This window comes from Streptomyces sp. NBC_00775, from assembly GCF_036347135.1.
GTDB lineage: Bacteria > Actinomycetota > Actinomycetes > Streptomycetales > Streptomycetaceae > Streptomyces > Streptomyces lutosisoli.
In genome coordinates this window covers 57,672-111,498 of record NZ_CP108938.1, presented here as the reverse complement: position 1 = coordinate 111,498, position 53,827 = coordinate 57,672, and the positions used below count along the sequence as shown (strand labels likewise).

The following is a 53,827-nucleotide window of genomic DNA, read 5'->3' as shown; positions in this document are numbered from 1 at the left end:
CCATCCAAGCAGCGATCAGCGGAAATAACTCCGCTGCTCCAGTCATAGAACCGGCCCAGCACTCCACCCTCTCGCCGGACGAAGCGGAGGTCCGGCCATGAGCAACTTCCGTCAACGCTATTGGGCGTCGCTGACCGATTCTAAGGACGACACCCTTGAATCGCTGGACCACATCATCGAACACGGGCGCCGCAAGGACCGACCCCTGTGGCGCAGGTACCTCGCCTCATTGCTCGACGTCGAACTGACCGAAAAGGAGCCATCCGAGAACGCAAGGCGCAATCCGACCACCGAAATCCGGAGCGTCGCCGCTCCCGTCCGTAGGAACTGGCTGGCCGTCGCCGCTTCCGTACTTCTGGTCTTCGGAGCCGGGTTCGGCACCTCGTTCTCTCTGAACGACCAGAAGGCAGCGGCTTCGCCCGCCGTCATCGGTGCGGCCTCCACGCTGCCCGCAGGAGCACATAAGGAGGCCGGAAAGTACGCATGGGTTACGCCCGCGGGCTGGCGGCGAGATGTGAAGACAGGCACCGAGGTGCACTACACCTCCCCGGACGGCGATCAGGAGATCGTGGCCAAGTCCTCACTAGCCCATGGCGACCTGATGCACACCTGGAAGATCTCGGAGCAGAACGCCCACCAGTCCGAAAACTACCGGAAGATCCGTCTGACAAAGGCCACTTTCCGCGGCTGGCCCTCAGTCGTGTGGGAATACACCTTCACGCTGGGAGGGGTGCGCTGGCACGCCCTGCTCACCGGCTTCAACGCCCACGGCAGAAATTACCAGATCAGCACTTGGTACCAGCCGGATGTCGAGATCCAGGCGCTCAAGACATTCAGCGTGGTGAAGGACAGCTTCACTGTGCTCTGAACTTCCCAACACCCCTGGAAGGTGTGCACGGAGCAGCTGCTCCCAGCTGGCGCGGGGACGTTGCTCGGCTGGTCGGCGAAGTTCCACCTCGCAGCAGGCGACCAGACGCTTGGACGTGACCATCCTCCTCGCGAGAGTGAAGTGTGGGAGAGTCCTCCGGAATGCCGGGCCGACACCTACCGAGCAAACGGGTGTGCGGTGGCCTTCAGGCCGCGGGACGCCAGCGGCCTCGGGGGATGCAGGTGCTCGGGCAACAGGTCGAGGTGGTGCCTGGCCTGCTCGGCGGCAGGACTGCGAGGACAGTGCTCAAGTATCTGCTGCCAGATGTCCCGTGCGCGGTCGAGGTCTTCGTCTTTATGTCCTCGCCGGGACACCGACCGCGCCTCCAGGGCAAGTGCGAGGTGGGCCCATTCCTGCGCGTCGCCCACGGAATGTTCCACGGCCTTCTCCAGGAGAGGGACGGCCTCACGGACTCGGCCCTCACGGTAGGCGACCCACCCGCGGGCATCTTCGCACACCGCCAGCCCGCCCGGGTCCAGGTTGTCCGGTGCGCTCTTCAGAGCACTCTTCGCCATGCGATGTGCCTTCTTGAGCTGGATGCCTTGCTCGGCGTAGAACATCGCGAGGCGTGCCTTCAGGGTGACAAGCGCGGCGCGCAGCGCCTGCTCCTCGTCAGCGCCGCGAGACCTGTCTAGCCGAGCGGAGCAGGCCTCCTGTGGACTTGATCCGCTTTGACGAACATCCGAGATCAGGGGTTCTGCCCCGGGAGGATGTCCATCATGGAGAGCATGGGGAGGAAGAAGCCTCGGCCTCGTCGTTCGTTCACTCCGGAGTTCAAGGCCGAGATCGTGGAGCTGTGCCGTCGTGGTGACCGCTCGGTCGGTCAGATTGCCAAGGACTTTGACCTGACTGAGACCGCGGTGCGGCTGTGGGTCAGCCAGGCCGAGGCCGACGCGGGCGAACGCGATGGCCTGACCAGCAGCGAACGCGAGGAACTGGCCGCGCTGTGGCGGGAGAACCGCCGGCTGCGCGAGGATGTCGACATCCTCAAGCGGGCCACGGCTTTCTTCGCGAAGGAGACCCGGTGACGGTGCATCCGTTCATCGAGGCGGAGAAGCGAGACGGTCACAACGTCAAGCGCGCGTGTGAACTGCTGCAGGTCTCCCGAACCGCCTTCTATGCCCGCCGCAGTGGCAAGCCCGGTCCGCGGGCGGTCCGTGATGCCGAGCTGACCGGGCAGATCACCGAGGTCCACGCCAAGTCGCGCGGCACCTACGGCGCTCCACGCATCCACGCCGTGCTGAAACGCGAGGGTGAAGTCTGCGGACGCCGCCGCATCGCCCGACTGATGCGGGCGGCGGCCTGGAGGGCCGATCCCGCAGACGACGGCACCTGACCACCGTCCCTGACCCTCGCGCCGCCGCCCGGCCCGACCTCATCTTGCGGCAGTTCGGTCCCGACCCAGCCGGCGTCGACACCCGCTGGTGCGGCGACATCACGTATGTCCCGACCGAGGAGGGCTGGCTGTATCTGGCCACGGTCATCGACATCGCCTCCCGCCGCGTGGTCGGCTGGGCCACGGCCGATCACCTGCGAACCGAGCTGGTCGCCGACGCCCTCACGGCGGCCTGCCGACAGCGTCGCCCCACCCGTCCGGTGATCTTTCACTCGGACCGCGGCTGCCAGTACACCAGCCATCAATTCGCCACCCTGGCAAAGGAGTTGGGCGTCCCCCTGTCCGTCGGCCGCACCGGTCAGTGCTGGGACAACGCGCTCGCCGAGTCGTTCTTCGCCACCATCAAACGGGAGTTGCTCGACACAAGCTCCTGGCCCAGCCGGGCCGCCGCCCGCACCGCGATCTTCGACTTCATCGAGGGCTGGTACAACTTGCACCGACTGCACAGCAGCCTCGGCTACCGCAGTCCCGCCGAATACGAGACCGCACTCGCAGCCTGACCACCACACCGACAGTGTCCGTCAAAGCAGAACAAGCTCACACCAGGCTCTACGTCAAAGGCATGGGCACCCAGAGAGTCCGTTAAGGATCTCCTGACGACAAACCGTCAAGGAAGTCCTGAGACCCCACACCGACAGCCGCCCGGGCACAACAGACAGATCGAGGTTCAGTGGCGGTGCCCGAGCGTCGGCAGCCCACCGGAGACCGTCCGCACACTGCGGCCCTTGCTCTTCTTGTCCGCAGCCCGTCTCGCGGCAGGCAAAGCACCGGCCATGCTCCGCAGCCGGCCCGCGACTTCTGCGTCGCCAGCCTTTTGATATTCGGTAGCGGCACGCCGCATGGCAGCCTGTGTCTGCCGCACCAGAAGATCCCGGTAAGCCTCAAGGAAACCGGTGACCCGCACAGCGCCGGGAGCTCCGCGAACACACAAGTGCAGCCGCTTCGGCTGGTCCGGCGGGGCGGGGGCGACATGACGATCTGCCGCAAGGGCGGCTACACCTCCGGCATCCGGCCGTCCACGTCCATCACGGGCAGGGAGAAGGAGCTGAACGCCGCCTCCTACGGCTTCACGGGCAGCATGCGGGATGCCGAGTACGACCACCTCTTATCCGGGGTCGCGACGCTGTGAAGGATTGATTGTCCTGGACCGTTCGCCAGCGGTATGCCGCTGACGAACGCCTTCTACTGGTACGGCTCATCAGCATCGCCAGGATTGGCCGGGACTGGTTCGTCGACATAGACGGGTCCATCGCTCGGTGCCAAAGGCGCAAGGTCGAAAGGACGTACTACCCGGCGCCGCGCTATGCGCCAGATCCCTCCCTTGCGCCGGTACTCGTCCTCGTAGGTACCTCCACCGGCAATCCAGCGGTGATCGCGGAGTTGGGCCAGGACCACGACGTCAGATCGACCGGTCGCGGCAGCGCCGTCGATTTCCACCGTGTGGTTGGCGGTGGCATGCTGCATGATCGGGAATGCCTGCCACTGCTGCTCGACCGCCGCGCGGATGGCTTCGATCCCCGTGAATATCTGGTCCGAGCTGGTCTCCCACACGGCGTCCGCTGTCCAAATTGCCTTCCAGCGGACTGGGTCGCGGTGGTCGGCACCCACGCAGTAGTCGTGGGCCAGCCGGTGCAGTGCGAGTTCGGTCTCGACTCGGTCCAGGCGAGCGGCGAGATCTTGTAGCGTCGTCATTCCTGGGAGGCTACTGACGGTTGAGATGGCCCGCAGGGCGGCCGCCTCACCCCTGCAAGTGCCGTCGCAGGGCCAGCAGTTCGCCGTGTGCCGCAGCGAGAGCAGCCTGCAGTTGGGCAACTTCTTCACGGTGTTTGCGGCGGTCGGCGGCCAGCTGTTGAGTGAGGCGGCGGACCAGCGTACTGGCGGCAGCCTCAGCGTCGGGGGCGTGAGCTGCGTCGCCCGGGATGGCATCGCGTCGTGCCCGGCGGAGCGCCTCGACCTGCGGGCGTAGGACGGGATGTCGGTAGATGAAGTCGGTGGACACTCCGGCCGCCCTGGCGATGGAGGCCACGCTCACCGGGGTGCGTGTCTTGCGGGCTGCCTTCAGTGGGCGTTCTGTGAGTCGTCGGAGTCGTTGTCCGGTTTGAGGACTTGCGGTTGGTCGGGTGCGCGGTCTGCTGATGGGTATGGGCGGGCGGCAGTCGTACCCGAGTGATCTGTCGGATGAGGCGTGGGAGCTGATCCGGCCGGTCATCACGTCCTGGAAGGGGCAGCACCGCTCGGTCAGCGGGCATGAGGGCCGCTACGAGATGCGGGAGATCCTCAACGCGATCCTGTATCAGGCCCGGGTCGGCTGCCAGTGGCGTTACCTGCCGCACGACTTCCCGCCGTACACCGCCGTGTACTACTACTTCGGCAAGTGGCGCGATGACGGCACCGATCAGGCTATCCACGACCTGCTGCGCTGGCAGGTCCGCGAGTTGAGGGGCCGGCACGAGGACCCGTCCGCGATCGTGATGGACGCCCAGACGGTGCACGCCTCGGTCAATGCACCCAAGGAGACGACCGGGCTGGATCCGGGCAAGAGGAGCCGGGGCCGCAAGCGGGGCATCGCCACCGATGTGCTCGGCCTGCTCATCGCCGTGATCGTGGTCGCCGCGAGCGTCCACGACAACGCGATCGGAATCACGCTGCTGGACAAGGTGGCCGCGGCAAACCCGTCGGTGACCAAGGGCTGGGTGGATGCTGGGTTCAAGAACGCCGTCGTCGAGCACGGCCGGTCGCTGGGCATCGACGTCGAGGTGGTCTCGCGTGATCCGCAGACGAAGGGGTTCGCGCCAATACCGAAACGGTGGGTGGTCGAGCAGACTTTTGGCACCCTGATCCATCGCCGCCTGGCCCGCGACTACGAAGCACTGCCTGCCAGCGCGGTCTCGATGATCTACTGGTCGATGACCGACGTGATGGCTCGCCGGATCACCGGCACGACCACCCCGACCTGGCGTGATCCGCTGCCGGCCGGGGCCAGGGCCCCCACCGGCGAGTCCGTCCATGCGTGAACTGCCGGCCAAGATCGAGGCACGGCAGGCCGCCGCGCGAGAAGAGGCTGACCGCTTGCGGGATCAGCTCGCCCGGCTCGGTGAGCAACTCGCCGCCGTGGAATGCCGGTTGGAGCGGCTGGGCATCACCCGCCAGACCGTCCTGGAGATCGTCGAGGACAGCGACCCCGGCGGCCCCGAGCCACTGCCGTCCGCCTACCGGCAGATTCTCGCCCTGTTCGAGGACGACGAGCAGGGCCTGCGGGCCAAGGCCGTCTGCGAAGCCCTGGGCTCCGGCACCGAGAACCGCCACGTCGAGGGCGCCCGGGCCAAGCTCAAACGCCTCGTCAACCGCGGCATCCTCACCGAACCCGAGCCCGGCCTATTCACCCTGCCCCGACCGGCAGCGTCCCCGCCAACGTAGTCCCGCCCGAAGGCTCACAGAACGCCCACTCAGGGCGGGTGCCGAAGCCGTCTTGAAGCTCCGAGCCCTGCGCACCAACGGCGACTTCGACGCCTACTGGGCCTGGCGCGAACAACAGGAGTACACCCGCAACCACCAGGCCCGCTACCGCAACGCCCTCATATCCGCTGTCTGATTCACACAGACACCTTCAGAAGATGCACACCCAAAGAGAATCCCGGGATGGCGTTGAACGCCATCCCGGGATTTCGTTGTCTTGTGTTATGCGGGGTCGTAGGAGGGTTCCAGGTTTTGTTGGGTTTCTGGTGTGGCGGCGGGTTCGCCGCGGGTGTTGGAGGCTCGCAGCGCGATGGCTCCGGCTGCCACGAGGCAGAGGGCGCTGACGAGCAGGGCCCGCTGGAATCCGGCAGTGAGTGCCTCCGGGGGCGGGGTGTGGGCGGCCAGCAGGTGGCTGGTGCGACTGGTCGCGATCCCGCTGAACACCGCCAGGCCGAGCGCTGACCCGAGCTGGAAAGAGGTGGTGATCAGGGCCGCGGCCAATCCGGACTGATCCTCCGGCACGCCCGCGTTCGCGGCCGTTTGCGCACCGGCATACAGCAGCCCCAATCCGGTCGCCATGACCACCAGCGGGGCGAGCAGGTTGCCGAGATAGGTGCCGTCCACTGGGATGCGGGAGAGCCAGAAGATGCCACCGGCAGCGAGCAGCGCACCGGAGACGATGATCGGACGGGTACCGGTCCGGATGAACATCTTCGTCGCCGCGGTGGAGCCAAACCCGATGCCGACGGTCACCGGCAGATACGAGAGCCCGGTGCGCAGTTGGGAGTAGCCCAGGACGTTCTGCATGTACAGAGTGACGAAGAAGAACATTGAGTAGAACCCGGCCCAGGCGATCACCTGGGTGGCGTCGGCCGCGGCCAGGCCCTTGATCCGGAAGATCGACATCGGGACCAGCGGGTGGGTGCGCCGCTGCTCGTTGACCCCGAACGCGGCCGTCAGCACCGCCGAGGCGGCCAGCCCGCCGATGGTGCGTCCCGCACCCCAGCCCTCGTCCGGGGCCTTCACCAAGGTGAAGATCAGCAGCAGCATGCTCGCGGTGACCAGCACCGCGCCGACCGCGTCGAAACCGCCTGGCACGGACCGGCCGTGGTCGGCCTTCAGGATCCGGAACGCTCCGATCAGCACCAGCGCGCACAGCGGGAGATTCACGAAGAACACCCACCGCCAGCCGAGGTCCTGGGTGAGCAGCCCGCCGAAGAACACTCCGACTGCGGCGGCCAGCCCGCTGATCCTGGCCCACACGCCCAGCGCCTTGTGCCGGTCGGAGTCCTGGAAGGTGGTGGTCAGGATGGACAGCGCGGCCGGGGACATCATCGCCGCCCCGAGACCCTGGGCGAGCCGGGCGCCGACCAGCAGCCCCTGGCTGTCGGCCAACCCGCAGGCCAGCGAGGACGCCGCGAACAGCGCTGTCCCGGCGATCAGCAGCCGCCGCCGCCCCAGCAGGTCCCCGGCCCGACCGCCCAGCAGCAGGAACCCGCCATAGGTGATCAGATAGCCGCTGACCACCCACTGCAGGTTCTGCACCGAGAACCCCAGATGCGTACGGATGGTCGGCAGCGCGACGTTCACGATCGAGCCGTCCACGACGTCCAGGAAGGTCACCGCGCACAGCAGCGCCAGCGTGACCCTGCCACGCCCGGTCGCCAGGAACGACCCCACCGGCGGCGCCGTCGACCCGGTCATGGCGTCGCTCACGACCCGGCGGCTTCCATCACGGGGCCGACCTCGACCCCGCCGCCGACCCGCAGCACCGGGCAGTCCTTGGCCAGCGCCAGCGCGGAGTCCATGTCCTCGGCGGACACCACCGAGTAGGCGACCATCCGGGAGCCGCTGCCGCCGACCTCGCCGAGCGAGGCGTAATCGGTCACCGCGTTGCCGACGTCCACCAGGGCCGAGCCCAACGCGCCGAACCAGGCCTGCCACTCGGTCGGCGTCCCGGCGTGGGGCGCGTAGTCGGAGGGCACACGGAAGGAGAAAACGTACTTGGCCATGATCTGTGGTCCTGTTCTGTGTCTGGGGCGCGCCCCGGACCGGGACCGCCTCCAATCGGGTAGACGGCGGCACGGCCATGAATTGGGCGCGCGGACACCGCCCAATTCGCGGGCCAGGCGGCGTCGGTATCGATAGACAAGCCGAACGCGCCCTGCGGAAAGAAGAGAAGCGAGGATGCTTGCCGATGGAGATGGACACGACGGACCTGATCGCTCGGGCTCGGGCCGGCGACCACAACGCGTTCCGCGACCTGGTCCAGGGCCACTCGCACGAGTTGCAGGTGCACTGCTACCGCATCCTGGGATCCCTGCAGGACGCCGAGGACGCACTCCAGGAGACCCTCGTGTCCGCCTGGCGTAACCTTGGCGGCTTCGGCCAGCAGTCCTCGCTCCGGACCTGGCTCTACAAGATCGCGACCAATCGGTGCCTGAGCATGTTGCGCTCCGACAGCCGACGCCCCCGCATCGCCCCGCCGCTGCCCGAGGCCACCCTGCCCGAGCCCTCCGGCGCCGGCGATGCCCCGCCCTGGCTGGAGCCCTACCCCGACGTCCTGCTCGACCACCTCGTCGACCAGCGCCCCGGACCGGAGGCCCGCTACGAGACCACCGAGGCCATCTCCCTGGCCTTCATCACCGCCCTGCAACTGCTGCCCCCACGCCAACGCGCCGCGCTCGTCCTCGGCGATGTCCTGGGCTACCGCGCCGCCGAAGTCGCCCAAATGCTCGATGCCACCCAGGAATCGGTTCAAAGCGCCCTCAAACGAGCGCGGGCCACCGTCGACAACCACCTCGCCGACTCCAGCAGCACCGGCAGCAGCGGCACCGGCAACCGCAGGCCTGCACGCCAACCCGACACCGCCGCCGAACACCGGCTCGTCGCCCGGCTCACCGACGCCCTGGAACGCGCCGACCTGGACGCCCTGATCGAACTGCTCGTCAGCGACGTGAGACTCTCCATGCCCCCGGCCATGCTGGAATACCGCGGCATCGAATCAGCCCAGCGCTTCTTCGCCGCCGCCACCTTCCGCCCCGGCCGCAGCTACCGCGTGGTACCCACCCGCGCCAACGGCCAGCCCGCCCTCGGCTTGTACCTGGCAGACCCCCACGCCAGTGTCTACCGCGCCTACGCCCTCCTGGTCATCACCACCGCCGACGACCAGATCACCGCCATCACCGGCTTCAACACCAACGTCATGACGCGCTTCGGACTACCCCGAACCCTCCCCGAAACACACTGACAGACTTCTGGCGCCACCCTGTTGTCCTGCGCCTGAAGGCAGAGCTCGGATGATTGCCTCAGGCTTCTTCAACAGGGTGGAAGAAGACGATCGTCGGCAGCGAGGCCATGGCCAGGCTGGCGATCAGCACGTTCTGCAGCTAGGGCTATGCCATCGGCGTAGTCGGTCTCCGACGTGATGACCACACCTGCAGTGTCGCCAGCGGCCGAACACCGCGACCCCGACCACCGGCGCACCTGGGTGGCCCTCGTGGACGGCGCACCCCACCAGATCGATCTGATCAACGAGCAGGCCGCCGCCCGCGGCGTGCAGGTGCACATCGTGATCGACATCATCCACGTCCTGGAATACCTGTGGAGTGCCGCCCACGCCCTGCACCCCGGTGCTGGCAAGGACATCGAGGCATGGGTCGCCCGCACCGCCCGCACCATCGTGGCCGGAGACGTCCTGACCGCAGCCGAGACGATCAGAACGGCCGCCACCGACACAGGAATCGCCCCAGGCGGGAACAAGGGCATCGACGACGCCGTGGCCTACCTCACCAACAAGGCTGACTACCTGCGCTACGACACCGCGGTGGCCGCCGGCTGGGCCATCGCGACAGGGATCATCGAAGGCGCATGCCGCCACGTGGTAAAAGACCGCCTCGACATCGCCGGGACCCGCTGGGGCCTGGCGGGTGCCGAAGCCGTCTTGAAGCTCCGAGGTCCCTGCGCACCAACGGCGACTTCGACGCCTACTGGGCCTGGCGCGAACAACAGGAGTACACCCGCAACCACCAGGCCCGCTACCGCAACGCCCTCATATCCGCTGCCTGATCACACAGACACCCTCAGAAGATGCACACCCTTTTCAGTTGGTGGTGAGGAATTGCGTCGGCCAGGGCGGCGACAACGTGGTGAGCCAGGCATACGACGCCGCCACCGGGCAGATCGTCGTCGGTGTCGGAGCCGCCGGCGAGGAGGCCGCCAAAAAGGGTGGCGAGGTGTTCACGGTCCATGCCGACCCCAAGACCCAGAAGTCGACCGTCATCCCGTTCGTCACCCCAGCCGGCGTGCTGAACGGTGTCGTCGCCGGCGCAAAGGGCAGCAACCAGGAGGGTGCGGCCGATGGGACGATCGTGATCGCCGATGGTACGACCGGCAAGATCACCAAACAGACCCCGACCAAGCAGGACTACCTGAACGCGACAGGCAGCGGCTCCAAGCGCGCCTACCTCGCCTCCAACTCGTACGCGGGCAACGACAAGTACAACAACGCCCTGCACTCGGTCAACATCGCCAGCGGCGCCGTCGTACAGACCAAGTCACAGGTTGTGGACGAGCAGGTGAGCACCTTCACCTGCTGGGGCGATCAGGCCAAGGCGGTGGTCTGCACGTCCGGCGAATCCGGCGGCAAGGAGATCATCGGCTTCGACGACACCAGCGGCAAGAAGACCTGGGGGTACACCGACACGTCGGGAGCGGGACGGCTGTGCCGGGCGACGCGCTGTGGGAGAGAATGCTGGGCATGACGACTTGAAGAGCACCGGCCGGGCGGCAGCACTGGTGCAAGGTCGGGACCTGGGACACGGTCTCCGACGGGGACCGTCGGATCTGTGCCGCCTGTGGAACGCCCGTCCGCTCATACCGGTACCGATTCCATCCGCCCGAGTCCTCCATGTTCGAGCGGTGCATCGGACTCGCCTGGTGTTCCAGTTGCCGGATCTACTGCGGCAACATGGTGCACGTCCCGCGAAAGCGGGTCCTGGTCGACGCCCTCGCTTCGCTTCCCCGCGAACAACGGGAGGGGCTTGCACGTTCGGAAACACGGCTGATTGAGTTCCTGGACCGCCAGGCCCGAGGCAGCGGAGATTAGATTCCACCGGCCAGCTGACCTCGGGGCTACTTCTTCGTCTGCTTGGCCGGCCCGGCTCGTCCGCGGCTGCCGTCACAAGCTCAGCAGCAGGTCCCGGACCGCGGCGGGCTGGGACAGGAACGGGTGGTGGCCGGCGTCGAGTTCGACGACGCTGCCGGCCCGGCGGGCGAACTCGCGCTGTAGGCGCGGCAGAGTGCCACGGTCCTGGGCGCAGATGAGGTACGTCGAGGGCACCTGCTGCCATGCGGCCGCCCCGACCGGCTGCCCAGTCACCTGCACGCTCTGCCGGGCGAGGTGGTCCGCCGCCTGCGCCTGGACCTCGGGGTCGCAGTCTTGCAGGAATGTGTCCACGAGGAGCTCGGGGCGAACCCCGAAGGTGCTGGCGTCGGGGTCGACGTCGAGGAACGGGGCGGGGCTGCCGTCCCCGAACTCCGACAGGCTCTGCCCGACCTCGGGCAGGTAGCTGGAGACCAGCAGCAGGTGGCGTACCGACCCGATTCCCGCCGCGGCTTCCGCGGTGATGATGCCGCCGTAGCTGTGGGCGACGACAACGGTCGGCTCGTCGCTGTCCAGCAGTGCCTGCCGCACCGCCGCGACGTCCTCGGACAGCCCCGGACCGCCGGCGCCTCCGGGCAGGCCCGCCTCGCCGCAGCTCGGCAGCGCCGGGGCCACGCTCGGCACCCCTCGCTCCTGCAGCAGCTCGGCGGTGCGGTGCCACCACCACGACCCGTCCCGCACGCATGCCCCATGAACGAATACGACCCTCATCGCTACCTCCACGTCGACCTTGGACTTCGGCGGCACCATCACCCCCTCACCACGCCGCGAACCTTGGGTCTGTCCTCGATCACGTGCGTCGGTTGGGCCAGTTGCCTCTCACCTGACATTCGAGGTGTTGGGGTCGGGGCTGTCAGAGGTTGGGGATGGCATTGGTGCAGCGGTTTGTTCTCCCTGTTCCTTCGTCCATGTTCGGATCGTTTGCAGACGACCGTCGTCGGTTTCCTTGGCAAGGGAGATCTTCACCCCGGACAGGCTCCCGTGGCTTCCCACCCGCTCTCGGTACCGGTCGAGAGCTGTGTCGGGGTTGGCGCATGTTCCGTCGACGGCCGGGCCGTCCGGCGTGAACTGCATTCTGACGTGGTACGTCACCCGTCTCCTCCTGTCCGCTTCCACCGGGGAGCGTCCGGGTCTTGGGCTGCGGCAGGCGGTGTGCGTGCGCCGGGTGCGAGGGTCGCGGGTAGAGCATGCTGTGCCCGTGTCGGGCGTGGGCGCGGTCGGCGACGGCTTCGATTGCGAGGGGTTTGTCGTCGCTGGTGTCGAGGGTGAGTTGTCGGGTGGCTTTGGCCGCGGGCTGGAGTGCGTCGGCGCGCAGGGCGATGCTGCGGACACGGGCGCGCTGGAGGCCGAGGGATTCGTACAGGGTGTAGGCGGTGCGCGCCAGGAGCACGGTGTGGTGGGTGGCTTCGGGCAGGGTGCGGCTGCGGCGGGTGGCTGTCTGGTCGGCGTAGCGGATGGTGCAGGTCAGTCCTTGGGCGATCTGGTCGCTGGTGCGCAGGCGGGTGCCGAGGTCGTCGGCCAGGGCGAGCAGGGCGCGCCGGTGCTGGGCGGGATCGAGTTCGTCGCGGGGGAAGGCGTGTTCGGCGCTGATGCTCGCCGGCGCGGGCGCGGGCGCGGGGGCGGGGTCGACGACGGAGGTGTCGTGTCCGTGGGCGCGCTCGTGGAGCGTACGACCGGGGCGGGCTCCGAGCAGGCGTTGCAGTGTCACCGCGGGGACGTCGGCGACGTCGCCGACGGTGTGCAGCCCGTGCTCGGTGAGTGTGGCCGCGGTTCGCGCGCCGACGCCGGGCAGTTCGCGGACGGGACGGGGCTGCAGGAACGCGGCGATGGCTTCGGGCGAGTCCTCGATGACGGTCCGCTTGCCGGGCGGGGTGAGCACGGCGGCCATGGCGGCGATCAGCCGGTTGGGGGCCGTCCCCGCCCCACTGCGCACTCCGTACAGGGCGAGCGCGCGCAGCTGGATGAGTTCGGTGATGCCGCGGGCGTCGCGCTCGATTCTCTAGGGGTCGGCGAGTGGTGCGCCGACCGAGGATCGCAAAAGTGCAGCTCAACAGCGCTACCGGAAGGGTAGTTGGCGCCACAGGTGTTGCACCATCACCTGAGTGGGTGACTGGCGTGCCCGGGGGTGCGTCAGTTGCGGTCACTGAGGATTGTGAAGACCCGGTCGAGGTCGACGATGGCGGTGCAAGAGGGTGGCCCCGCATGTCTCAATCTCTGACCTTCAGGCAGAACGCGGGAACAGGCCCGGGCCAAGCGCCGGTCTCATTACCGGCTGGGCTGGGCGGTGCAGTGGGGCACCGTACGGATGCTGGGCACCTTCTTGTCGGCGCCGGCCGACGTGCCGCCGGGGGTGGCGGCGTTTGTCGCGGAGCAGCTGGAGACGGGGGGAGAGATACGAGGGCCTCTGACGGGTCACCACGTCAGCCCCCCGTCCCTCCTCACATGGAAAGTGCGCGGTTCAGGCGGACAAGGTATTCCGCGTCTGGTTGCACGCCGGCCCCGAAGCGTTCCTGGACCACGGCGAGCCCGAGGTCGCGTCGCTTCGGTGATCGCGCCGCGTCGGCCGCCGCCAGCGCGTCCGGCAGCTCCTGACGGGTGAGATCCGTGCAGTAGGCGGGTGTGCCGGGCTGCTGCCGCCACGATTCCGCGAGCGGCCCCGCATCAAAGGCGTCGAACCCGGTGTCCTCAACGAGTGCCATTGCCACATCACGCTCTCGCGCACTGTCGGCCGCGACGGGGAGCGAGATGCGGTCCGCACTTCCCGCCGGCTTGTTCCTGTGCGCGAACGACTCGGCTCCGATCGAGTTCCACGCCTTGGCGATGGGCCGGCCCAGCTGCTTGGCAGCCCACACGCTCTCGGCCTGGCCGGCCTCGATCGCCGCGATTCCGTTGTCCCGATGCGGGAAGTAGTTCGACGTGTCGATGACAACCGTGTCAGCCGGCACCTTGGCGATCAGTGGTGCGACCTGCGGAATGCGGGCGAAGGGAATGGAGAGGATCACGGCGTCGACGTCCACTACGGCTTCCGCCACTGTCACCGCTCGTCCGCCCGAGGCCAGCACGTCCGCCTCGATCGTCTCAGGGCCGCGCGAATTGGCCGCCTTCACCTCGTGCCCGGCCGCGCTCAACCGCCTGGCCAACGTCTTGCCGATGTTCCCGGTGCCGAGAATGCCGATCTTGGTGGTGAAACTCCTTGTCCGGAACGGAACCCCGGTTTCGGTGACCGGGGTTCCGGGACTTGGTCCCCGCGGCGCGACCGGGGCTGTGGCCGACCGCGGACGCGGTGGTGTAGGTGAGTGATGACGACCTTGCCGAAGTCAGCGCCGCTCTTCGTGTTCGTCTTGTGTGTTCGTGGCGTACCAGCGCTGCCGCCCTCGTGCCGTTGCGTGCACGAGAGCCGCGTCGGGTGACTCAGCGGTGGGCGGCGCGGTTCATCTCGACGACGTCGTCGACGGTGGGGTTGGCCGGGAGGGCGGCGAAGCGTTCCGGGAGGCTGTCGCGGATGGCCGCGTCCTTGGCGCGGTCGGCCGCGGCCAGGGCCGCCGGCAGCTCGTCGAGGGTCAGTTCGGTGCAGTAGGCGGGGCTGTTGGGCTGCTGGCGCCAGGAGTCGGCCAGGGTGCCGGCGTCGTAGGGGTCGAAGCCGGTGTCGTCCACGAGCCGCATGGCCACGCGCCGCGCCTCCTCGGAGTCGCCGGCGACGGGGATGGCGAGGCGGCCGGGTGTTCCGGCCGGAACACCCTTGGTCCGCTGGGTTTCGGCCAGCGCGGCGTTCCACGTCTTGACCACGGGGCGGCCGAGCAGCTCGGCGGTGTACACGCTCTCCACCTGGCCGTTGTCCACCGCCTCGATCGGCTCGCTGAGCATGCCGGGGTAGTAGTTCGAGGTGTCGATGACCACCGTCTCGTCGGGGACCGAGGCGAACAGGCCGGCCAGCTTCCCCGCGACCCCGAAGGGGATGGCCAGGATGATGACGTCCCGGTCCTGGACGGCGTCGGCGAGCTCCGTCGCGCGGGCCCCGGACTCCAGCACTTCCGCCCGGACCGTCTCGGGGCCGCGGGCGTCGGCCACCTGGACGTCGTGACCGGCCGTGCTGAGCTTGGCAGCGAGGTTCCCGCCGATAGCGCCGGCGCCTATGACAGTAATTTTCATGATTTGTCCCTTGAATGGTTGTGCCGCCCCTGGGGCAGCGCGATGTGATGGCCGTGTGGCGGTGCCACCTGGCGTTGCGGGGTCGGGGCGGGGTGTCTGGCGGTTTACGCCTGGGTGTCCCGCTCGCGGTAGCCGCTCGCGATGAGCGTGCGGAGCCGGTCGAGCGACTCCTCCTCGGTACCGGTGCCCTTGATCCAGGCAACGGAGCAGGCCGCGAGGAACAGGTCGTGCCCCCGCACCGACGCGCGCACGCGCCCCGCGAGCTGCGCGGCTCGCACGTACTGATCGGTGGCGGAGATGAGGATGTCGCAGGGAATCGTGAGCGGGTTGTCCGGCTCCTGCGCCCGGGCTGCGGCCATGAGCGGGTCCGGCAGCCCGCTGAAGGCGCTGAAGTACTCTTCCATCGCCCGCAGCCACTGCTCCAGCGCCTCGGCCGGGTCGCCGAGCTGCTCGATGTCCGCCTGGCGGGCCACCAGCTCCTCGGAGCGCGTCTGCAGCACAGCCGCCAGCAGCGCCTCCCGGGTGGGGAAGTGCCGGTACAGGGTGGCGGGCCCGACGCCCGCCTCCTTGGCCACCGCCTCGAGGGAGGTGCCGACCCCGTGCTGCAGGAAGTGACGCTGCGCGGTCTCCAGGAGGGCCACGCGGTTGCGCTGGACGTCCGCGCGGGGCTTGCGTCCCCGCAGTTCACCGGCGCTCATGCGCCCTCCTGCCTGCCGTGATCGTGCAGCCGCATCAAAACGGATGCTGCCTCCGTATACTTTCGAGAGTAAAACGGAGGGGGCATCCGGTCAAACGGGCGGCCCGACCACGGTGCCCGGACAGAGCAGGGAGCCGACACGTCTGGCCGCAGAGCGCAGGGCACAGCCGTGCGGGCTGCACCATTCCAGGGCGCCCTTGTCCGGCCCCTCCCGCACCGAGCCTGGCCCGTCTCCCCGGTCCAGGACGTCAGGGGGTGAGCTGCTGGTGCCCGATGACGGAGAGCAGTCCGAGTTTGCTGTGGCTCTCCGTGCCGGGGCGAGTGGTCAGCACCACCAGAGTCTGGGCGCGGTTCTCGGTGAACAGGACCTGGGCGTCGACGTCGATGCGGCCGAGTTCGGGATGGAGGATGGTCTTGCAGTCGTCGTAGCGTCGGGCGACCTCCTGAAGTTCCCACATGCGGACGAACTCGGGGCTGTGTTCCTGGAGTTCGGCGAGGATCCGGGCGGCTCGTGGGGTGTCGCTGCCGGCTGTGAGCGCGGCCCGCAGACGTGCTGCCTGGGCGCGGCCGTGACGCTCGCGGCTCTCCTCGGGAACCATCAGACGTTCGGCCGGGTCCATGAACCAGCGGTAGTAGGCGCTGCGGGCCAGGCCGGTGTGGCGGGTCTGGTCGCCGAGCAGCGCGACGGCCAAGGGGTTCATCGCGAGGGTGTCGACCAGATCGGTCTGCACCAGGGCCGGCGAGTCGTCCAGGCGGTCCAGCACCCGCAGCAGCGTCGGGCTGACGTGCTCGGAGCGCTGGAAGCGGGCCGGGGCATTGTGGCCGATGAGGACGAAGAGATGGTCGCGTTCGTCCAGGGACAGCCGCAGTGCCCGGGCGAGCGCTTCGGTGATCCGGACGGAGGGCTGCGGAGCACGCTGCTGTTCCAGCCGGGCGTAGTAGTCGGTGGACATGCCGGCGAGCTGCGCGACCTCCTCGCGGCGCAACCCCTGCGTACGCCTGCGCGGCCCCTCGACCAGCCCGACGTCGCGGGGGCGCAACATCTCACGCCGGTAACGCAGGAATTCCGCCAGTTCCTTCTTGTCCATACCCCCATCCTCATCGCATCCCGCCCGCCTATCCAGAGACCGCCGATCCATGGCTGAGCCACTCCTCTCCCACTCGCGCGAAGGCGCTCACACGGCCGACGCGAGGGCGCTCGCGGCGAGACGACCCGATGGTCACCTGCCCCTGCGTGACCCGCTGGGAAATTCGCCGGCTGTCGGCGGTGCGCCGCAGGCCGTCGGCATGGAAGGCGGCCTGCGGCGACGGGCTCCGTCGAGGACGCCTGACGCTTTGGACGGGCCCCGGGCCTCGTCGCCCGGCCTGGCCGATACGACGAGGTTCGTCGTGTGACGGCGCTCGCGTGCTGTTGTTTCCCGTCGGAAATAACAGGTCGGTCAGCTGTTGGTGATCATGGCGAGGACGTCATCGTAGGAGCCGTTGGCCACCGCGTCGCGGATGAACCTGGCGCGCTCGACGACAATCTCCTTCGCGTCGGGCTTCTCACGCAGCAGGCCGAGAGCCTCGGTGAGGAAGTCGTCCAGCGGCATGGCGTGGTCGTTGTCCTCCTGGCCCAGCAGGGTCGTGCGCACGCCCGGCGGGACCACCTCAATCACCTGGACGCCGGCGTCGGCACCGGCGAGCTGGATGCGCAGGCTCTCGGAGAAGGAGTGCAGCGCGGCCTTGGTCGCGCTGTAGGTCGGGGTGCTCTGATATGGGACGAAGGCCAGCGCGGAGGTGACGTTCATGACGACCGCGTCGTCCTTGCCCACCAGCAGCGGCAGGAAGGCGTACGTCATCCGGATCGTGCCGAGCAGATTGGTCGCGACGTGATCCTCGGCGATCGGGAGTCCGGCCGGGTCGAGGAGGTTCTCCCGCAGCATGATGCCGGCGTTGTTGACCAGGACGTTCAGCTCGGGGTGGCTCGCCGCCACGGTCTCGTGGGCCCGGGCGATCGAGTCGGGGTCCGCGACATTGAGGACGAGCGCGTCGATGCCCGGGTGCTCGGTCGTTATCTCGTCGAGAAGTTCCTTGCCCCGGCCGGCGACGATCACCTTGTTGCCGGCCTCGTGCAGACGCAGGGCCAGACCGAGGCCGATGCCCGAGGTGCCGCCGGTGATCAGGATCGTGTTGCCGGTCATCATCATGGGGGTCCTGCTCCTTCGGTACGGCGGGCCGGTGAGCGCCCGCAGCCTCGACCGTAGAGGCGCCCGCGCAGGGGCGGGAGAGGAAGGCTTATCCATGGATCGACGGTCCCTGGCTGAGCCGTAGAAGACGCCACAGCCGGTCAGCGCCTCCAGAGCGGGCGCAGGGAGCCCCGGTAGGAGACCCCGGTGGCGAGGATCACAGTCTGTGCGGTAACGGCGGATCCGTCGTTGGAGCGTGGAGCCGCTGGTCCAGCTGGCGTCGGCACCCGTGGAGATGCCGTAGACCAGAGCGAAGAGGCCGCCGCTGACGCCCGGCGGGACCACCTCGATCACCTGGACGCCGGCGTCAGCACCGCCGGGTAGTAGCGCGTCACGCCGGGGATCCGGGTGACCAGCGGAGCATGGGTCTCCCGGCCCTTGACGGACACTATGTGTGGTCACAAACGAGCGGGGCGGTGGTTCAGCGACCGGGTCGTCTCACGATTGGCCGCACGAGCCGCTTCGAGCTCTTCGGTGCGTTCGTCAAGTTCGCCCTGCTTATTCGATAACTGCTGTTCCAACGTGGTGATTCGCCGCTGGAGGTGATCAATGTCGGCCGACGTTCCGAGCCCGGAATCCGCCCAGACCTTCACCCCGATCGGCTGAGACAGCCGCTTTTCCAGTTGCCGCACACGAGCGGCCAGGCGGTTGTTGCGTTCCAGGGCGTTGGCCAGGTCGGTCTGCAGCGAGGCACGGCTGACTGCTGTCATCGCCCCCTCTCCCGTCGGGGACGGCGGCAGCGGCGTGGACGCGTTCGAGCAGGTCACGGTTGCGGTAGAGGAAGGTACGGTCAACCCGGGCAGCGCGGGCGAGACCGGAGGCGGTGATGTCTCCACCCGTCCGCACTGCCGTGTCGAGGGCCTTGAGGCCCCTTTCGCGGCGGCGGGCGGAGTCCGCACGTCTGCCTTCAGTCAATCGGCTGGTCACACGGAGGGCCTTTCGGGACGTGGGTTGAGCACTGGCGCAGCGACGCGGGGCATGCCGAGGGTGACGACCTGGCGGCTGCGGCGGACCACGGCGACGGCTTGCTGGATCTGCGTCCGGTCCTCGTGGGTGAGATCGTCAAGGTCGGTGCGGACGCGCCGGATAAGCCGCCGTACACGAGTGATTTCCTCGTCGGACGGCATCGCCTCGTCCCTGGCCCAGGTGTCGGCGCTGAACGCGGCGAGCCGTTCCCGACTGCGCAGTAGATCGGCGAGGTAGGCCTCCAGATCGGGAAGGTAGGACACGTCGGTGCGGAAGTGCCCGCAGCCCACACAGCGGAAGCGGACGGGGCAGTCGTGACCGCCGGCCGCAACGTTCGACGGCTCGGTGCACACCCCGTACGGCACCGCAAACCGCTGCGGTGGCGTCGCCCGCGCAAGGTGTTCGTGAACTCCATGAGCGACATCGGCCACGCTCGTGTCCTCACGGAGTTTGTGGCCAGGACCTTCGCGACGATGGCGCTGGCGCCGCAGCACCAGTTTCAGGTACTTACCAAGAGGCCGCGGCGTCTGCGCCGCCTGCTGGAATCGCAGAAGTTCGTGGACGCAGTCTGGACCGAGATGGAACGGCTGTCAGAGGACGATGCTGTCCCGCTGGCCAGGCCCGTACGCGAGGACGTGCGCAAGCGCGTGGCCAACTGGAACGCCTTGAGTTCGTGGCCGCTGCCCAACGTCTGGATCGGCACGTCGATCGAGTCTGATGAGTACTGCTGGCGGGCTGATGAGCTGCGGGGTATCCCGGCTGCCATCCGATTCCTGTCGCTGGAGCCGCTGCTTGGGCCAGTGCCGTCGCTGGAGCTGTCGCGGATCGACTGGGTGATCGTCGGCGGCGAGAGCGGCCCGGCTCACCGAGAGCTGGACTTGACCTGGGTTCGCGACATTCGAGACCGGTGTGTCGATCTTCGGGTGGCTCTGTTCTTCAAGCAGGTCGGTGGGCTGACCCCGAAGGCTGGGGGCAGCCAGCTCGACGGCCGGACCTGGGATGAGTATCCCGCCTCGGCGGACGTGGTGGGTGTGTGACCCAGATATGCGTCAAAGAGCCCCTGGGGCCGGGGGCCCGGCCAGGAAGGCAACGCGTCGGGAGCGCAGGGCGGACAGCGACGTAGTGGTCGTCGCGCCCGCCCCGAGTACGCGCGTCGCCGTCTACGCGGCGGGGGTGAGTTCGGCGCGGCCGAACAGCAGGGCGTAGCCGGTGGGGAGCTGGTGGAGGATGCGGGTGATCAGGTGGGGGCCGGCGTAGGCGGCGACGGCGGAGAAGACGGAGCCGGTGTCCCAGCGGGTGGTGGCCAGGGAGGCGCCGGTGCGGGCGGCGAGGTCTTTGACGAAGGCCCAGCCGGTCAGCGGCTGGGGGTCGGGGATCTGCGCGGTCAGCACGCGTGCGGCTTCCAGGGGCAGGCAGGCGGCCAGGTCGACGCGTTCGTCGCCGGTCAGCTGGCGCCCCAGTCCGGCAAGAACCAGGCGGACGGCTTCGTCGGCTCTCTCGCGGGTGGGGTAGGCGCCCTCGTAGCGAACCTTCTCCAGCATCTGCTCGTATGCCGTCCCGTACGGCTGCTGGGACGGTGCGTGCCGGTCGGAGATCACGGGGTGGTTGCCTTTCTTGCTGTGGCCGGTGTTCGGGCACCGGGGGACGGGATGGTCAGGTGGGCTGGGGGCGGCCGAAGAGCAGGTCGTAGCCGACGGGGAGCTGGAGCAGGATCTGGCCCAGCAGGTCTTCGCCGGCGGCGTCGGCGACGGTCGACAGCACGGCACTGACGTCCCAGGCCGCGGTCTGCTCGGTGGCGCCTTCGATCCACGCGGCGGTTGCGCGCACGAACCGCTCCGGGGGCAGCGGCTCGGCGCTCTGCAGCGGGTTGAGCAGGATCAGGGCGAACGCCTCAGGCAGGCGCGCTGCCAGCTGGGCGCGGATGTCGCCGACCAGGTGCGCGCCGAGGAGGGCGAGTACCACACGGGCCGCGCGCTCGGCTTCCTCCGCAGAGTCGTACTCGCCGCGTTCCTTCACGTGGCCGAGGAACGCTTCGTGTCGCAGAGTCATCTCGGCTGCCACCCCTTCTTCTTCGGACTGTCCACGGGGGGTGCGGAGAGCGGGGTGAAGGGGAGATCAGGTGCCCGCCCTCCGCACCCGTCCGGCCGGTGTCAGCCGGAGATCTCCTTGCGGCCGGATCCGACGCCGATGGAGATCTTGCGGGGCTTGGCGCGCTCGGCGATCGGGATGCGCAGGGTGAGCACGCCCGCGTCGTAGTCGGCCTGGATGTGCTCGGTGTCGAGGGTGTCGGCGAGCACGATCTGGCGGGAGAAGACACCCAGCGGCCGCTCGGACAGTTCCATCTGCACGTCGTCGGTCTTCGCCACCGGCCGCCGCTCGGCCTTGACGGTGAGCATGTTCCGCTCGACGTCGATGTCGATCGCGTCCGCGGTGACGCCCGGAAGGTCGAAGGCCACCACGTACTCGTCGCCCTCGCGGTAGGCGTCCATCGGCATCGCCGACGGGCGGGACCAGGTCCCCGGGCCCATCAGCTGCTGCGCCAGCCGGTCCAGTTCACGGAAGGGGTCAGTGCGCATCAACATCGTGAAAACACCTCCAGCAGGTTCAGGCAGTTGCTGCCAATGCGCTTCACTGACACCGTTGTAACATGTCATCCAATGGATGACAAACACGATGTCGTCTACAGGATGACAACGAGAGGGAGGTGTCCGTGACCGCAGCCGACCAGCCGTCCCCGACCAGCACGAATGCCCACAGCCCGGCATCGTTCCTCGCCGCCGCGGCGGCCCTGCACGCCATAGACGACGCCCTGCGCGACGCCAAGCGAGAGTCCCCAGACACCCCGGATGCTCCCGGACCGGAGCAGGCGCTGGCCTCCCTGATGCTGCTGCGGCAGGTACGCGAGCAGCTCGCCGGATGGGAGACCGGCCTGATCGAAACCGCCCGCGACGCGGGAGCCAGCTGGGCCGACCTCGCCCACCCCCTCGGCGTCGCCAGCCGCCAGGCCGCCGAACGCCGCTACCTGCGCGGCCGCCCCGGCCCCGCCGGAACCACCGGCGAACAACGCGTCCAGGCCACCCGCGAACGCCGCGCCGCCGAACGCACCACCGCGACCTGGGCCCGCCGCAACGCAGCCGACCTGCGCCGCATCGCCGGCCAGATCGCCGCCCTCACCGACCTGCCCACCCCGGCCCATCTCCCGCTCAGCCAGCTCCACGCGGCCCTCGCCCACGACGACCCCGCCGAGCTCATCCGCCCCCTCAACGCCACCCGCCCCCACCTGACCGCCACCCACCCCGACCTCGCTGCGCAACTCGACACCCTCACACACCCCTGAACCCACCCGTTCCGGTTCCCTGTCCCGTTCCTGCTCGGGCCCGGGGCCGTGGGGGCATGCCCAGGAGCCTGCCTGGCGAGGGAGCGGCTGGCTTTCCGTCCCTGAGCCTGAGCGGCTGAGGGGATCGTGTGAGCACCGGAGCTTGAGGGGCTCGATGCAGTCGAGGTGTCAATTTCAAGGCGCGGCTGTGTGTGGGCGGCTGTGGCAGTCCGCTTGCTGACTTTTGCCGACGTTCCTGATGGTGTGTCAGTCGTTGGCTGTAGCTGGTGGGTGGACTTCGGTGGCGCCTGGTGTCGTGAGCTGCCATCTCAGGGCTGGCGCATCGAGGGTCTCTTGGGGGTGCTGGCGGTTGGTCCGATCGGCGGTGGAGCCCGGGCGTCTCGCGATTGGCGGGTCCTGACAAGACGTGAGACCGAAGATGCCCCTGGTGCGGTCGTCTTTGAAGGCCTCTGCAGGGAATGTCGGGGACGCATGTACGGCCCGGCTCTTGCGACCCTGCGCGACACCACCGACCCGCTCGGCTGAACACAACCTCACCGACCGCACCAACCCGCGCGCCCCGTGCTTTCTCCCCAGGGGGACGGGGTGCCCCAGCCGTCTACCGCATGAGGGGATCGGACCGATGACCGCTGACACCACCGCCAAGGGGGAGGGTCGTCTCGCGCGGTCTCAATCCCTCTGGCGACCTGACCATCGGCGACATCCGTGCGGTTCTGGGGGAAGGCCGGTACGAGGAGAGGCATCTCGGCATTCGGTCAACCGCAGGCCCCTCCACTCGCGCAGCGGCGCCGGGGGTTGGTGCTGGTACTGATAGGCGGCCTATACAGGGCATCGATTATCTGTTTTAGACCCCCTGACTCGTGCCCCGGTTCACTGTGGCGAAAGTCTGCGCGGACCGATCGGGCTTGGTATCGCGAGATCAGGGAGGCTGCAAAGACACGTATCCCGGACAACGGACGAGCCGAGCAAGCCGCGCGTATCACGGCGAAGCCGTGGTACCGGCAGTTGTACGTCCAGGTGCTGGCGGCGATCGTGATCGGCATCGTGCTGCCGCGGTCGGGGACCGTACCGCTCCCGCCGCGGACTACCCCGTTCCTCAGCCGGTAGTCGCACTTTCACCGTCAGCCCTTGATCGCTCCGGTGAGCACACCGGTCCTGAAGTGCTTCTGCATGAACGGGTAGACGACGAGCAGGGGGACGAGGGTGAGAACGACGACGGCCATCTGCAACGACAGCGGAGCGGTCTCGGCGTGGGCGTTGCCGAAGCCGCTGTTGACGGAGCCGGGCAGGCCGTTGCCGCGGTTCACATAGGTCAGCAGCACGTACTGCAAAGGCCACTTCTGGCTCTCCGTCGGCATATAGAGCATGACGTTGAAGAAGGCGTTCCAGTAGCCGACGGCATAGAAGAGCGTGATGACCGCGGTGACGGCGCGGGAGGTCGGCAGGACCACCGACCACAGGGTCCGCCAGTCGCCGGCTCCGTCCATCCGGGCGGCGTCGATGAGTTCCGCCGACGTGCCGGCGTAGAAGGAACGCAGCACAAGGATGTTGAAGACCGACACCGCGCTGGGCAGGATCAGGGCCCAGTACCGGCCGTAGCCGCCCAGACCGGTGACCACCAGGAAGGTGGGGATCAGGCCGCCGCTGACGAACATGGTGACGACCAGCAGTGTCAGGATCGGCCGGTGTCCGTAGGAGCGGGCGCGGGACAGTCCGTAGGCGCACAGCACGGAGACCGCCATGGAGACGGCTGTACCCACGAGAGTGATGCCCAGGCTGACCAGTACGGCGGTGCGCACTGTCGGGTCGGCGAGCATCTCCCGGTAGGCGGAGACGGTGAGTCCGTCGGGCCAGATCACCAGGCCGCCGGCCCGGTTGATGGCGGCCTGGGTGGAGAAGCTGGTGACCACGATGATCCACAGCGGTACCAGTACGACCGCGGCGACCAAGGTGAGAGCTGCGCTCTTGCCCGTGGTCGTGGCGGCCGTCGGTTGCTCTTCCCAGACCGGGCGTTTGTCGCTGCGGCGTTGCCGCAGTGGGACGGCAGTGCTCATCTGCGGTACAACCCGTCCTCTCCGAAGGCGTGCACGAGCTTGTTCGCGCCCCAGATCAGCAGCAGCGAGATGACGCTCTTGAAGAGCCCCGCCGCAGCTCCGTAGCTGTAGTTGTTGGTGGCGATGCCGTAGTAGAAGGAGAAGGTGTCCAGCACGTCGGCCGTGTTGTGGCCCACGGCCGCGCGTTGGAGCAGGAGTTGCTCGAAGCCCACGGTGAGTGCGTTGCCCAGGCGCAGTACTAGCATCAGGACGATCACCCCGCGCATCCCGGGCAGCGTGATGTGCCACATGCGGCGCCAGCGGCCGGCGCCGTCCACCGCGGCGGACTCGTACAGGTGGGTGTCGATCGCGGCGAGTGCGGCGAGGAAGACGATGATGCCCCAGCCCGCCTCCTTCCAGACCGCCTGGAAGGTGACCAGCAGGGCGAACGTGTGCGAGTTGGTCATGATGTCCCAGGTGCCGGCATCGTGCTGACGCAGGAACTGGTTGAGCACGCCGGCTCCGCCGAGCATCTGCTGGAAGACCGTGATCGTCAGCACCCACGAGAAGAAGTGGGGGAGGTAGACGATCGACTGGATGAGGTTGCGCAGCCGTTCGCTGAGCACGGTGTTGAGCAGCAGGGCGAGGACGATCGGGATCGGGAAGAAGAGGATCAGCTGGACGAGGCTGAGGTAGAGGGTGTTCTGCAACGCCCTCCAGAACAAGGGGTCTTGGAGGAGGGTGGTGAACTGCTCCAGCCCGGCCCACGGGCTGTGCCAGACGCCGACGAGGGGGTCGTAGTACTGGAAGGCCGTGATCAGGCCGAAAAGCGGCGCGTAGTTGAACACCACGAGCAGCACGACGGCCGGAATCGTCATGATGACAAGGGACTTGTCCCGGCGCAGCCTGATCCGCCAGTGAAGTCTGACGTGGGTCTGGGGCGATTGTCGCGTCGGGTTCTTCTTGGTCTCGGGGGAGATGGTGATGGTCACGTCTGCGCTGTCCTCACTGACCGGTGCCGTACTTCTCCAGGACGTTGGTCGTCAGCCAGTTCCTGAGTCGGTTGCCGCTGCTCTTCCAGGCAGCGACTGCGGCCTGGACGTCGGAGACCTTCTGCTTGCCGTGGTAGCAGTCCTTGATCGTGTCCTCCACGGACTGCGCGGCGTCCGCGGTGGCCAGGGAGGCGGGCAGGGAGATGTTCATGTTCCAGAACACCGGCTTGTAGAGGTACTTGACGTTGGCGGCCTGCCAGGCGGTGAAGTCCCTGGTCACCTGGTCGGCTCCGGGGTTGCTGATCACCTGCGGGCACGAGGCCAGGAACGAGTAGGTCTGGGGCTGTACGTACTTCTTGCCCGCGTCGGTGAAGGTGGGGACTCCCTTCACCATGGTGTGGTGGACGCCCTCGACGCCGAAGTTGACCATGGTGTATTCGGCCGAACCGTAGGGAGCGGCCAAGTAGTCTGCCACCGACAGCAGTTCCTCGATCTGGCCCTTGCCGAGCCTGCGGTTGAGGTAGCTGATGACGCCGGTGGAATTGCCCAGGAACAGGCTCGGCTTGGACGTGCCGTCGGCCGCGAAGATGCCGAAGGCTCCGCGCCGGTAGTCCTTGTTCGCGGCCGAACCGGACTGCTGGTCGGTGAGGGTCCACGCGCCGGTGCCACCACCGGAGATGAGAACCTTCCCCGAGTAGAAACGGGTGCTGCCGGAGGCTTCCTGCCCGGCGAGGGCGTCCGGGTGCACGAAGCCGGACTTGGCGAGCTTGTAGTGCCAGTCGAGGGCCTCGAGGAACTCCGGGGTCTCGTACTTGTTGATCAGCTTGCCGTCCTCGACCTTCCACTTGTTCGGCACACCCCAGAAGGGAAAGAGGTACGTCCACACGTCGTCGAACGCCCAGACCCCGCGTTTGGCGTCGGTCAGCTCCTTGCCCAGTGCGAGCAGGTCGGCCGCCGAGGTGATCTCGCCGGCGGTGATGCCCTTGGCGTCCAGGACGTCGCGGCGGTAGAAGGTGGTGCCCGCGACGACGCAGCTGCTGGGGTAGGACGGGATGCCGTAGATCTTGTCGCCCCAGGCGCCCGCCTGCCAGGCGCCGCTGGGGATGGCGGCGAGGTTCGGATATTTCTTGATCCTGTCTCTGGCCAAGTACGGGGTGAGGTCGGCGAGTTGGGTGCCGGCCAGGCCGCCCGTGTTGAAGCCGGAGTTCCACCAGGCCGGCAGCTGGATCCAGTCGGGCAGCTTCTTGGCCGAGGTCATCGTGGGGATGATGGTCAGGTAGTTGTTGCCGTCGGTGGGTTTGATCGTGAGGTCGATCCCGAGGGCTTTGTTCATGGCCTGGTAGAAGGAGTTGCCGGGGGAGGGGACGGTTCCCCACAGCGGAGTGACTGCCGTGTAGTGGCCGCCCTTGCCCGGAACTCCCTTTACCGTCCGGGCCTGTTGGGCGGGGTAGGTCAGGAAGCCGGGGTCGGTCGCGATGTCGGCGCCGCCGGCGACGGACGGGATGTCCGGCGTGAGCGAGCTGTTGGGCACGAACGACGGGAGCGCGGCCTTGAGTCCCTTCTTCGTGCTTGCACCGCCGGTGGTCTGACCGCCGTCGCCGCACGCGGAAAGCAGCGGCGCCATCACGGCGGTGCCGGTGACGGCCGCGGCGGTGCTCAGAAGGGTTCTGCGGTTCATGTCGAAAGTCATGGGTGGGCTGCTTTCGCCGGTGAGATGTGACGGGGGCTGTGACGTCGTCGGAAGCGCTTCGACGACGGGCCTGTTGGAAGGGGGGAACCGCGGTGGGCGAGGTCAGCCGGTCGTGCCGGTGACGGAGCTGCCGGACTTGGTGACGTGGTATGTCACCGAGGCGCCGCTCCAGAAGTGGAAGGTGAGCGTCACCCGGGAGCCGTCCTTCAGCGAGGCGAAGAACTCGGCCGTCAGCTTGATCGAGTCACCGGTGTAGGCCGAGAAGGCGTTGTCCCACTGCTGGTAGGGAGTCCAGCTCGCCGGGCCCGCGTTGCTGCCGTCGTCGTACCTGGCCTCCATGGTCGCGAGTCTGTCCCCGCGGAACTCGGTGGGAATGCTCAGGCCGGTGGTGCTTCCCGAGGCGTTCGACAGGACCGGAGGGCCGTACGTGATCACGTCGATCCGCCACGGAACGCCGCGGGAGAACCGGGCCTCCAGGGTTGCGTCGACCCCGTACGAGCGGTCGCCCGCCAAGTCGCCGAGCGCGGCGGCCGTGAGCGTGAGTTGGTTGCCGGAGACGGTGTAGTCCTTGCCCCGCACGAGGTTGCGGGAGCCGTGGCGCAGGCCCTGGAAGTCGGTGCCGTTGGTGTTCAGGGTGAGCGTCTGACTCGTGATGGCAGAGGACCTGGCGAGGAACACCATGTCGCTGGAAGCGGTGCCCGAACGTGTCGTCCAGCTCGACTTGATCTGGGCGAACAGCTCCGGGTCCCGCCATTGCAGGGTGCCGCGGTTCAGGAACTGACCGGCGTCCCACAGCATGGTGGTGAGCTTCCAGCGGCGCGCGTAGTCGCCGAGGAACTCGAAGTACTTGAGCTGCTCACCGCGTTCGATGATGCCGGGGCGGTTGTAGTCGTAGGCGAGCAGGGCGTACTCCCCGATGATGACCGGGATGCCGCGTGCGACGAAGGCATTGTGGACGCGGTCGAAGGTGTCGGTGAGGTCCTGCTCCGCGGTGGCGTCGAACCTGGTGTAGCCGGCGATGTTCACGCTGAACGGCCACCAGCCGTAGAAGTGGATCGTCGTGGCGATCATGGGATCGTGCAGGGAGGTCAGTTCGGCGGCCAGTGCGTCGAGTCGGCCCTGGTCTGCGTTCGTGTACAGGGTGGGCAGCACGAGCAGACGGTTGGTGTTCTCGCCGCCGGAGTCACGGACGATCGTGTGGAAGGCCCGGTTGAGGTCGGCCAGCAGCAGGTAGTTCTCGTCGTCGCCCGAAGTACCGCTGAACGTCGGCTCGTTGATGCTCTCAAACGCGAGTCTCTGCGGTTCGTCGCGGAACTCCGCCGCGATCTGGGTCCAGGTTGCGCTGTAGCGGGCGAGCACGGCGTCGTGGTCGGTCGAGAGGTTGGTGACCCACATCCATGAGTCGTGGTGCATGTTGAGCAGGACGTACAGGCCTTCGTCCAGCGCCATGTCGGCGACGTGCCGGACTTTCGCCATCCAGGCCGGGTCGATCGTGTAATCGGGGGCGGAGCCCTGGTGGACGCCCCAGGTGACGGGCAGTCGGATGCTCTTGAACCCCTGCGACCTGACTTTCCTCAGCAGTGCTCTGGTCACGGGTGGGTTGCCCCACGAGGTCTCGTCGGGGATGGCGTCGTAGGTGTTGCCCAGGTTCCAGCCGGGCTGCATGGCCGCCACCGCGCTGCGGGCGGCCGGCGCGCTCGGCGGCGGGGCGGGCGGATCGTCGGCCTGTGCGGTGGCGGGTAACAGCGGGAGCATGACGATCGCCAGGAGCAGCGCCGTCAGTCTCCGAGGAGGTCGCGACGGTCGGCGCCGTCGCGTGAGGAACAGATTCCGTCTCCTTGCCATCGCGTGCACCTTCCGGTTGGGGCGGCGCAGACCCTGAAGGGTCTCGTGGCGAACGCGCTCGGCCCATGAGTGATCGGCCTCGTCGCGACCGAGTCGTGCCTTGGTGAAGGAAACTTTCGCGCTATGCGGCGGAGAAGTTAACATGAAGATGTGCTCGGGGCCACAGGTTCGTCGGCAAGAGATGCCAGAATGGCCGGGCACGACCAGACAGCGCTGTTCAACTGTCTCCTGCATCCGGCCCCGCCTGGTGCGAGCGATTCGATGACCGGGAAGGCGACCTTGGCGGACAACGCAGCTGATGGACCGGCGGGCAAGGGCGACGGGCGGGGCGACACGTCCCGGCCGGTGACCATCGCGTTCATTGCCGAGTCGGCGGGGGTCTCCGTCCCTACCGTGTCCAAGGTGATCAACGGAAAGTCCGGGGTTTCCGCGGACACCCGTGCCCGGGTCGAGGCACTCGTCAACGAGCACGGCTACCGCAAACCCTCGGGAGCCAACAGGAACAACGTTGTGGAACTCGTGTTCCGCGAGCTCCAGCACATGTGGGCGGTAGAGATCATCCGGGGCGTCGAGAGGGTGGCCCGCCAGCACCGGGTCGGCCTCATGGTCTCCGAGTTCGGGTTGCACGACACCGCCGAGCCCACCTGGGACGACACCGTCGCAAGGCGACCCAACTGTGTTCTGTCCGTGGCCCAGCTCTCCGAGGCCGAGCGCGAGCAACTGACGGCGAAAGGCATCCCGTTCGTCGTCTTCGACCCTGCCACCGAACTGCCCGACGACGTCCCGTTCGTGGGCGCCACCAACTGGTCCGGCGGCCGGGCCGCGACCCGCCATCTCACCGAACTCGGGCACCACCGCATCGCCATGATCGGCGGTCCCGCGGACCAGCTGTACTGCTGCGCCCGGCTGGACGGATACCGCTCCGCGATGCAGGCCGCGGGCCTGCCGGTCGATCCGGAACTCGTCGTGCTCGCCACCCTCACCCACGAGGACGGCCGCGCGGCGGCCCGTTCGCTGCTTGCTCTGCCCGAGCGTCCGACCGCGATCTTCACGGCCAACGACCTGCAGGCGCTGGGCGTCTACCAGGCGGCGCGCGAGGCCGGCCTGCGGATCCCGGACGACCTGAGCGTCGTCGGCTTCGACGACCTGCCGGTCGTGGCCTGGGTGGACCCGCCGCTGACCACGGTCCACCAGCCGCTCACCGAGATGGCCGTGGCCGCGACCGAACTGGCCCTCACGCTCGGCCGCGGTGAAGCGGCACCCCAGGTCGGGGTGGAGATCGCGACGACCCTCACGGTCCGGGGCAGCACGGCTCCGCCCAAGGGCTGACCCCAGCGACTGCACGCTGTCTCCTTCTCGCCACCTGCGAAGACGCCCGCTGCCGACAGCCCGTGGCAGCGGGCGTTCTGGCGTGTCCGAGGCTTCCCGCGAAGGGAGCAGACCGCGCGACCGTTGACCATCGGGGTCCCGCTGGCTAACCTCGGCCAGGAAATTATCTGACCATGAAGAGCGAAAGTTTCGTTCGTCTCATGAGTCTGGCGAAAGTGTGCCACCCACCGGAGCATGAGCGCCGTCCTCACTTCACCCACCTCGGTCGCATCCCCTTGGAGGAGCTCATGCGGAGGTTGGTCCACAGATATGGCGCCCGCCTGGTCGGGCTTGCCGCAGTGTTGTCCCTGGCCGCGGCTGCCACACCGTCAGCAGTGGCTACTCCTGCCGCCTTCAGCGCCTCGGTGTCGGTCGACGCGGGCCGTGCGCTGGCGGGAATCCCGGCGACCGGTGTCGGCATGAACGTCGCGGTCTACGACGGCAACATGAATCACCCGGCCGTCTCTGGGCTGTTGAAGGACGCCGGTACCGGCGTGGTCCGCTACCCGGGCGGCAGCTACGCCGACGGCTACCACTGGCAGACGCACACCGTCGAGGGCGGCTACGTCGCGCCCAACACGGAATTCGACACCTTCATGGGCACGGTACGAGCCGCCGGCGCACAGCCCATCATCACGGCTAACTACGGCTCGGGCACACCCGAGGAGGCCGCGGCCTGGGTGCGGTACGCCAACGTAACCAAGGGCTATGGGGCGAAGTACTGGGAGATCGGCAACGAGGTCTACGGCAACGGCCTCTACGGCGCCACCTGGGAAACCGACCACCATGCGAACAAGTCCGCCACGACGTACGCGACCAACCTCGTCCAGTACGCCGCCGCCATGAAGGCCGTCGACCCGTCCATCAAGATCGGCGCGGTGCTGACCACTCCCGGAGCCTGGCCGGACGGCATCACGGGAGCCGGTGACTCGACGGACTGGAATCATACGGTCCTGTCGATCGCCGGATCGAAGATCGACTTCGTGATCGTGCACCACTACCCGATCGGCAACAGCCAGGCGGACCTGCTGGGCAAGCCCCAGGCGGAGATCCCGAACATGGCCGCCACCCTGCGCTCACTCATCAACCAGTACGCCGGGAGCAACGCGCCCAACGTGGGTATCGCGGTGACCGAAACCAACGCAAATGCCTACAAGGACACATCCCCGAACGGCCTGTTCGCACCGGACGAGTATCTGACCTGGATGGAGAACGGCGCGTTCACCGTCGACTGGTGGAATCTGCACAACGGCACGGACTGCACCCACGTGACCACGGTCGAAGGCGCCACGGACTACGACGACGGCGGAATCCTGTCGAGCGGCGCCTCCTGCGAACCGCCCCTGAACACACCCTTCGCGCCGTACTACGGCACCCGGATGATCACCAAATTGGGTGCCCCCGGCGACACGCTGGTCCGGGCCGCCGGCTCGACCTCGACCGTCTCCGCGCACGCCGTCCGGCGGGCCAACGGCGACCTCAGCGTCATGCTCATCAACAAGGACCCCGTCAACGCCGCGACGGTCACGCTCTCGTACAGCGGGTTCAGCCCGTCCGCCGCCACCCCGACCGTGTACTCGTACCTGAAGAACGCGACTTCGATCGGCACCGCGACGACGGGCAGCGCGACCAGCCAGACGGTACCCGCCTACTCGATCGCGGTCGTCCAGCTCCATCGCTGAACCAACCCATCTCCGACGTAAGGATTCGATGAGGGTGTCGAGCAAGCCCGAGAAGACCAACACCATCAACAACCCGGTGATCCCCGGCTTCCACCCCGACCCCTCCATCTGCCGGGCAGGCGAGGACTACTACCTCGCCTGCTCCAGCTTCGAGTACTTCCCCGGGGTGCCCATCTTCCACAGCCGAGACCTCGTGAACTGGGCCCAGATCGGCAACGCGCTCGACCGGCCGAGCCAGCTGCGCCTGCCGCTGGACGCCCCGTCCTCGGGCGGTATCTACGCACCCACGCTCCGCCACCACGACGGCCGGTTCTGGCTGATCGTCACCAATGTGAGCGGGGACGGCAATCTGCTCTTCACGGCCACCGATCCGGCCGGGCCCTGGTCCGATCCGGTCCGCCTGCCCGGAGTGCAGGGCATCGACCCGGACCTCGCCTGGGACGAGGACGGCAACTGCTGGTGCACCACCGCCGGAGTCGGACAGATCCGCATCGATCCCCACACCGGGGAGACGTTCGGCTCATCGCACCGGCTCTGGTCCGGTGCCCCTGGTGCCAAGGCGCCTGAAGCACCGCACCTCTACAAGATCGGCGACTACTGGTATCTGCTTATCGCCGAAGGCGGTACGGAACGCTGCCACGGCGTCTCGATCGCCCGCAGCCGCACGCCCACGGGTCCGTTCGAGCCGTGCCCGTCCAACCCGGTGCTGACCCACCGGGGCACCGACCACCCCATCCAGAACACCGGACACGCGGACCTCGTTCAGGCGCCCGACGGTTCGTGGTGGATGGTGCTGCTCGGCGTGCGGCCGGGCGGTGGTACCCCGGGGTGGCACGTACTGGGGCGCGAGACATTTCTGGTGCCGGTCGACTGGGCCGAGGGCTGGCCGGTCGTCGGCGAACTCTCGACCTCGATGCCGGCCCCGAACTGGCCGCTGCAGCCGCAGGCCGCGGTGCTGGCCCGGGACGACTTCGACCTGCCTGCGCTGGCCTCGCACTGGATCTCGCTGCGGCACCGACCGCCGGAGGCATGTACCACGAAGGAGAGGCCCGGCTGGCTCACTCTGCAGGCACGCGGCGGGTCTCTCGACGACACCGACGTGACCTTCGTCGGCCGTCGGCAGCAGCACGCTTCATGCCGGGTGCGAGCCCTGGTCGACGTCGAGGACGGCCGCGGCGGCCTGGCCGTCCGCCTCGACGAGCAGCATCACTACGACATGGAGGCCTCGTCCGGCGAGGTTCAAGTGCGGGCCCGCATTGGCCCGTTGAGCACCCTCGTCGCGTCCCGTCCGGCACCCCCCGGCCCTGTGGTCCTCCGCATCGACGTGACCGCCGTTCACGCGGTGAACGATGCGCGTACCGGCCCGGACTCCGTCACGTTCGGCATCGAGGAGCCGGACGGTACCTTCGTGGAACTCGCCACTCTGGACGGGAAGTATCTCTCCACGGAAGTCGCCGGAGGCTTCACCGGCCGGGTGATCGGAATGTTCGCGGGTGCCGGCTCCGTCCACATCGACTGGTTCGAGTACGAGCCGGTCGAACGCTGACGCAGCCCGCACCAGGCCGGTGTTGCACCGCTCCGGGCGGAGCACTTCCGGGCCGCCGCTGGGGGAAACTCCAAGCTCAGGAGCTGGGTATGGCGATGCGGGCCCAGACGGTTTTTCCGCTCGGGTCGGGTTCGGAGTAGCCCCATTGGCTGGTCAGGGCGTCCACGATGAGCAGTCCTCGTCCGGTCTCTGCCAGGTGGTCGGGGTCTTGGCGTGTCGGGGGAGTGGGGCTGGGGTCACTTCACAGCTGTCCGACTCCGGGCGCATGGACACCCTCGACACCTGCGCGCAGCTTGCTGAACTGCGCCGGCGCATCGACCACCTGCTGGACCGACTAGCCTCCAACACCCGCCTGACCACCGCCGGATTGGGCACCCTCGACGCGGCCAAGGTGCCATCCGGGTACGCGCTGCAGCTCGCCCTTGGCCCGCTGGACTCCCTCGTCGGCGCAATGCGCCTGGCCCGCGACCACAAGTACCAGCTGCTGCTGCGCATGGTGCAGCGCCTGCACCAGGCCGGGCACGTGTGGCCCGCCGGCGAGTCGCTGCCCGCACGCCTGGTGTGGGGTGCGCACACTCCCACCGACCGCACCACCGTCCTCAACGACGGCACGGCCGGCTACGCGGCAGGCGTGTTCTCCCTGGAGACCGCGGTGCGGATGCTGCAGGGCGCCGGATACCCGATCGAGGACGTCGCCGAGGAGATCGAACGCATACAGAAGCGGGCCTTCGACCAGGCCGCCCGGCTCGCCGACGCGACCGGCGATAACACGGCCGTACGCGAATACCTGGGCCTCCCCGAGGCCGACCAGGTGCATGTCGCGCCCCTCGTGCAGCCGGGTCAGACCCCGCCGGACGGGCCGCAGACCAGCCCACCCTCGGCGTAGCCGCAGCCGTTGACACGGCTGTAGGCCCTTGGCGCGACCGGGTAGATCGGCGAGACCGGGCCCGGCCCCCACTGACCGGCGCCCCCTGCACGGATCTGTGTGCCGTGCGGGGACCTATGTGTGCTGTTCGGACAGGTTGGGTTCTCAACGGATTGAGGAAGTCAGAGCGTTCTTCTGGCTGAGTTGGCGTGGTGGAGTCTGGTGCCCTACTGGCACCGTACAGCTGCGTTGACACGCCTTGAGTCCTGCGCAGCGGGCCGCGCAGGACTCAGGATCAGTGCATCAGTGCCGCCCTCACTGGCGAAAGGAGTGTCTCAATTGACACACCTCCTGCCGCTGTCCCTGCAGGTGGCGCGGGCACACGTTCGTGGGACGGCCCGTAAAAGACCGTCCCGCGACTATCGGGCACCCGCTGCACCTCTCTCCGCCAGGCCGTTGATCAGGGCAGATCCATGAAGGCCGGTTGGAGTACTAGGGCTGGTAGCAGGCGATGCAGGCGTCAGAGTTGAGCCAGTGGGTCCAGTGAGGGCGTCCGGCCACCTGCGGCATTTTCACCGAGATCTGGTGCTCGGTCCCCCGGGTGCCGTCGCGCTTGCCTTTCCAGTAGGACGACATCTTGCCCGCTTCGGTGTACTTGTAGATCTTCTGTGTATCGCAGTGCAGGTAGTCGCCGCCGATCGAGATGGGGCCCGCTGACACGCTGATGCTCTTCGTGCGGCAGTCGCCCGTGGAGTCGGAGTTGGGTGCCCAATCCTGCCACTGGGGGTTGCCGGCTTCCTTCGCCTTGTTCTGCTTGATGCCGTGGCCACAGGAGGTCAGCACGCTCGCGTGGTCGTTCGCGCAGGTGCTTATGCTCTTGACGGTGTAGTAGTTCCACGCGCTGTTGCCGTCGTAGCGCACGACGTTGTCCGCGTAGCAGCCGTCGTTCCAACTGATGCGGATCGTCCTGCCGCTCAATGTGACGTTGTTGTTTTTTCGGCCGAAGCAGTCGCCCGCGTACTTGAAATCGTAGGGGCGGGTAGCGGCGGGGGCGGCGAGATCGTCGTTGGCGTTGCCAGTGTCGGCTTCGTCCCAGACGACGCTCACGTCACAGCGGTCCGGCTGTCCGTCGGAGCCGGGGGCGCCACTCTCCAGGCTGTCGGTCGTCTCGTACCGGATGTTGGTCGCGCCGGGCGGCACAACGAGCACATCCTCGATGGCGGTGTCGCCCTCGGCGTTCGCGCAGGGGGCACCGGGCGCGATGCTCGCTTGCACCTTCTCCATGTCGACCTTGAGGACGCGGTAGCTGGAGGTGAGCCGCCCCATGGTGGGGACCGCAATATGTTCCCCAGTTGGCGTCCGATAGGCAGCCGGGACGATGCTCTTGGGCGCGGCCGTCGCTGCGGCGTTGGACGGGGAGCCCTCGGTCGCATCCTTCATATGGTCGGCGAACTCCTGGAGTTCCGCCGTACCTGCCGCCGTGCCGGTGATGTTGTCCGCATTGGACGCGGTCACGCTAACGCTGTCAACGGGAGCGGCTTCGTCAGCCGCTGCGGGCTGGTAGACGAGTACGCTCCCCGCGAGGGCAGCCACTGTGGCCGCCATGACGCCCGTTTTCCATCTGCGCATGCGCAGACTCATGGATCCTCCCCCATTTGCTGTGCTGTGGTCATCGCGGAGTCTGCACGTCAGGACCATGATCCGCACGTTTCCCTCACGAACTCTGAGCTGCCTTTGAGGTTGCTGTCAGACATGTCGGAGCATGACGGACGTAAGACCTCAGATTTCCCTCAAAACCAGTCGCCACCTGCACGTAGGCCCCCGTGCTGGGGCATCATCAGTGCGCCCACACCACCCCCCTAGCGGAGCGGATACACCCGACATGCGCCCCACACGAATGGTCGGCCTCACTGCCCTCGTCGCAGCCCTCGCCACAGGATGCGGCGGCTCCTCCGGCGCAACGGCCCACGCGAGTGCGCCGCCCGTCACTCAGAAGCAGGCAGTCGCCGTCATGGACCGCCTGATGGCTGCCGCGCCGGGGGAGAGTGCCCACGCTTTCTGCGCGAACGCCTATCAGACCAAGACATGCGAAGACACCTGGAAGCAGGCCGCCGAGTTCTGCCTCAAGCCAGGGGCCGCACCGCACATCATCGACTCGGCCGTGGTGGAGAACACCGACACGATGGACGGTGGACGTGTGCTGAAGGTGGAGGGGAAAACCGCCTCTGGGCAGCGGTATGTGTCACAGGTGTTCGTCACAGCCGCGACCGGCACCCCGCAGGCGTCGGTGGGGGTGTACTGGTCGGGACTCGGGCTTGGTGACTCCCCATTCGGGGAGAACAAGACGGTGGTGCCGCAGTCGGAGTGCGGCAGGAAGTAGCTCAGACGGCCGGGAACTCGCGACCGCCTACACAGGACCGAATCGGGTGAAAAGGCCCAGCCGGTGCGGTAGAGAGACGTGTGCGAACGGTGGGGATAGATCTCGAGCTAAGGGGGCTGTGGCTACACTGATCGACGGCGCGGGGGCGCTGTTGCTGGAGGACTGGACCCGCATGGACAGGCTGCTGCCCCACCCCCGTACGCCCGTCGGCTACTGGCGTGACGGCCGACCCATCTTCCCCATTCTGGGCGCGGATCCCACCGACCCCTCCAACCAGCAGCGGCCGCCCGCCCCCAGCACCGACCCGGCCGTGCCGCCGGCGCAGGTGCCGGACCAGGGGGCGCTGAACCGGCTGTTGGCCCGCGAGAAGCAGCAGGGCGAACGTGCCGCGGTCCGCAAGCTCGTTGAGCAGCTGGGCTTCACCAAGACCGACGACCTGACGTCGTTCGTGCAGCAGCAGCGTGAGGCGCAGGTCGCGCAGCTGTCCGAGATCGAACGCCGCGAGCAGGTCGCCGCTGAGGCCACCACCGCCGCGCAGCGGCGTGAGGCGCAGGCCGTTGTCCCTGAGCGGGCTGCGGTACGGCGTTCCGCGCTGGTGGCGCTTGGTGCGACCGGCGACGATCTGAAGGACGCCGAACGGCTCCTGGCCGTCGAGGACGACGCCGATGAGGACACCATCGCCGAGGCCGCTACCGCCCTGAAGGCGCGCAGGCCCGAGCTGTTCGCCGCCACTACTACCCCGGTGCCACCCGCAGCACCCGGGGGCTCCCCCGCGGGCGGGCCGCCGCCGCGCGGCGCCACCATGCCCAAGCCTGGCCAGCACGGCGCCGACATGGCCCGCCAGCGCGGCTTTGTGACGGGCAGTTGAACTTCCCACCGGCGGGTTAAGGCCGGACCTGTGGGGACCACGCCCCCCTTCTCGTGGACGACGCCACCGGCCGGTGAGCGGACGAACCGCCCCCCGCTCGTCTGATCGTCCACGGGAGGACTCATGACCGTTCAGCCGGTCACCACCACCCTGAACCTGACAGCCGACCGTTCCTGGCTTGCCAGCCTCCACGGCACCAGCGAGGTCGACTCCATCACCCTCGACATGTCCACGTTCGTGTCCGGCACCCACTACGTGCCGTCCCCGGACACGAGCATCCCCTACAGCCGGTTCCTGTCCGGCATCTCCGTCGGCAAGATCACCGCTTCTGGCCTGTACGGCCTGTACGCGACGGGCGCCTCCGACGGCCGCCAGACCCTCGCCGGGTTCGTGTTCGCCGAGGTGCTGCTCGCGCCGGCGCAGACGAAGGTCCCGGCGGCGCTGCTGTGGCACGGCTCGGTGAAGACGGCGAAGCTGCCGATCGCCGTTGCCGCGGTTGCTCCGTCCGCCTCCTGCCAGATCCGGTTCGTGTAAGGGAGCTCTGTCGATGACTGTTCAGGAGACCTCATCAGGGATGTCAAGACGGCGGACCTGACCACGTTCGCCCGCTACATCCCCACCCCGGCCGACTTCCTGCTCACACAGACCGTGTTCGCGAAGGTGTCCATCCAGGACGTCATGTGGCGGATCAAGAACACCGGCCGCTACGTCAACGCCGCGAAGTACCGCAGCTTCGACGCCTCGGTGCCGTTCGCGGACCGGCAGGCGTGGCAGACGTCCACGCAGGGCATGTTGCCCGCGCTGGGCCAGAAGCTCATGGTCGGCGAGGTCGAGCTGCTGCTGCAGGAGGCCTCCCGCGGCCAGGACGCGTCCCGCCTGGAGCAGCTGCTGTACGACGACGTGGAGCGGCACGTCGAGGCCATCAACTCCCGTCTGGAGCTGGCCGCCGGCGACGTCCTCACCGACGGCAAGTTCAGCCTGGCGGCGGAGAACGGGCTGACCCTTGACGTCGACTTCGGTGTCCCTGCGGCGAACATGCCGACTGCGCCGAAGCTGTGGTCCGACGCGACCGCGGATGCGATCGCGGACGAGCTGGGCTGGATCTCCTACCTCGACGGCATCAGCGCGCCCATGCCCGAGCAGGTCGTCACCTCGCGGCGCGTGTACTCCTACCTGGCGGGCAACAACGCCTACCGGGCCGCCTACTACGGGTCGGTGAACCCGTCGACGACGCCGACCGCGTCGCTGACGCCGCAGCAGATCAACGTGGTTCGCGACAACTACGGTCTTCCGCCGATCACCCTGTACCGGGCGCAGGTCCGCGTGGACGGCGTGTCCACGAAGTGCCCGCCTGACGACCGGTGGGTGATGCTGCCCCCGGACCGGTCGAAGTGGGGACAGACCCTCTACGGCACCACTGCTGAGTCGCTGGTGCTGTCGCGGGGCTCCAACCCGCAGATCACCCGCGAGGACGCGCCCGGCCTGATCGTCACCCGTGGCGGCAAGGACGACCCGGTGCAGATCTGGACCAAGGGCGCGGCCGTGGCCATGCCCGTCCTCTACGCCCCGGACTGCCACGTCACTGCGAAGGTGCTGTGACATGGCGCGGCGACTGGCGGTAGCGGTGCACGTGCGGCACCCCAAGACGAACGAGCAGCTGATCCTGCAGCCCGGCGACGAGCCGGACGAGGACCTGGCCGAGGCCATCACCAACCCGGCCGCGTGGGAGCCCGGCGAGGACGACGACGAGGGCCAGGACGACGGCGGGGAGGGTGAGCCGCCCGCCGGCGGCGCCAGCCCCGACCCGACTCCCGACCCGACCCCGGAGCCCACGCCCGAGCCTGAGCTTGAGGCGAAGCCCCGGACCCGGGTCCGCAAGCAGGCGGACGAGAAGTAACCCAGCCAGGCCCGGCCCGGCACCCCTGTTCCACGCGCGGGGGTGCCCGGCCGAGCCGCTACCCGGAAGGACCCCGCCTGTGGACTCCGCCGTCCTGGCCTGGCTCCTGGCGCAGCTCGGCCCCGCCACCGACCAGAGCGACCTGCAGACCCGCTACGACCGGCTGGGCAGCGCGAGGGCCGTCGCCCTGGAAGTGCTGTCCGAGCGGCGCGCCAAGCTGCTGGCCGAGCCGCTGCAGCTGACCGTCAACGGCGTCGCCGCCCTCGACCAGTCCAACAACCTCACCGGCCTGGAACGGCAGATCGCCTCCGTGCAGGAGGCGACCGCGCCCGACGACCCGACCGGCGGGGACACCCTGCTCATTGCCCCGCTTGAGCCTGCTCACCGCCGGTACCACCACTGGCGGCGGTAGTGGCGTACGAGTTCCCGCCGCTGACGCCCGGGGATGCGGCCACCGTCGCGGCACGGGTCGCCGCGGTGCTGGAGGACGCCTGGCAGCGCCTCGCCGCCGAACAGGCCGCCGTCATCGCCGCGATCGGTGACAACGCCCGCTCCCGGATGGTCGCCGTCCGCCTCGCCCAATTCCAGGCCGCCATCGTCGACTTCCAGCGGCGCGTCGACACCGAAGCCCGTGCGTTCGTGGCCCGGCAGCTGCCCCACCTGTATGCGGAGGGCGCCCTGGCCGCAGCTGAGGCGGTCGGCGGGCACTTCTCGTGGACGCTCATCCACACCGAGGCCCTGCAGTCGCTGGCCTTTGACTCCTACGCCGACTTCCTGCGCAGCTCCGGGGCAGAGCAGCGCATGGCTGGCGCGTTCTACCGGGCCGTACGGGAGGCCGCACGCCGTGAGGTGCCTCTCCTCGCCTCGGGCGACACCACTGCCCTGCAGGCCGCGAAGGCGTTGGCGGACCAGCTGGCCGCCGAGCACCAGCTGACGACCGTCGTCTACCGCAACGGGCAATGGGTACCGGTGCAGGCGTGGGCGGAGTCAGTGACGCTCGCCAAGTCCGCAGTCGCCTACAACGCGGGCACCCTCAACCGGGCCCGTGAGGCGGGCGTGCGGTTCATGAAGGTGTTCGACGGTGCCGGGTGCGGTTGGACCAGCCACCAGGACCCCGACAAGGCCACAGACACGCTCTGCTCGGTGGAGGATGCGGCGGCGTGGCCGATGTCGCATCCGCGATATCTGCGAGCCTTTGGGCCGCGCCCGGACGCTGGCGCGCTAAGCGCCGCTGTCGATGCGTGAACGTCCGGATGGTTCAGGCCAGTTCGCGGGTCATGGACGCGTAGACGGGGCTGTCGGGGAACGGCTGCTGTTGGCCGACGGCCCGATAACCCCACGCTTCGTAGACGGCCTGCACGGACCCGTTGCCCGCGGCAGGGTTCACGAGGAGGGTGACGCGCTGCTCGGTGCGGCGGGCCAGCCATTCTTCGTGGATCTGCCAGGCCACGCCACGCCCGCGCCAGGGCTTGCGGACGACGATCTCGTTGAGGGCGACGGTGCGTTTTCCGTCCTCGGTGGTGTAGTCGTCGGGCAGTGGCGTGGTCATCGAGCGCCACCATGTGCTGTCCGGGCCGAGCGTGATGCCGAATGCGAAGCCGACTGGCTCGTCGCCTTCCCAGCCGATCGCTGCGGTGTAGCCGGGGCGGGAGGAGTAGCGGGTGAGGCGCTCGTCGAACCGTTCCACGCTGTTGAAGTCGTTGTTCAACTTGAAGTCGCCGTGGCGGACTTCAGCATGAATGTCGAGGATGATGTGCCGGATCTCGGGGAGCTGTTCGGCGGCGTAGTGCTTGACCTCGACGGCCATGGTCATGCCCTCCTGGCGTTCGCGTGCTGGTCGGCCCAGTCGGCTGCATAGCGGCTGCCTGGGGCGATGGCCGCCAGAGCCTGGGTGAACTCGTCCAGCAGGCGTCCTGATCGCCCGGTCAGTGAATCATCGTTGTCGCGGGTCAGTACAGAGCTCGCTGTGGCATAGGCGTGCTCTACGTCGCGTTGCCTGATCTGCGAAAGGGCCAGTTGGGTGCGGTAGTAGGTGCGGTTACGGCGGTACTCGGGCCGTAGTTGGGCCAGAGTGCGGTGGAAGTGCGCCTCTGCCTGCTCGTGTTGGCCGAGCTTGGTGCGTGCGAGGGCGGACAGTCCTTCGAGTTCGGCGTGGTCGTAGAAGCCGACCCAGGCGGGCCGTTGGGTGTGCGGGTCCGCTTTGGCGAGGGCGTCGCGGGCGCTGTCGAGGGCTCGTTCCACACCGCGATGGTCCTTTTGTGCTGCCAGGACCCCGGCGAGGCGGGCTGAGGCCAGGGAACGGAACAGGGGGTCGCGGCGGCACGTGGAGGAGGCGCGGCCGGCGTGCGCTGCGGCCACCGCGTCGTGGGGATGGTCCTGCTGGCTGGCGAGGAGGGTGGCGTGCCCGAGCAGCCGTAGCCGGATCTCCTCGCTGCCCGACAGGCTGGCCAGCGTCATTGCCCGGTCGAGGTGGCGTTGGGCGAGGTCGGGCTGTCTGGTGTCAATGGCGGCCCACAGGGCGGTGCCGGTGAACGCGGCCGCCAGGTAGTAGAGGCGGGCGCGGACGCGCTGGCTGGCTGAGCCGACCTGTTGGAGTTCCATGGCGTGGTGGGCGAACGCGAGGGCACGCGTCTGGATGTCGAGAGCGGCGCCGTGTTCGTTGTCGGAGGCGATCAGCTGCTGGAATGCGTGTTCGAGACGGTCGGCGTCGTTCATGCCGACGCGCAGCACGCTGTGAGTGGGTGCAGGAGGCATGGCGGCTGCGGCTGCGAGGCCGAGAGCGGAGCCGGCGAAGGTGCGTCGCCGCACGGGGTCCTCCGGGGTTTCTGGTCGGGCGGTGGCTGTCCGGCTTGGGGGTCTGGTGAACCCGAGTTCCTCTATCGGGCAGCCGAATTCTTCTTCCAGGGCGCGGCGTTGTCGCGCCTGCGGCCACTGGGTTTTACCGGTGAGGTAGTTGCGGATGTGCCGGTCCATGAGGGTTCCGGCGCGTCCGGTGAACTGCTCGATGTGCTTGTTGAGGCGGTCGGCGAGTTCCTGCTGGCCCAGTTCGGCTGCCCGCATGCGGGCCGCGAGTAAGACGTTCCCCGTCATGTGCAGACGGTAGCGGCGTGACGGGCGTCACGTCACCGCGAAGGTAAAAATTACCGGTCGTTGGCGCCTCGATTGTTCCCGGAATTGCCTGGGCCCCTCGCTGTCCCAGCGGTTGTCTGGTGAGGGCCGCCCCAGTAGTGGACGGGGCGACCACGCAGCAGACGAGGGGAACAGGACCGTGAACACGATCGACACCACGCCGGCCACCACTCCGCTTGAGGACCGCCACGGCTGGCCTGCGGCCCAGACCGCCGTCATCAGCGGCCGGGCAAAGGGCATTGTCATCACTGCGTGCACCGACGCTGCGGCGCTGGAGAGCTGGCTCGGTGAGCACCAGGCGTTCTTCTCCCAGGTGGCGGCGACACCGGCCGCGCCCGAAGGGGTGGCGCGGTGAAGCCCGGGAGCCCGGCCCGGCTGGTCCCGATGCCCGTTCTTCGCGGGGAGGACCGGGAACGCAGAGCCGTGGCCGAGGCGTGGCTGTCCCAGGCGGCCACCTCCCGCGAGGCGGCGGGCATGGAGTGGACGGAGCAGGGCGTCGCCCTGTTGACCGCGGGCATCGTGTGGGACGCCGTACGCCTGCCGTACGCGCCCCTGGGCGCGGACCTGGACCGCGACGCCGACCCGGACCAGCTGCACCGCCGGCTTGACGAACTGCGGGTGACCGGGCCGGTGTTCTGCGACCCCTACCGGCCGCACCTGTACGTCTTGGTGCCGCCCGGCACTGACCGGGAGTGGCCGCGCACCCTCGCCCCGGCGGGGGTGGAGTGCCTGGGCGGTACCCGCCCGTACATCCACCACGTCGGCGTGCCGCGCCTGGACTTGATCTCCCCTCCGGGCCCGTACTGGGTGACGCTCCCGGACGGTACCGGCCACCTTACCGACCCGCAGCACCTGTTCCAGGTGCTCCGCGCGCGTGGACGAGGCGGCGAGGCTGGGCGAGATCCCGAGCGCACCGCAGGTGATCACATGAGCTGCCGCCCTCGGTTAGGAGAGCGGCCGTGACGGGCGCGGCCACCATTCCGTGCTGGCCCGGCCCTGTGGAGACGTGTGAGCCGCCCCTGGGCCGGGAGGCGTTGGAGGACGTGCTATCGAAGATCCGCCGGTGGCAGCCCTTTGACGGCGATGCCCTCCTCGACGACGTCGGCGTCGTGCTGGACGACGTCGTACCGCCCGAGGAGCGTCTCGAAGAACTCGGCCAACGGCTTCGCCGCCACCTGATGCAGCTCGTCGGTATCGCTGTTGCCGCCGAGGCTGACCAGGAGGACGGGCAGGCTGAGCAGCTGATACGCCGAGCCCGCCAGGTGCGCTCCGAGGACATGCCGAGTGACCACGGGCAGGCCGTTGGGCACCTGCGCCGGATGGCCTGGTCCGTCAACGAGTTACTCGAACGCCTGGTCGCGATCCAGTGTCTCAAGGAGCCGGCCGCCAGCACATAGACCGGCGCCGGCCGCGCGTGTGTCCCCTGTCGCGCACGGTCGGCGCCTTCCAACTCCCTTCCCTGACCGCGAGAAGAGACATGTCCGAACCGCTCAAGTACAAGGGACGTCCCGTCCCGTACATCGCCGCTTGGAGCGGTGAGACGGTGCAGCAGCCGTCTCTCATCGCGATGGGCGAGGGCGTCGCCTACGCGGGCCCGACGCCGGGCCGCAGCTCGGACGGGGTGCTGTGGCAGTTGTGGGGGCTCAAGCCGAGGGCCGGGGAACCACTCTGGAAGCAGGTGCACGGCCCCCGGCAGCGGCGCGCCATGCGCAAGTTCCTCTGCCAGGTGTGCGGGGGGCCAGCGGACCGCAACGAGCAGGGCTGGCTGTGGCTGCTGGAGGACGATCGGGCCGAGGGCGCGAAATGGCCCAACGGGCATATGACCGTGCACCCTCCGGTGTGCCTGCCGTGTGCGCCGCTGGCTGCCCGCCTGTGCCCGCACCTGCGGCGCCGGGGGGCCGTGCCGGTGCGGATCGGTGACGTCATCCTCGACGGCGTCTACGGGCAGCGGTACTACACCGGCCCGCCCGGCCTCGGGATGCTGGAAGGGGAGAAGGACGTGTTCCTTATGGGCAACTGGCGCGCGAAGTGGGTGGTCGGCGGCCAGTTGGCGGCGTCCCTCTCGAAGTGCACGGTCCTCGACCCGGCCGAGGTGGGCATCGAGACCCCGGCGGCCCGAGCGGCGGTGCGCCGATGACTCCGCTCAGGCCGCCGGCCGCGCCAGCGCGTATCGACGTCGCCCGGATACGCCGTACGTACGAGGCGGTTCTCGGAGACCCGCGGATGGGGCCCCCCGCGCCTTGCGGACGAGGAGCAGCGGGCGCATTTCGCCGGGCTCCTGCGCGGGCACATGTGGCTGCTGGTGCCTCCGGTCGAGCGGCTGGTGCCCGGCATGGCCGGCCCGTTCAATCGGAGCGCCGCCCGGCACGTCATCACTCGGGCGCGTGGCGTCCTCGCGATTCCCGTCCTCGGGGCGTCGTCGGCCGGCGACCTCTTCGAGCTGGCGACGCTGTCCCGGGCGCTCCTCACCTTGTACGAGCACCGGGACAACCACGAAGGAGGAGTCGTCCCATGCAGGCGCAATGGGTCATCGGTGACTGCTGGCTCGGGTGCGAGCGCACCGGAGTGCCGGTGATCTGGCTCGGCCCGGTGCAGTGGGACGGCCAGCACGCCCCGTTCATGGTGTGCGAGGGCTGCCTCGACCGCCTCAAGCGGCAGGCGAACGCGTACTTCAGGCAGCGGCAGCCAGCTGCTGTCTGAGCTCCTTCCGCATCGTCGACGTGAACGAGCTGACGCGCGAGCTGAAGCTGTTCCGCATAGACCCTGTCCGGTGGCCTGGATGATGTCGGCCGTGGCCATCGGACAGGTAACAAGCTCCGCCCGTACGAGAAACGGCCTTCGGCGCGGGCGGACACGGTGCCGGGGTCACGTCCCTCACTGGGCCCCGGCACCCGCTCTACCGATCGACGCACATCCACAACTGACACCAGGGAGAGGTATGTTCGTCCACTCCGACCGTCTGCCCACCAGTGCCGCAGTCCCGCAGGGAACTGTCACCCCGACCCCGTGGGGGGTGAGCCGTATGGCGCCCTACCCCACGATGGCCCCCGCGTACGCCAGCGTCGAGCTGGACCCGGCCACCCAGACCACGGTCTTCTGCGACGCCGCCGGCCAGGTCATGGAGATGCCGGGCCACGGCACGAGCACCGGCACCACCCCGTCCACGGGCACCAGCCCCGACGGGCAGGGCCAGGGCAACACGGACACCGACCAGGGGAGCGACAGCGACCAATGAGTGATCCGCGTCCGGTGTTGGTCGTCACCAGCCTGCACGACCCCACCGCCGACGTGGTGATTCGCGAGCTGCACGGCCGGGACATCCCGGTCGTGCGGCTCGACTCGGGGGACTTCCCCGCATCACTGTCGGTGGAGGCAGAGATCACCCCGCAGGGCATCCAGGGCCGCCTCCTCACGCCCTCCCGCACCGCTGACCTGGCGCAGGTGCGCGCCCTGTACTACCGCCGGCCGACGGGGTTCGCCTTCCCGCACCTGAGCGAGCAGGACGCACGGTTCGCCGTCACCCAGGCCAGATACGGACTCGGGGGAGTGCTGGCTTCACTTCCCGGCTGCCTGTATGTCAACCATCCGCACCGCATCGGGGATGCAGAGTTCAAGCCGGCGGGCCTCGCCGCGGCGGTGGACGCAGGCTTCCAGGTACCGCCCACGCTCATCACCTCGAACCCCGATGCCGCCAGGGCTTTCGTCAAGCGGCACGACTCGGTTATCTACAAGCCACTGTGGAACCCCGTGTACCTGATCGACGGCGTCTCCTCCGTCGTGAAGGTCGCCGAGGTAGGGGCCGAGGACATCGACGAGAGCGTGGCCGGCACGGCGCACCTGTTCCAGCAGCGCATCCGCAAGGTCGCCGATGTGCGCGTGACCGTCATCGGCTCCAAGACGTTCTGCGTCCGCATCGACTCCGACCTGCTGGACTGGCGGACCGACTACAGCAGGCTGCGCTACACGCCCGTGGAGCCGCCGCCGAGGATCGAGCCGGCACTCCATCACTACATGCGCCACTTCGGTCTCGTCTTCGGCGCTTTCGACTTCTGCATCGACGAAGACGGGCAATGGCGGTTCCTGGAGTGCAACCCCTCCGGACAGTGGTACTGGCTGGAACCAGAGACGGGGCTGCCGATGTGCGCAGCCCTGGCAGACCTGTTGGAGAGGAAGACGTGACCGACCAAGCACAACTCCGCAAGCAGCTCCTTGGCACGCTCACGGCAAACGGCAGCCTGCGCACGGAGCCGTGGAAACGTGCGGCCGAGACTGTCCCCCGGCACGAGTTCCTGCGGGACGGGTTCTTCCGCCGCGTGGAGGGGTCCGCACCCGGCGCGTGGACATCCGTCCTGGAAAGCGACGCCGGCTGGCTCGACGCCTGCTACCAGGACGAGTCGCTGGTCACCCAGATCGCCGGCACCATCCTGCCGACCGACATCCGCGGTCAGATCATGCGGGCGCCGACCAGTTCCAGCACGCTGCCCTCCCTCGTCCTTCGGATGCTGGAGGATCTCCGCGTTGAGCCAGAGTCGCAGGTGCTGGAGATCGGGACCGGCACCGGCTACTCGACTGCCTTGCTGTGCGCGCGGCTGGGCGAGGAGCGGGTCACGTCGATCGAGTACGACGACGTCGTGGCCTCGCGGGCACGGACAGCCCTCGCCCGACAGGACAAGTTCCCCGTGATCGTCACCGGAGACGGTCTCCTCGGCTACGCCGAATCGGCACCGTACGACAGGGTCATCGCAACCTGCGGGGTACGAACGGTACCGACCGCGTGGATCGAGCAGACCCGGCCGGGCGGTCTGATCCTGACGACCATCGGCGGCTGGCTCGACTCGTCGGAGCTTGCGCGGCTCACAGTCCACGACGACGGCACGGCGTCCGGGCCGCTGCTGGGCGGCCAGGTCAGCTTCATGCTCGCGCGCCCGCACATGCCTCCGGCCCTCGGTCTCCTCCCCGACCTGAGCCAGGGCAAGGAGCGCAAGGCCGTCATCGGGGCCGGTGTGCTGACCGGCTGGACGACCCGATTCGTCGTCCAGCTCGCCGCTCCGCGCGCACAGCGACTCACGATGGAACGAGACGGACGCACTGAGGACGTGTTGATCGACGTCGAGTCTGGCTCCTGGGCCGCCCTCTACGAGCACGGCGGCCGGTGGGTCGTACGTCAAGACGGCCCGGATGCACTCTGGGACGCTGTCGAGGAGCAGCTCGGCCGTTGGCACGCTGCCGGTACACCGGCACTGGAGGAGTTCACCGTCAGCGTCACACCGGACGGCCAGACCATCCGCTGGTAGGCCCAGACCGGCCCCGGTCGTCCGCATCCCCAGTTGCGGATGGCTGTGGCCTTCAGCCTTCTCTGACCTGGGTCGCCGCCGCTACCCTCGTCGAGGGCAGCCTGAGCCGACGTAAGGAACAGCAGGATGGACGACGAACCGCTGTCGGAGTGGGCGGAGCGCCGTGACGCGAAGGTCGGCCGACTCCGCGCCGTTCCCATCGTCTCGGGTGAGGGGCCCAGCGGCTCGCACCTGAATCCGGATGCACCGCGCGCGATCGAAAGGTGGAACGGGCACGCTTGGGAGCCCCACACGCTCGTCCAGAACCTGGAAGAGGCGAAGCGGATCCTGTACCCCGAGGCGCAAGTGGTTGCGACACCAGGCCCCGTGACGAACCCGCTCGGCGCCGGCAAGGGCAGGCACCGGAAGCCCCAAGCACCGCGCTGATAGCGAAGGCCACCATCACCCCTGATGGCGAGACCACGCTGTCGCGCGGCGGGTGGGTGACAACGCTGTGAGCCGCGCGGCCATTCCCGGCTACCTGGTGCCGGCGCTGTTCCGACCCTGTACGACGAGGAGGAGCGCATGGAAGAAGCGTGGAGCCGTGCGGGGCAGCTGCGACAGTGGCTGGACGGATGAGGCGGCCCCGGCCGCGGCGGGGGACGTCCGGCTGCTGCGGGTGCTCAAGATCAGGGAGGTACGGGGAGGTCACCGAGGCCCTGCACGGGGCGCTCGGTGCCAACCCGAGGAAGGGTGCCTCCACACGTGGGCGGACGTTGAGAAGGAGTTGAGCGACGTCATCGTGACTGCCATGGTGGCCTTGGCCACGATCAGCCCGGATGCGGAGAAGCTGCTGGACGACCGGCTCCAGCACCTCGTGGAGCGCGTGGACGCGGGCTGACGGCCGCTGAAGCTGCCCCACCCTCCCTGGCTGTCCCGTCTTAATTGATCTGGTTCCGAGTTGGACCCCTGACGTGCAGCGACCAGTTCAGTTGAGACATCGGGGGTGCCGGGAATCTCAGCTGATGTGGTCCTTGCCGGGGATGCCGGATGTTGTCTCTGTGTTGATCTGGTCCGGCTCCACGGTTTCGAACAACCGCGTTCCGCCTCTGTACTGCGAGCGTGGAACGGCCGTGGAGCCCCGTGCCCCGCAGAGGAGTGAAGTCGCTCAAATGGATGACCTCAAGGGCGGGGAGATGATGGCCTGATGCGGCACATCCTCAACGCATCGGGACGGCTGACGGACAGGGGGCGGCGCTTCCTCACTACACGGGCCCGCACCGTTCCTTTCCCCGCGCAGGACAACCCGGACGACACCGAGGTCATCGCCCGGCTCGCGCCGTTTCCCGAGGTGGACACCACGATGACGCTCGCCAGGCTCCGGCAGGCCCAAGACCGCTACGGCGGGCTGGTCTATCCCACCTCGGCCTGGTCGTTCCAGGAGGAGATTCGTTTCGAGCCGTGGCCGTACTACGCGGAAAGCGTGGACCACGGGCCGCTGACGGAGTTCATCGACCACGAGGTGGCGCACCCCTACTCCGTGATGCTGCGGAGCGACGGCGCGGTGGTGTACCGCTTCGCCGTAGACGTGGCCGTGTTCGCGGAGGCCGACGCGCTGATCGAGGCGGACGCACTGTACTGGGAGTGCGAGAGCTGGATCCCAGTGGTGGAGCCGAAGGTAGGGCAGTCCACCGCAGGGGTCAGGGAAGCGGCTTCACGGCTGTCTTTGATCCGAGAAGGTTCCGGGAACACGGAGTGGTGGTGGGAGTCCGATGGGTTTCGAGTACACCTGTGGCGGACGTTCGCGGAACTGTTTCAGCAGGAGAGGCAGGCCAAGTGGGGGCTGTGGGCTAGGGACGAGGCAGGCCTGCGGGCAGCCCATCGGTTCCTCGCAGGGAACAATCTTCGGTGACTTCTGCCGGTCCCCCCATGACAGTTCGTCTCAGACGATCTTGCGGACCAGATCGTCTGAGACCACGAGCGAATCGGAACCGATCAACTGAGACAAGGACCAGATCGGCAGAGAGGGGACACTGGCCCCCGTACGGGAGGGTGGGGCTTCCTTCTGTCCTGTGCCAGTGAACTTTGAGCGTGTGCCACAGAAGGTTGTCGCCGCCCTCATGCAGTGGCGGCGACGCTGTGCAAGAGGTCGTGGTCTTCGATGCTGATCGTGTGGTCACTCGTGGAGACGGCACCCACCTCGGGGAGTAGTCTCCGCACTGCCTTCTGCGCAGTGGGCTCCGTTGATCCGGCGAGAGCCGCCCACTCTGGCATGGTGATGGGAATCTCCCTTGTGGCGCCGACATGTTCGCCTTTGGCGATCGCCAAGTGTTGTAGCCGCTGCGCCACTCGCTGGGAGTCGACGCAACGCGCATCGGCGAAGCGGAGTCTGGCGGCCGTGGACCACCCTCCTCGCCGAGAACGCCGCCCTCCGTGACCAACTCGCCAAGCCCTCTGGCGTCGTCGTCCCACTGCCTCTCGCCCGTCGAGAGTGATGTGAACTCGGCCCAACTCGACGAGCTCGGCCGCCGGCCGCTGCACACCGCCGCCGACGCCACTCATCGCGTGTGAGGAGCCCAGGAACCACGGCGGCGCAGGGCGCGTTTCTTAAGTCACAGGATTTCGTGACCTGATGGTACGAATCTTCGGGCCGTCAGCTGGTCTGGCGGGCCCGTCAGCAGCGAAGGGGGAAGGCCGACATGACCCAGGGACGGAAGATCGCGGTCATCGTGCTGGCGGTGGTGGGAATCCTCTCCACGCCGCTGATCTGGCTGCTGGGCAGCCCCGGTGCCGGACAGCTGGCCGGCGCCTCCATCCAGGCCGCCGTCGCCATCGCGGCCCTGGTCTGGGCCCTGTTCCAGCACCCGTCCTCTACCAGCCCGACAGACAGGGCCACTCGAACCGGCAAGGCCAGCCGTGGCGGCGTCACCGGCATCAGGCGGCCCGGCGGCCGGGGGCGCGGCTCGGCCACAGCCAAGCGGACGGGAGAGGCCAGCGGCAAGAACTCCGTCTCCGGCATCGACTACTCCAACTAGGACACGCTCCCATGGCGAAACCGTCATCACACAAGGCGCGAGACGAGGCGCCTGAGCCATCAGTGACCGTGACGGACACCGGCAACGCCCAGGCCACTGACGACAGCACGGCCATAACCGGCTATCGCGGCCCCGCCCCGGGAACAAGCAACGCTCCCCATGCCCCGGCCCACCTTTCCGGCACCGGGAATGCGACCGCCGCCAACAGCGCAATCGCCAACACCGGCCACCTGTCCATCGGCACCCTGGCCCTGCAGCAGCGCGCTTCCCAGGAACCGGCTCCCTGGCCGCACCAAGTCGGTGTCATCCCGTCCGCGGCACGATCCTTCCAGCAGCGCGCCGAGGCGGACCGGCTGCGCACCACGGTCCAGCACGGCGGCACCGCCGTGCTGACCCAGCTGCTGACCGGCATGGGCGGTGTCGGAAAGACCCAGTTGGCCGCCGACTACGCCCGCGCCGCCTGGAACGACACCAGCACAGCAGACGGCCTGGACGTCCTTGTGTGGATCACCGCGAGCGCCCGTTCTCCAATCGTGACCGGCTACGCTCAGGCCGGCGTTGAGCTGTGCCGGGCCGATCCAGGCGACCCCGAGCAAGCCGCCAGCTCCTTCCTGGCCTGGCTCACCCCCAAGGCGGAAGCGGAGCCGTGCCGGTGGCTGATCGTCCTGGACGATGTCGCCGACCCCGCCGATCTGCGTGGCCTGTGGCCACCGGTCAGTCCTCACGGCCGCACCCTGGTCACCACCCGACGCCGGGATGCCGCCCTCGTCGGCCCCGGCCGCCACACCATCGAGGTCGGCCTGTTCACCCAGGAAGAAGCCCTCACCTACCTCACCACCTCCTTGACCGGCCGCGACGAATCCGCCGACGAGCTCACCGCTCTGGCAGATGATCTCGGACATCTGCCCCTGGCCCTCGCACAGGCCTCCGCCTACCTCATCGACACCGGCGAGACCGTGGCCGACTACCGTGATCTGCTGGCCGACCGCACTGCCGCCCTCGCCGACACCGCCCCCGATGCCCTCCCCGACGAGCAGGCGTTGCCCCTGGCCGCCGCCTGGTCGCTGTCTATCGACCGAGCCGACACCCTGCGCCCGGCCGGCCTGGCTCGCCCCATGCTCCACCTGGCCGCCCTGCTCGATGCCAACGGCATCCCTGAGTGGGCGTTCTGTGAGCCTTCGGGCGGGACTACGTTGGCGGGGACGCTGCCGGTCGGGGCAGGGTGAATAGGCCGGGCTCGGGTTCGGTGAGGATGCCGCGGTTGACGAGGCGTTTGAGCTTGGCCCGGGCGCCCTCGACGTGGCGGTTCTCGGTGCCGGAGCCCAGGGCTTCGCAGACGGCCTTGGCCCGCAGGCCCTGCTCGTCGTCCTCGAACAGGGCGAGAATCTGCCGGTAGGCGGACGGCAGTGGCTCGGGGCCGCCGGGGTCGCTGTCCTCGACGATCTCCAGGACGGTCTGGCGGGTGATGCCCAGCCGCTCCAACCGGCATTCCACGGCGGCGAGTTGCTCACCGAGCCGGGCGAGCTGATCCCGCAAGCGGTCAGCCTCTTCTCGCGCGGCGGCCTGCCGTGCCTCGATCTTGGCCGGCAGTTCACGCATGGACGGACTCGCCGGTGGGGGCCCTGGCCCCGGCCGGCAGCGGATCACGCCAGGTCGGGGTGGTCGTGCCGGTGATCCGGCGAGCCATCACGTCGGTCATCGACCAGTAGATCATCGAGACCGCGCTGGCAGGCAGTGCTTCGTAGTCGCGGGCCAGGCGGCGATGGATCAGGGTGCCAAAAGTCTGCTCGACCACCCACCGTTTCGGTATTGGCGCGAACCCCTTCGTCTGCGGATCACGCGAGACCACCTCGACGTCGATGCCCAGCGACCGGCCGTGCTCGACGACGGCGTTCTTGAACCCAGCATCCACCCAGCCCTTGGTCACCGACGGGTTTGCCGCGGCCACCTTGTCCAGCAGCGTGATTCCGATCGCGTTGTCGTGGACGCTCGCGGCGACCACGATCACGGCGATGAGCAGGCCGAGCACATCGGTGGCGATGCCCCGCTTGCGGCCCCGGCTCCTCTTGCCCGGATCCAGCCCGGTCGTCTCCTTGGGTGCATTGACCGAGGCGTGCACCGTCTGGGCGTCCATCACGATCGCGGACGGGTCCTCGTGCCGGCCCCTCAACTCGCGGACCTGCCAGCGCAGCAGGTCGTGGATAGCCTGATCGGTGCCGTCATCGCGCCACTTGCCGAAGTAGTAGTACACGGCGGTGTACGGCGGGAAGTCGTGCGGCAGGTAACGCCACTGGCAGCCGACCCGGGCCTGATACAGGATCGCGTTGAGGATCTCCCGCATCTCGTAGCGGCCCTCATGCCCGCTGACCGAGCGGTGCTGCCCCTTCCAGGACGTGATGACCGGCCGGATCAGCTCCCACGCCTCATCCGACAGATCACTCGGGTACGGCTGACGCCCGCCCATACCCATCAGCAGACCGCGCACCCGACCAACCGCAAGTCCTCAAACCGGACAACGACTCCGACGACTCACAGAACGCCCACTCAAGCTCCACAAAGGCGAGTTGAAACTCTCACCTCCGGCCTACTACCGCCACGGTCCGCCGTCAACAAACCACCGCTAGTGGTGCTGGGTTGGACATGAGGGCGTCACTGATCGGCCTGGCAGATATATGTTTCGCTCCTGAGTGGTGAGGTCACGGCGGACGGTGCGGCAAATCTTTTGGATCGCACCCGTGGGTGTGGAGAGGACTACATTCCACAACCGCACGGTCTTGTCAGTGCTGGCGGAGGCGAGGGTGCTGCCGTAGGGACTGAAGGCCACCGCATCCACAGTGCCGGTATGACCGGACAAGACGGTGCGGGGCACACCAGTGCCCGGATCCCATAGCCGCACCGTGAAG

The 53,827-nt window shown here is 68.3% G+C and carries 64 protein-coding genes and 3 pseudogenes (2 of these 67 only partly in view); 41 read left to right on the top strand and 26 right to left on the bottom strand.

What is annotated here, in order from left to right:
• On the top strand, positions 1-101 hold the 3' end of the coding sequence (locus OIC96_RS00500) for a hypothetical protein (RefSeq protein WP_330309863.1). The gene continues 313 nt to the left of window position 1, outside the view; 101 of the gene's 414 nt are visible here — the last part of the coding sequence; its start codon lies beyond the left edge, outside the window; its stop codon occupies positions 99-101.
• The gene (locus OIC96_RS00495) at positions 98-868 is read left to right on the top strand and encodes a hypothetical protein (protein ID WP_330309864.1); all 771 of its coding nucleotides are present in this window, start codon (positions 98-100) and stop codon (positions 866-868) included. The genes OIC96_RS00500 and OIC96_RS00495 overlap by 4 nt, the downstream gene beginning before the upstream one ends.
• Before the next feature lie 176 nt (positions 869-1,044).
• Here the strand turns inward: OIC96_RS00495 and OIC96_RS00490 are convergent, their stop codons facing one another.
• Complete coding sequence (locus OIC96_RS00490) at positions 1,045-1,443, bottom strand: tetratricopeptide repeat protein (RefSeq protein ID WP_330309865.1); 399 nt, start codon at positions 1,441-1,443, stop codon at positions 1,045-1,047.
• 204 nt (positions 1,444-1,647) lie between these two features.
• Here OIC96_RS00490 and OIC96_RS00485 point away from each other — a divergent pair, with 204 nt between their 5' ends.
• The 4 genes from OIC96_RS00485 to OIC96_RS00470 all read left to right on the top strand — a co-directional run bounded on the left by OIC96_RS00485 (position 1,648) and on the right by OIC96_RS00470 (position 3,453).
• Entirely contained in the window at positions 1,648-1,956 is a 309-nt protein-coding gene (locus OIC96_RS00485) for a transposase (RefSeq protein ID WP_406501197.1), read from the top strand.
• Positions 1,953-2,264 carry an IS3 family transposase gene (locus tag OIC96_RS00480; RefSeq protein ID WP_330309866.1) on the top strand — a complete coding sequence of 104 codons (312 nt, stop codon included), beginning with the start codon at positions 1,953-1,955 and terminating at the stop codon, positions 2,262-2,264. Before OIC96_RS00485 ends, OIC96_RS00480 begins: the two co-directional genes overlap by 4 nt.
• Positions 2,189-2,824 carry an IS3 family transposase gene (locus OIC96_RS00475; protein WP_330462163.1) on the top strand — a complete coding sequence of 212 codons (636 nt, stop codon included), beginning with the start codon at positions 2,189-2,191 and terminating at the stop codon, positions 2,822-2,824. Before OIC96_RS00480 ends, OIC96_RS00475 begins: the two co-directional genes overlap by 76 nt.
• A 470-nt stretch (positions 2,825-3,294) precedes the next feature.
• Complete coding sequence (locus OIC96_RS00470) at positions 3,295-3,453, top strand: hypothetical protein (protein ID WP_330310442.1); 159 nt, start codon at positions 3,295-3,297, stop codon at positions 3,451-3,453.
• A gap of 53 nt (positions 3,454-3,506) precedes the next feature.
• On the opposite strand, the gene OIC96_RS00465 is transcribed toward OIC96_RS00470, so the two are convergent.
• Positions 3,507-4,016 carry a nuclear transport factor 2 family protein gene (locus OIC96_RS00465; RefSeq protein ID WP_330309867.1) on the bottom strand — a complete coding sequence of 170 codons (510 nt, stop codon included), beginning with the start codon at positions 4,014-4,016 and terminating at the stop codon, positions 3,507-3,509.
• 25 nt (positions 4,017-4,041) lie between these two features.
• Here OIC96_RS00465 and OIC96_RS00460 point away from each other — a divergent pair, with 25 nt between their 5' ends.
• The 4 genes from OIC96_RS00460 (at position 4,042) to OIC96_RS00445 (ending at position 5,916) form a co-directional block, all read left to right on the top strand.
• Positions 4,042-4,290: a hypothetical protein gene (locus OIC96_RS00460; RefSeq protein WP_330309868.1), complete on the top strand. Its 249-nt coding sequence runs from the start codon at positions 4,042-4,044 to the stop codon at positions 4,288-4,290.
• A gap of 175 nt (positions 4,291-4,465) precedes the next feature.
• Positions 4,466-5,338: an IS5 family transposase gene (locus OIC96_RS00455; protein ID WP_330310423.1), complete on the top strand. Its 873-nt coding sequence runs from the start codon at positions 4,466-4,468 to the stop codon at positions 5,336-5,338.
• A complete protein-coding gene (locus tag OIC96_RS00450; protein WP_330309869.1) occupies positions 5,331-5,741 on the top strand; it encodes a hypothetical protein in 411 nt (136 codons plus the stop codon). The genes OIC96_RS00455 and OIC96_RS00450 overlap by 8 nt, the downstream gene beginning before the upstream one ends.
• 52 nt (positions 5,742-5,793) lie before the next feature.
• Positions 5,794-5,916, top strand: coding sequence for a hypothetical protein (locus OIC96_RS00445; RefSeq protein ID WP_330310443.1), 123 nt, complete (start codon positions 5,794-5,796; stop codon positions 5,914-5,916).
• Positions 5,917-6,002: 86 nt separating this feature from the next.
• Here the strand turns inward: OIC96_RS00445 and OIC96_RS00440 are convergent, their stop codons facing one another.
• On the bottom strand, positions 6,003-7,496 hold the full coding sequence (locus OIC96_RS00440; RefSeq protein WP_330309870.1) for an MFS transporter: 1,494 nt from the start codon (positions 7,494-7,496) through the stop codon (positions 6,003-6,005).
• Positions 7,493-7,792 carry a hypothetical protein gene (locus tag OIC96_RS00435; RefSeq protein WP_101403383.1) on the bottom strand — a complete coding sequence of 100 codons (300 nt, stop codon included), beginning with the start codon at positions 7,790-7,792 and terminating at the stop codon, positions 7,493-7,495. The genes OIC96_RS00440 and OIC96_RS00435 overlap by 4 nt, the downstream gene beginning before the upstream one ends.
• Before the next feature lie 185 nt (positions 7,793-7,977).
• Here OIC96_RS00435 and OIC96_RS00430 point away from each other — a divergent pair, with 185 nt between their 5' ends.
• The 3 genes and pseudogenes from OIC96_RS00430 (at position 7,978) to OIC96_RS00425 (ending at position 10,543) form a co-directional block, all read left to right on the top strand.
• On the top strand, positions 7,978-9,030 hold the full coding sequence (locus tag OIC96_RS00430; protein WP_330309871.1) for an RNA polymerase subunit sigma-70: 1,053 nt from the start codon (positions 7,978-7,980) through the stop codon (positions 9,028-9,030).
• Between the two features lie 510 nt (positions 9,031-9,540).
• Positions 9,541-9,848: pseudogene (locus OIC96_RS49710) on the top strand (ISKra4 family transposase); the annotation flags it as partial.
• A gap of 38 nt (positions 9,849-9,886) precedes the next feature.
• Positions 9,887-10,543: a hypothetical protein gene (locus OIC96_RS00425; RefSeq protein ID WP_330309872.1), complete on the top strand. Its 657-nt coding sequence runs from the start codon at positions 9,887-9,889 to the stop codon at positions 10,541-10,543.
• Between the two features lie 416 nt (positions 10,544-10,959).
• On the opposite strand, the gene OIC96_RS00420 is transcribed toward OIC96_RS00425, so the two are convergent.
• Together OIC96_RS00420 and OIC96_RS00415 are read right to left on the bottom strand one after the other, a co-directional pair.
• Positions 10,960-11,655, bottom strand: a complete 696-nt coding sequence (locus OIC96_RS00420; protein ID WP_330309873.1) for an alpha/beta hydrolase — start codon at positions 11,653-11,655, stop codon at positions 10,960-10,962.
• Positions 11,656-11,797: 142 nt separating this feature from the next.
• The gene (locus OIC96_RS00415) at positions 11,798-12,877 is read right to left on the bottom strand and encodes a DNA polymerase Y family protein (protein WP_330309874.1); all 1,080 of its coding nucleotides are present in this window, start codon (positions 12,875-12,877) and stop codon (positions 11,798-11,800) included.
• Between the two features lie 309 nt (positions 12,878-13,186).
• Between OIC96_RS00415 and OIC96_RS49705 the strand changes: the two are divergent.
• Positions 13,187-13,318: pseudogene (locus OIC96_RS49705) on the top strand (DUF4158 domain-containing protein); the annotation flags it as partial.
• Between the two features lie 64 nt (positions 13,319-13,382).
• Here OIC96_RS49705 and OIC96_RS00410 read toward each other — a convergent pair.
• The 7 genes from OIC96_RS00410 to OIC96_RS00380 form a co-directional block, all read right to left on the bottom strand.
• A complete protein-coding gene (locus OIC96_RS00410) occupies positions 13,383-14,120 on the bottom strand; it encodes an NADPH-dependent F420 reductase (protein ID WP_406502225.1) in 738 nt (245 codons plus the stop codon).
• Between the two features lie 235 nt (positions 14,121-14,355).
• Complete coding sequence (locus tag OIC96_RS00405; protein WP_330309875.1) at positions 14,356-15,093, bottom strand: NADPH-dependent F420 reductase; 738 nt, start codon at positions 15,091-15,093, stop codon at positions 14,356-14,358.
• A gap of 104 nt (positions 15,094-15,197) precedes the next feature.
• Complete coding sequence (locus OIC96_RS00400) at positions 15,198-15,791, bottom strand: TetR/AcrR family transcriptional regulator (RefSeq protein ID WP_330309876.1); 594 nt, start codon at positions 15,789-15,791, stop codon at positions 15,198-15,200.
• Positions 15,792-16,038: 247 nt separating this feature from the next.
• Positions 16,039-16,878 carry a helix-turn-helix transcriptional regulator gene (locus OIC96_RS00395; protein ID WP_330309877.1) on the bottom strand — a complete coding sequence of 280 codons (840 nt, stop codon included), beginning with the start codon at positions 16,876-16,878 and terminating at the stop codon, positions 16,039-16,041.
• Between the two features lie 351 nt (positions 16,879-17,229).
• Entirely contained in the window at positions 17,230-17,979 is a 750-nt protein-coding gene (locus tag OIC96_RS00390; protein WP_330309878.1) for an SDR family oxidoreductase, read from the bottom strand.
• A gap of 437 nt (positions 17,980-18,416) precedes the next feature.
• Positions 18,417-18,728 carry a hypothetical protein gene (locus OIC96_RS00385; protein WP_330309879.1) on the bottom strand — a complete coding sequence of 104 codons (312 nt, stop codon included), beginning with the start codon at positions 18,726-18,728 and terminating at the stop codon, positions 18,417-18,419.
• A 213-nt stretch (positions 18,729-18,941) separates the two neighbouring features.
• Positions 18,942-19,415, bottom strand: coding sequence for a hypothetical protein (locus tag OIC96_RS00380; protein ID WP_330309880.1), 474 nt, complete (start codon positions 19,413-19,415; stop codon positions 18,942-18,944).
• On the opposite strand from OIC96_RS00380, the gene OIC96_RS00375 reads away from it, so the two are divergent.
• Complete coding sequence (locus tag OIC96_RS00375) at positions 19,299-20,021, top strand: DUF5131 family protein (protein WP_330309881.1); 723 nt, start codon at positions 19,299-19,301, stop codon at positions 20,019-20,021. The two genes, OIC96_RS00380 and OIC96_RS00375, sit on opposite strands and share 117 nt — an antisense overlap.
• A 123-nt stretch (positions 20,022-20,144) precedes the next feature.
• Here OIC96_RS00375 and OIC96_RS00370 read toward each other — a convergent pair whose 3' ends face one another.
• From OIC96_RS00370 to OIC96_RS00360, 3 genes are all read right to left on the bottom strand, one after another.
• Positions 20,145-20,582 carry a DUF2267 domain-containing protein gene (locus OIC96_RS00370; protein WP_330309882.1) on the bottom strand — a complete coding sequence of 146 codons (438 nt, stop codon included), beginning with the start codon at positions 20,580-20,582 and terminating at the stop codon, positions 20,145-20,147.
• A 55-nt stretch (positions 20,583-20,637) separates the two neighbouring features.
• The gene (locus OIC96_RS00365; protein ID WP_330309883.1) at positions 20,638-21,033 is read right to left on the bottom strand and encodes a DUF2267 domain-containing protein; all 396 of its coding nucleotides are present in this window, start codon (positions 21,031-21,033) and stop codon (positions 20,638-20,640) included.
• A 101-nt stretch (positions 21,034-21,134) separates the two neighbouring features.
• Positions 21,135-21,566 carry an Hsp20/alpha crystallin family protein gene (locus tag OIC96_RS00360; RefSeq protein WP_093906005.1) on the bottom strand — a complete coding sequence of 144 codons (432 nt, stop codon included), beginning with the start codon at positions 21,564-21,566 and terminating at the stop codon, positions 21,135-21,137.
• A 128-nt stretch (positions 21,567-21,694) separates the two neighbouring features.
• On the opposite strand from OIC96_RS00360, the gene OIC96_RS00355 reads away from it, so the two are divergent.
• On the top strand, positions 21,695-22,321 hold the full coding sequence (locus OIC96_RS00355; RefSeq protein ID WP_330309884.1) for a type III effector protein: 627 nt from the start codon (positions 21,695-21,697) through the stop codon (positions 22,319-22,321).
• A gap of 1,121 nt (positions 22,322-23,442) precedes the next feature.
• On the opposite strand, the gene OIC96_RS00350 is transcribed toward OIC96_RS00355, so the two are convergent.
• From OIC96_RS00350 to OIC96_RS00335, 4 genes are all read right to left on the bottom strand, one after another.
• Positions 23,443-24,375, bottom strand: coding sequence for a carbohydrate ABC transporter permease (locus tag OIC96_RS00350; protein ID WP_330309885.1), 933 nt, complete (start codon positions 24,373-24,375; stop codon positions 23,443-23,445).
• Positions 24,372-25,340, bottom strand: coding sequence for an ABC transporter permease (locus tag OIC96_RS00345; protein WP_406502224.1), 969 nt, complete (start codon positions 25,338-25,340; stop codon positions 24,372-24,374). The genes OIC96_RS00350 and OIC96_RS00345 overlap by 4 nt, the downstream gene beginning before the upstream one ends.
• A 19-nt stretch (positions 25,341-25,359) precedes the next feature.
• Positions 25,360-27,036 (bottom strand): ABC transporter substrate-binding protein, encoded by a 1,677-nt coding sequence (locus OIC96_RS00340; RefSeq protein ID WP_330309887.1) that lies wholly within the window; start codon positions 27,034-27,036, stop codon positions 25,360-25,362.
• A 102-nt stretch (positions 27,037-27,138) separates the two neighbouring features.
• Positions 27,139-28,881 (bottom strand): cellulase family glycosylhydrolase, encoded by a 1,743-nt coding sequence (locus OIC96_RS00335; protein WP_330309888.1) that lies wholly within the window; start codon positions 28,879-28,881, stop codon positions 27,139-27,141.
• 261 nt (positions 28,882-29,142) lie between these two features.
• On the opposite strand from OIC96_RS00335, the gene OIC96_RS00330 reads away from it, so the two are divergent.
• The 4 genes from OIC96_RS00330 to OIC96_RS00315 all read left to right on the top strand — a co-directional run bounded on the left by OIC96_RS00330 (position 29,143) and on the right by OIC96_RS00315 (position 34,363).
• Positions 29,143-30,210 carry a LacI family DNA-binding transcriptional regulator gene (locus OIC96_RS00330; RefSeq protein ID WP_330310424.1) on the top strand — a complete coding sequence of 356 codons (1,068 nt, stop codon included), beginning with the start codon at positions 29,143-29,145 and terminating at the stop codon, positions 30,208-30,210.
• Between the two features lie 374 nt (positions 30,211-30,584).
• A complete protein-coding gene (locus OIC96_RS00325; RefSeq protein ID WP_330309889.1) occupies positions 30,585-31,931 on the top strand; it encodes a cellulose-binding protein in 1,347 nt (448 codons plus the stop codon).
• A 28-nt stretch (positions 31,932-31,959) separates the two neighbouring features.
• On the top strand, positions 31,960-33,477 hold the full coding sequence (locus OIC96_RS00320; RefSeq protein ID WP_330309890.1) for a glycoside hydrolase family 43 protein: 1,518 nt from the start codon (positions 31,960-31,962) through the stop codon (positions 33,475-33,477).
• A 265-nt stretch (positions 33,478-33,742) separates the two neighbouring features.
• The gene (locus OIC96_RS00315; protein WP_330309891.1) at positions 33,743-34,363 is read left to right on the top strand and encodes a hypothetical protein; all 621 of its coding nucleotides are present in this window, start codon (positions 33,743-33,745) and stop codon (positions 34,361-34,363) included.
• 471 nt (positions 34,364-34,834) lie between these two features.
• On the opposite strand, the gene OIC96_RS00310 is transcribed toward OIC96_RS00315, so the two are convergent.
• Positions 34,835-35,983 carry a hypothetical protein gene (locus OIC96_RS00310; RefSeq protein ID WP_330309892.1) on the bottom strand — a complete coding sequence of 383 codons (1,149 nt, stop codon included), beginning with the start codon at positions 35,981-35,983 and terminating at the stop codon, positions 34,835-34,837.
• A gap of 370 nt (positions 35,984-36,353) precedes the next feature.
• Here OIC96_RS00310 and OIC96_RS00305 point away from each other — a divergent pair, with 370 nt between their 5' ends.
• The 7 genes from OIC96_RS00305 to OIC96_RS00275 all read left to right on the top strand — a co-directional run bounded on the left by OIC96_RS00305 (position 36,354) and on the right by OIC96_RS00275 (position 40,732).
• A complete protein-coding gene (locus OIC96_RS00305) occupies positions 36,354-36,722 on the top strand; it encodes a hypothetical protein (RefSeq protein ID WP_330309893.1) in 369 nt (122 codons plus the stop codon).
• Positions 36,723-36,840: 118 nt separating this feature from the next.
• Positions 36,841-37,590, top strand: a complete 750-nt coding sequence (locus OIC96_RS00300; protein ID WP_330309894.1) for a hypothetical protein — start codon at positions 36,841-36,843, stop codon at positions 37,588-37,590.
• A gap of 123 nt (positions 37,591-37,713) precedes the next feature.
• Entirely contained in the window at positions 37,714-38,124 is a 411-nt protein-coding gene (locus OIC96_RS00295; protein WP_330309895.1) for a head decoration protein, read from the top strand.
• 33 nt (positions 38,125-38,157) lie between these two features.
• Positions 38,158-39,189, top strand: a complete 1,032-nt coding sequence (locus OIC96_RS00290) for a major capsid protein (RefSeq protein WP_330462162.1) — start codon at positions 38,158-38,160, stop codon at positions 39,187-39,189.
• Position 39,190: 1 nt separating this feature from the next.
• A complete protein-coding gene (locus OIC96_RS00285) occupies positions 39,191-39,487 on the top strand; it encodes a hypothetical protein (protein WP_330309896.1) in 297 nt (98 codons plus the stop codon).
• Between the two features lie 79 nt (positions 39,488-39,566).
• A complete protein-coding gene (locus OIC96_RS00280; RefSeq protein WP_330309897.1) occupies positions 39,567-39,899 on the top strand; it encodes a hypothetical protein in 333 nt (110 codons plus the stop codon).
• A complete protein-coding gene (locus OIC96_RS00275; RefSeq protein ID WP_330309898.1) occupies positions 39,899-40,732 on the top strand; it encodes a hypothetical protein in 834 nt (277 codons plus the stop codon). The genes OIC96_RS00280 and OIC96_RS00275 overlap by 1 nt, the downstream gene beginning before the upstream one ends.
• Before the next feature lie 13 nt (positions 40,733-40,745).
• Here OIC96_RS00275 and OIC96_RS00270 read toward each other — a convergent pair whose 3' ends face one another.
• Both OIC96_RS00270 and OIC96_RS00265 read right to left on the bottom strand, forming a co-directional pair.
• Positions 40,746-41,300: a GNAT family N-acetyltransferase gene (locus tag OIC96_RS00270; RefSeq protein WP_330309899.1), complete on the bottom strand. Its 555-nt coding sequence runs from the start codon at positions 41,298-41,300 to the stop codon at positions 40,746-40,748.
• Positions 41,297-42,577, bottom strand: a complete 1,281-nt coding sequence (locus OIC96_RS00265; RefSeq protein WP_330309900.1) for a hypothetical protein — start codon at positions 42,575-42,577, stop codon at positions 41,297-41,299. The genes OIC96_RS00270 and OIC96_RS00265 overlap by 4 nt, the downstream gene beginning before the upstream one ends.
• 178 nt (positions 42,578-42,755) lie before the next feature.
• Here OIC96_RS00265 and OIC96_RS00260 point away from each other — a divergent pair, with 178 nt between their 5' ends.
• The 14 genes and pseudogenes from OIC96_RS00260 (at position 42,756) to OIC96_RS00200 (ending at position 52,150) form a co-directional block, all read left to right on the top strand.
• Positions 42,756-42,971: a hypothetical protein gene (locus OIC96_RS00260; RefSeq protein ID WP_330309901.1), complete on the top strand. Its 216-nt coding sequence runs from the start codon at positions 42,756-42,758 to the stop codon at positions 42,969-42,971.
• Positions 42,968-43,579 (top strand): hypothetical protein, encoded by a 612-nt coding sequence (locus tag OIC96_RS00255; RefSeq protein ID WP_330462113.1) that lies wholly within the window; start codon positions 42,968-42,970, stop codon positions 43,577-43,579. The genes OIC96_RS00260 and OIC96_RS00255 overlap by 4 nt, the downstream gene beginning before the upstream one ends.
• A complete protein-coding gene (locus tag OIC96_RS00250) occupies positions 43,576-44,013 on the top strand; it encodes a DUF6415 family natural product biosynthesis protein (RefSeq protein WP_330462112.1) in 438 nt (145 codons plus the stop codon). The genes OIC96_RS00255 and OIC96_RS00250 overlap by 4 nt, the downstream gene beginning before the upstream one ends.
• 80 nt (positions 44,014-44,093) lie before the next feature.
• The gene (locus OIC96_RS00245; RefSeq protein ID WP_330309903.1) at positions 44,094-44,753 is read left to right on the top strand and encodes a hypothetical protein; all 660 of its coding nucleotides are present in this window, start codon (positions 44,094-44,096) and stop codon (positions 44,751-44,753) included.
• Positions 44,754-44,861: 108 nt separating this feature from the next.
• Positions 44,862-45,191: pseudogene (locus OIC96_RS49700) on the top strand (DUF6415 family natural product biosynthesis protein); the annotation flags it as partial.
• The gene (locus tag OIC96_RS00240) at positions 45,128-45,316 is read left to right on the top strand and encodes a hypothetical protein (RefSeq protein WP_330309904.1); all 189 of its coding nucleotides are present in this window, start codon (positions 45,128-45,130) and stop codon (positions 45,314-45,316) included. The pseudogene OIC96_RS49700 and the gene OIC96_RS00240, both read left to right, overlap by 64 nt.
• 322 nt (positions 45,317-45,638) lie before the next feature.
• Positions 45,639-45,851 carry a putative ATP-grasp-modified RiPP gene (gene tgmA, locus OIC96_RS00235; protein ID WP_330309905.1) on the top strand — a complete coding sequence of 71 codons (213 nt, stop codon included), beginning with the start codon at positions 45,639-45,641 and terminating at the stop codon, positions 45,849-45,851.
• Positions 45,848-46,795, top strand: a complete 948-nt coding sequence (gene tgmB / locus OIC96_RS00230; protein WP_330309906.1) for an ATP-grasp ribosomal peptide maturase — start codon at positions 45,848-45,850, stop codon at positions 46,793-46,795. The genes tgmA and tgmB overlap by 4 nt, the downstream gene beginning before the upstream one ends.
• Positions 46,792-47,910 (top strand): ATP-grasp peptide maturase system methyltransferase, encoded by a 1,119-nt coding sequence (gene tgmC / locus OIC96_RS00225; protein ID WP_330309907.1) that lies wholly within the window; start codon positions 46,792-46,794, stop codon positions 47,908-47,910. The genes tgmB and tgmC overlap by 4 nt, the downstream gene beginning before the upstream one ends.
• Before the next feature lie 126 nt (positions 47,911-48,036).
• The gene (locus OIC96_RS00220) at positions 48,037-48,336 is read left to right on the top strand and encodes a DUF6087 family protein (protein WP_330309908.1); all 300 of its coding nucleotides are present in this window, start codon (positions 48,037-48,039) and stop codon (positions 48,334-48,336) included.
• 760 nt (positions 48,337-49,096) lie between these two features.
• A complete protein-coding gene (locus OIC96_RS00215; protein ID WP_330309909.1) occupies positions 49,097-49,801 on the top strand; it encodes a hypothetical protein in 705 nt (234 codons plus the stop codon).
• Positions 49,802-50,322: 521 nt separating this feature from the next.
• Entirely contained in the window at positions 50,323-50,460 is a 138-nt protein-coding gene (locus OIC96_RS00210; RefSeq protein ID WP_330309910.1) for a hypothetical protein, read from the top strand.
• A gap of 128 nt (positions 50,461-50,588) precedes the next feature.
• Positions 50,589-50,924, top strand: a complete 336-nt coding sequence (locus OIC96_RS00205; RefSeq protein WP_330309911.1) for a hypothetical protein — start codon at positions 50,589-50,591, stop codon at positions 50,922-50,924.
• Positions 50,925-50,986: 62 nt separating this feature from the next.
• Positions 50,987-52,150: an NB-ARC domain-containing protein gene (locus OIC96_RS00200; protein WP_330309912.1), complete on the top strand. Its 1,164-nt coding sequence runs from the start codon at positions 50,987-50,989 to the stop codon at positions 52,148-52,150.
• On the opposite strand, the gene OIC96_RS00195 is transcribed toward OIC96_RS00200, so the two are convergent.
• From OIC96_RS00195 to OIC96_RS00185, 3 genes are all read right to left on the bottom strand, one after another.
• Positions 52,113-52,523 (bottom strand): hypothetical protein, encoded by a 411-nt coding sequence (locus OIC96_RS00195; RefSeq protein ID WP_330309869.1) that lies wholly within the window; start codon positions 52,521-52,523, stop codon positions 52,113-52,115. The genes OIC96_RS00200 and OIC96_RS00195 overlap by 38 nt on opposite strands.
• On the bottom strand, positions 52,516-53,388 hold the full coding sequence (locus OIC96_RS00190) for an IS5 family transposase (protein ID WP_330309913.1): 873 nt from the start codon (positions 53,386-53,388) through the stop codon (positions 52,516-52,518). Before OIC96_RS00190 ends, OIC96_RS00195 begins: the two co-directional genes overlap by 8 nt.
• A 156-nt stretch (positions 53,389-53,544) precedes the next feature.
• A protein-coding gene (locus tag OIC96_RS00185) for an nSTAND1 domain-containing NTPase (protein ID WP_330309914.1) crosses the window boundary here: on the bottom strand, positions 53,545-53,827 show its 3' end. 3,878 nt of this gene lie beyond the right edge of the window; 283 of the gene's 4,161 nt are visible here — the last part of the coding sequence; its start codon lies beyond the right edge, outside the window; the stop codon is at positions 53,545-53,547.

Bases quoted from the DNA above. Each gene is read 5' to 3' on its own strand.
- OIC96_RS00495 (WP_330309864.1), top strand. From the start codon at position 98: ATGAGCAACTTCCGTCAACGCTATTGGGCGTCGCTGACCGATTCTAAG.
- OIC96_RS00490 (WP_330309865.1), bottom strand. From the start codon at position 1,443: ATGGCGAAGAGTGCTCTGAAGAGCGCACCGGACAACCTGGACCCGGGC.
- OIC96_RS00485 (WP_406501197.1), top strand. From the start codon at position 1,648: ATGGAGAGCATGGGGAGGAAGAAGCCTCGGCCTCGTCGTTCGTTCACT.
- OIC96_RS00470 (WP_330310442.1), top strand. From the start codon at position 3,295: ATGACGATCTGCCGCAAGGGCGGCTACACCTCCGGCATCCGGCCGTCC.
- OIC96_RS00465 (WP_330309867.1), bottom strand. From the start codon at position 4,016: ATGACGACGCTACAAGATCTCGCCGCTCGCCTGGACCGAGTCGAGACC.
- OIC96_RS00460 (WP_330309868.1), top strand. From the start codon at position 4,042: ATGGCCCGCAGGGCGGCCGCCTCACCCCTGCAAGTGCCGTCGCAGGGC.
- OIC96_RS00455 (WP_330310423.1), top strand. From the start codon at position 4,466: ATGGGCGGGCGGCAGTCGTACCCGAGTGATCTGTCGGATGAGGCGTGG.
- OIC96_RS00450 (WP_330309869.1), top strand. From the start codon at position 5,331: ATGCGTGAACTGCCGGCCAAGATCGAGGCACGGCAGGCCGCCGCGCGA.
- OIC96_RS00435 (WP_101403383.1), bottom strand. From the start codon at position 7,792: ATGGCCAAGTACGTTTTCTCCTTCCGTGTGCCCTCCGACTACGCGCCC.
- OIC96_RS00430 (WP_330309871.1), top strand. From the start codon at position 7,978: ATGGAGATGGACACGACGGACCTGATCGCTCGGGCTCGGGCCGGCGAC.
- OIC96_RS00420 (WP_330309873.1), bottom strand. From the start codon at position 11,655: ATGAGGGTCGTATTCGTTCATGGGGCATGCGTGCGGGACGGGTCGTGG.
- OIC96_RS00405 (WP_330309875.1), bottom strand. From the start codon at position 15,093: ATGAAAATTACTGTCATAGGCGCCGGCGCTATCGGCGGGAACCTCGCT.
- OIC96_RS00400 (WP_330309876.1), bottom strand. From the start codon at position 15,791: ATGAGCGCCGGTGAACTGCGGGGACGCAAGCCCCGCGCGGACGTCCAG.
- OIC96_RS00395 (WP_330309877.1), bottom strand. From the start codon at position 16,878: ATGGACAAGAAGGAACTGGCGGAATTCCTGCGTTACCGGCGTGAGATG.
- OIC96_RS00390 (WP_330309878.1), bottom strand. From the start codon at position 17,979: ATGATGATGACCGGCAACACGATCCTGATCACCGGCGGCACCTCGGGC.
- OIC96_RS00385 (WP_330309879.1), bottom strand. From the start codon at position 18,728: ATGACAGCAGTCAGCCGTGCCTCGCTGCAGACCGACCTGGCCAACGCC.
- OIC96_RS00365 (WP_330309883.1), bottom strand. From the start codon at position 21,033: ATGACTCTGCGACACGAAGCGTTCCTCGGCCACGTGAAGGAACGCGGC.
- OIC96_RS00360 (WP_093906005.1), bottom strand. From the start codon at position 21,566: ATGTTGATGCGCACTGACCCCTTCCGTGAACTGGACCGGCTGGCGCAG.
- OIC96_RS00350 (WP_330309885.1), bottom strand. From the start codon at position 24,375: ATGAGCACTGCCGTCCCACTGCGGCAACGCCGCAGCGACAAACGCCCG.
- OIC96_RS00340 (WP_330309887.1), bottom strand. From the start codon at position 27,036: ATGACTTTCGACATGAACCGCAGAACCCTTCTGAGCACCGCCGCGGCC.
- OIC96_RS00335 (WP_330309888.1), bottom strand. From the start codon at position 28,881: ATGGCAAGGAGACGGAATCTGTTCCTCACGCGACGGCGCCGACCGTCG.
- OIC96_RS00330 (WP_330310424.1), top strand. From the start codon at position 29,143: ATGACCGGGAAGGCGACCTTGGCGGACAACGCAGCTGATGGACCGGCG.
- OIC96_RS00320 (WP_330309890.1), top strand. From the start codon at position 31,960: ATGAGGGTGTCGAGCAAGCCCGAGAAGACCAACACCATCAACAACCCG.
- OIC96_RS00315 (WP_330309891.1), top strand. From the start codon at position 33,743: ATGGACACCCTCGACACCTGCGCGCAGCTTGCTGAACTGCGCCGGCGC.
- OIC96_RS00310 (WP_330309892.1), bottom strand. From the start codon at position 35,983: ATGAGTCTGCGCATGCGCAGATGGAAAACGGGCGTCATGGCGGCCACA.
- OIC96_RS00305 (WP_330309893.1), top strand. From the start codon at position 36,354: ATGGACCGCCTGATGGCTGCCGCGCCGGGGGAGAGTGCCCACGCTTTC.
- OIC96_RS00295 (WP_330309895.1), top strand. From the start codon at position 37,714: ATGACCGTTCAGCCGGTCACCACCACCCTGAACCTGACAGCCGACCGT.
- OIC96_RS00285 (WP_330309896.1), top strand. From the start codon at position 39,191: ATGGCGCGGCGACTGGCGGTAGCGGTGCACGTGCGGCACCCCAAGACG.
- OIC96_RS00270 (WP_330309899.1), bottom strand. From the start codon at position 41,300: ATGACCATGGCCGTCGAGGTCAAGCACTACGCCGCCGAACAGCTCCCC.
- OIC96_RS00265 (WP_330309900.1), bottom strand. From the start codon at position 42,577: ATGACGGGGAACGTCTTACTCGCGGCCCGCATGCGGGCAGCCGAACTG.
- OIC96_RS00245 (WP_330309903.1), top strand. From the start codon at position 44,094: ATGTCCGAACCGCTCAAGTACAAGGGACGTCCCGTCCCGTACATCGCC.
- OIC96_RS00240 (WP_330309904.1), top strand. From the start codon at position 45,128: ATGCAGGCGCAATGGGTCATCGGTGACTGCTGGCTCGGGTGCGAGCGC.
- tgmA (WP_330309905.1), top strand. From the start codon at position 45,639: ATGGCGCCCTACCCCACGATGGCCCCCGCGTACGCCAGCGTCGAGCTG.
- tgmB (WP_330309906.1), top strand. From the start codon at position 45,848: ATGAGTGATCCGCGTCCGGTGTTGGTCGTCACCAGCCTGCACGACCCC.
- OIC96_RS00220 (WP_330309908.1), top strand. From the start codon at position 48,037: ATGGACGACGAACCGCTGTCGGAGTGGGCGGAGCGCCGTGACGCGAAG.
- OIC96_RS00215 (WP_330309909.1), top strand. From the start codon at position 49,097: ATGCGGCACATCCTCAACGCATCGGGACGGCTGACGGACAGGGGGCGG.
- OIC96_RS00205 (WP_330309911.1), top strand. From the start codon at position 50,589: ATGACCCAGGGACGGAAGATCGCGGTCATCGTGCTGGCGGTGGTGGGA.
- OIC96_RS00195 (WP_330309869.1), bottom strand. From the start codon at position 52,523: ATGCGTGAACTGCCGGCCAAGATCGAGGCACGGCAGGCCGCCGCGCGA.
- OIC96_RS00190 (WP_330309913.1), bottom strand. From the start codon at position 53,388: ATGGGCGGGCGTCAGCCGTACCCGAGTGATCTGTCGGATGAGGCGTGG.